This is a genomic window from Kitasatospora sp. NPDC088346 (genome assembly GCF_044740765.1).
Lineage (GTDB): Bacteria > Actinomycetota > Actinomycetes > Streptomycetales > Streptomycetaceae > Kitasatospora.
In genome coordinates this window covers 1-55726 of sequence record NZ_JBIURH010000030.1, presented here as the reverse complement: position 1 = coordinate 55726, position 55726 = coordinate 1, and the positions used below count along the sequence as shown (strand labels likewise).

General features: G+C 74.6%; 52 protein-coding genes and 1 pseudogene (1 of these 53 cut by a window edge). 24 read left to right on the top strand and 29 right to left on the bottom strand.

The annotated features are described in order from the left end of the window. From lanKC to dacB, 10 genes are all read right to left on the bottom strand, one after another. On the bottom strand, window positions 1-2357 hold the 5' portion of the coding sequence (gene lanKC, locus ACIOFR_RS29445) for a class III lanthionine synthetase LanKC (protein ID WP_401002251.1). It extends 247 nt beyond the left edge of the window; 2357 of the gene's 2604 nt are visible here — the first part of the coding sequence; it begins with the start codon at window positions 2355-2357; its stop codon lies beyond the left edge, outside the window. A 579-nt stretch (window positions 2358-2936) separates the two neighbouring features. Beyond that, window positions 2937-3176, bottom strand: coding sequence for an amphi-Trp domain-containing protein (locus tag ACIOFR_RS29440; RefSeq protein ID WP_401002250.1), 240 nt, complete (start codon window positions 3174-3176; stop codon window positions 2937-2939). Between the two features lie 117 nt (window positions 3177-3293). Continuing rightward, window positions 3294-3956 (bottom strand): hypothetical protein, encoded by a 663-nt coding sequence (locus tag ACIOFR_RS29435; protein ID WP_401002249.1) that lies wholly within the window; start codon window positions 3954-3956, stop codon window positions 3294-3296. Further along, window positions 3943-5241 carry a 2-isopropylmalate synthase gene (locus ACIOFR_RS29430; RefSeq protein ID WP_401002248.1) on the bottom strand — a complete coding sequence of 433 codons (1299 nt, stop codon included), beginning with the start codon at window positions 5239-5241 and terminating at the stop codon, window positions 3943-3945. Before ACIOFR_RS29430 ends, ACIOFR_RS29435 begins: the two co-directional genes overlap by 14 nt. A 186-nt stretch (window positions 5242-5427) precedes the next feature. Then, window positions 5428-6252, bottom strand: coding sequence for a DUF427 domain-containing protein (locus ACIOFR_RS29425; RefSeq protein WP_401002247.1), 825 nt, complete (start codon window positions 6250-6252; stop codon window positions 5428-5430). Between the two features lie 43 nt (window positions 6253-6295). Beyond that, entirely contained in the window at window positions 6296-7369 is a 1074-nt protein-coding gene (locus ACIOFR_RS29420; protein ID WP_401002246.1) for an LD-carboxypeptidase, read from the bottom strand. 8 nt (window positions 7370-7377) lie between these two features. Next, a complete protein-coding gene (locus ACIOFR_RS29415; RefSeq protein WP_401002245.1) occupies window positions 7378-8394 on the bottom strand; it encodes an ABC transporter permease in 1017 nt (338 codons plus the stop codon). After that, window positions 8387-9313, bottom strand: a complete 927-nt coding sequence (locus tag ACIOFR_RS29410; RefSeq protein ID WP_401002244.1) for an ABC transporter permease — start codon at window positions 9311-9313, stop codon at window positions 8387-8389. The genes ACIOFR_RS29415 and ACIOFR_RS29410 overlap by 8 nt, the downstream gene beginning before the upstream one ends. 54 nt (window positions 9314-9367) lie before the next feature. Next, window positions 9368-11047, bottom strand: a complete 1680-nt coding sequence (locus ACIOFR_RS29405) for an ABC transporter substrate-binding protein (RefSeq protein WP_401002243.1) — start codon at window positions 11045-11047, stop codon at window positions 9368-9370. Continuing rightward, window positions 11041-12639: a D-alanyl-D-alanine carboxypeptidase/D-alanyl-D-alanine-endopeptidase gene (gene dacB, locus ACIOFR_RS29400; RefSeq protein WP_401002242.1), complete on the bottom strand. Its 1599-nt coding sequence runs from the start codon at window positions 12637-12639 to the stop codon at window positions 11041-11043. The genes ACIOFR_RS29405 and dacB overlap by 7 nt, the downstream gene beginning before the upstream one ends. 449 nt (window positions 12640-13088) lie before the next feature. Between dacB and ACIOFR_RS29395 the strand changes: the two genes are divergently transcribed. Together ACIOFR_RS29395 and ACIOFR_RS29390 are read left to right on the top strand one after the other, a co-directional pair. Further along, window positions 13089-14255, top strand: a complete 1167-nt coding sequence (locus tag ACIOFR_RS29395; protein WP_401002284.1) for a 4-hydroxybenzoate 3-monooxygenase — start codon at window positions 13089-13091, stop codon at window positions 14253-14255. A gap of 65 nt (window positions 14256-14320) precedes the next feature. Continuing rightward, window positions 14321-16063 (top strand): methyltransferase, encoded by a 1743-nt coding sequence (locus tag ACIOFR_RS29390; protein WP_401002241.1) that lies wholly within the window; start codon window positions 14321-14323, stop codon window positions 16061-16063. 29 nt (window positions 16064-16092) lie between these two features. On the opposite strand, the gene ACIOFR_RS29385 is transcribed toward ACIOFR_RS29390, so the two are convergent. Further along, complete coding sequence (locus ACIOFR_RS29385; RefSeq protein WP_401002240.1) at window positions 16093-16821, bottom strand: response regulator; 729 nt, start codon at window positions 16819-16821, stop codon at window positions 16093-16095. Beyond that, complete coding sequence (locus ACIOFR_RS29380; RefSeq protein ID WP_401002239.1) at window positions 16818-18020, bottom strand: sensor histidine kinase; 1203 nt, start codon at window positions 18018-18020, stop codon at window positions 16818-16820. The genes ACIOFR_RS29385 and ACIOFR_RS29380 overlap by 4 nt, the downstream gene beginning before the upstream one ends. Window positions 18021-18372: 352 nt before the next feature. Between ACIOFR_RS29380 and ACIOFR_RS29375 the strand changes: the two genes are divergently transcribed. Then, window positions 18373-20523 carry an MMPL family transporter gene (locus tag ACIOFR_RS29375; protein ID WP_401002238.1) on the top strand — a complete coding sequence of 717 codons (2151 nt, stop codon included), beginning with the start codon at window positions 18373-18375 and terminating at the stop codon, window positions 20521-20523. Window positions 20524-20546: 23 nt separating this feature from the next. Here ACIOFR_RS29375 and ACIOFR_RS29370 read toward each other — a convergent pair whose 3' ends face one another. The 3 genes from ACIOFR_RS29370 to ACIOFR_RS29360 all read right to left on the bottom strand — a co-directional run bounded on the left by ACIOFR_RS29370 (window position 20547) and on the right by ACIOFR_RS29360 (window position 22553). Next, complete coding sequence (locus ACIOFR_RS29370; RefSeq protein WP_401002237.1) at window positions 20547-21449, bottom strand: trypsin-like serine peptidase; 903 nt, start codon at window positions 21447-21449, stop codon at window positions 20547-20549. A 337-nt stretch (window positions 21450-21786) separates the two neighbouring features. Further along, the gene (locus ACIOFR_RS29365) at window positions 21787-21864 is read right to left on the bottom strand and encodes a 50S ribosomal protein bL37 (RefSeq protein WP_401002283.1); all 78 of its coding nucleotides are present in this window, start codon (window positions 21862-21864) and stop codon (window positions 21787-21789) included. A gap of 128 nt (window positions 21865-21992) precedes the next feature. Beyond that, the gene (locus ACIOFR_RS29360) at window positions 21993-22553 is read right to left on the bottom strand and encodes an isochorismatase family protein (protein ID WP_401002236.1); all 561 of its coding nucleotides are present in this window, start codon (window positions 22551-22553) and stop codon (window positions 21993-21995) included. A 265-nt stretch (window positions 22554-22818) separates the two neighbouring features. Here ACIOFR_RS29360 and ACIOFR_RS29355 point away from each other — a divergent pair, with 265 nt between their 5' ends. After that, complete coding sequence (locus ACIOFR_RS29355; RefSeq protein ID WP_401002235.1) at window positions 22819-23193, top strand: hypothetical protein; 375 nt, start codon at window positions 22819-22821, stop codon at window positions 23191-23193. Window positions 23194-23248: 55 nt separating this feature from the next. Here the strand turns inward: ACIOFR_RS29355 and ACIOFR_RS29350 are convergent, their stop codons facing one another. Continuing rightward, window positions 23249-23665 carry a VOC family protein gene (locus ACIOFR_RS29350; RefSeq protein WP_401002234.1) on the bottom strand — a complete coding sequence of 139 codons (417 nt, stop codon included), beginning with the start codon at window positions 23663-23665 and terminating at the stop codon, window positions 23249-23251. Window positions 23666-23946: 281 nt separating this feature from the next. Here ACIOFR_RS29350 and ACIOFR_RS29345 point away from each other — a divergent pair, with 281 nt between their 5' ends. The 4 genes from ACIOFR_RS29345 to ACIOFR_RS29330 all read left to right on the top strand — a co-directional run bounded on the left by ACIOFR_RS29345 (window position 23947) and on the right by ACIOFR_RS29330 (window position 27762). Continuing rightward, on the top strand, window positions 23947-24708 hold the full coding sequence (locus ACIOFR_RS29345; protein WP_401002233.1) for an SDR family oxidoreductase: 762 nt from the start codon (window positions 23947-23949) through the stop codon (window positions 24706-24708). Window positions 24709-24821: 113 nt separating this feature from the next. After that, complete coding sequence (locus ACIOFR_RS29340; RefSeq protein WP_401002232.1) at window positions 24822-25451, top strand: transcriptional regulator; 630 nt, start codon at window positions 24822-24824, stop codon at window positions 25449-25451. A 239-nt stretch (window positions 25452-25690) separates the two neighbouring features. After that, window positions 25691-26824, top strand: coding sequence for an aminotransferase class I/II-fold pyridoxal phosphate-dependent enzyme (locus ACIOFR_RS29335; protein ID WP_401002231.1), 1134 nt, complete (start codon window positions 25691-25693; stop codon window positions 26822-26824). Continuing rightward, a complete protein-coding gene (locus ACIOFR_RS29330; RefSeq protein WP_401002230.1) occupies window positions 26821-27762 on the top strand; it encodes an ornithine cyclodeaminase family protein in 942 nt (313 codons plus the stop codon). Before ACIOFR_RS29335 ends, ACIOFR_RS29330 begins: the two co-directional genes overlap by 4 nt. A 36-nt stretch (window positions 27763-27798) precedes the next feature. On the opposite strand, the gene ACIOFR_RS29325 is transcribed toward ACIOFR_RS29330, so the two are convergent. After that, a complete protein-coding gene (locus ACIOFR_RS29325) occupies window positions 27799-28197 on the bottom strand; it encodes a nuclear transport factor 2 family protein (protein WP_401002229.1) in 399 nt (132 codons plus the stop codon). 219 nt (window positions 28198-28416) lie between these two features. On the opposite strand from ACIOFR_RS29325, the gene ACIOFR_RS29320 reads away from it, so the two are divergent. Beyond that, window positions 28417-29778: a Fic family protein gene (locus tag ACIOFR_RS29320; protein WP_401002228.1), complete on the top strand. Its 1362-nt coding sequence runs from the start codon at window positions 28417-28419 to the stop codon at window positions 29776-29778. Window positions 29779-29876: 98 nt separating this feature from the next. Here the strand turns inward: ACIOFR_RS29320 and ACIOFR_RS29315 are convergent, their stop codons facing one another. Continuing rightward, window positions 29877-30356 (bottom strand): hypothetical protein, encoded by a 480-nt coding sequence (locus ACIOFR_RS29315; RefSeq protein ID WP_401002227.1) that lies wholly within the window; start codon window positions 30354-30356, stop codon window positions 29877-29879. 531 nt (window positions 30357-30887) lie between these two features. Here ACIOFR_RS29315 and ACIOFR_RS29310 point away from each other — a divergent pair. The 5 genes from ACIOFR_RS29310 to ACIOFR_RS29290 all read left to right on the top strand — a co-directional run bounded on the left by ACIOFR_RS29310 (window position 30888) and on the right by ACIOFR_RS29290 (window position 35813). Continuing rightward, window positions 30888-32366, top strand: coding sequence for a hypothetical protein (locus tag ACIOFR_RS29310; RefSeq protein ID WP_401002226.1), 1479 nt, complete (start codon window positions 30888-30890; stop codon window positions 32364-32366). 63 nt (window positions 32367-32429) lie between these two features. Next, window positions 32430-33323: a hypothetical protein gene (locus tag ACIOFR_RS29305; protein ID WP_401002225.1), complete on the top strand. Its 894-nt coding sequence runs from the start codon at window positions 32430-32432 to the stop codon at window positions 33321-33323. 44 nt (window positions 33324-33367) lie between these two features. Beyond that, window positions 33368-34552, top strand: coding sequence for a hypothetical protein (locus ACIOFR_RS29300; protein WP_401002224.1), 1185 nt, complete (start codon window positions 33368-33370; stop codon window positions 34550-34552). Window positions 34553-34604: 52 nt separating this feature from the next. Continuing rightward, window positions 34605-35153 (top strand): hypothetical protein, encoded by a 549-nt coding sequence (locus ACIOFR_RS29295; RefSeq protein WP_401002223.1) that lies wholly within the window; start codon window positions 34605-34607, stop codon window positions 35151-35153. Window positions 35154-35297: 144 nt separating this feature from the next. Next, a complete protein-coding gene (locus tag ACIOFR_RS29290) occupies window positions 35298-35813 on the top strand; it encodes a PaaI family thioesterase (protein WP_401002222.1) in 516 nt (171 codons plus the stop codon). Between the two features lie 17 nt (window positions 35814-35830). Here the strand turns inward: ACIOFR_RS29290 and ACIOFR_RS29285 are convergent, their stop codons facing one another. Continuing rightward, window positions 35831-36271, bottom strand: a complete 441-nt coding sequence (locus tag ACIOFR_RS29285; RefSeq protein WP_401002221.1) for an SRPBCC family protein — start codon at window positions 36269-36271, stop codon at window positions 35831-35833. Window positions 36272-36323: 52 nt separating this feature from the next. Then, window positions 36324-37133, bottom strand: coding sequence for a polysaccharide deacetylase family protein (locus ACIOFR_RS29280; RefSeq protein WP_401002220.1), 810 nt, complete (start codon window positions 37131-37133; stop codon window positions 36324-36326). Window positions 37134-37386: 253 nt separating this feature from the next. Here ACIOFR_RS29280 and ACIOFR_RS29275 point away from each other — a divergent pair, with 253 nt between their 5' ends. Then, the gene (locus ACIOFR_RS29275) at window positions 37387-37806 is read left to right on the top strand and encodes a YciI family protein (protein WP_401002219.1); all 420 of its coding nucleotides are present in this window, start codon (window positions 37387-37389) and stop codon (window positions 37804-37806) included. Next, the gene (locus ACIOFR_RS29270) at window positions 37779-39152 is read left to right on the top strand and encodes an RNA polymerase sigma factor (RefSeq protein WP_401002218.1); all 1374 of its coding nucleotides are present in this window, start codon (window positions 37779-37781) and stop codon (window positions 39150-39152) included. Before ACIOFR_RS29275 ends, ACIOFR_RS29270 begins: the two co-directional genes overlap by 28 nt. Before the next feature lie 23 nt (window positions 39153-39175). Here the strand turns inward: ACIOFR_RS29270 and ACIOFR_RS29265 are convergent, their stop codons facing one another. Then, window positions 39176-40522: a CoA transferase gene (locus ACIOFR_RS29265; RefSeq protein WP_401002217.1), complete on the bottom strand. Its 1347-nt coding sequence runs from the start codon at window positions 40520-40522 to the stop codon at window positions 39176-39178. Between the two features lie 218 nt (window positions 40523-40740). On the opposite strand from ACIOFR_RS29265, the gene pstS reads away from it, so the two are divergent. Next, window positions 40741-41865, top strand: coding sequence for a phosphate ABC transporter substrate-binding protein PstS (gene pstS, locus ACIOFR_RS29260; RefSeq protein WP_401002216.1), 1125 nt, complete (start codon window positions 40741-40743; stop codon window positions 41863-41865). Between the two features lie 478 nt (window positions 41866-42343). Then, on the top strand, window positions 42344-42958 hold the full coding sequence (locus ACIOFR_RS29255) for a three-helix bundle dimerization domain-containing protein (RefSeq protein ID WP_401002215.1): 615 nt from the start codon (window positions 42344-42346) through the stop codon (window positions 42956-42958). A 392-nt stretch (window positions 42959-43350) separates the two neighbouring features. On the opposite strand, the gene ACIOFR_RS29250 is transcribed toward ACIOFR_RS29255, so the two are convergent. Next, on the bottom strand, window positions 43351-43515 hold the full coding sequence (locus ACIOFR_RS29250; protein WP_401002214.1) for a hypothetical protein: 165 nt from the start codon (window positions 43513-43515) through the stop codon (window positions 43351-43353). Between the two features lie 321 nt (window positions 43516-43836). Here ACIOFR_RS29250 and ACIOFR_RS29245 point away from each other — a divergent pair, with 321 nt between their 5' ends. Continuing rightward, window positions 43837-45117 (top strand): hypothetical protein, encoded by a 1281-nt coding sequence (locus ACIOFR_RS29245; RefSeq protein ID WP_401002213.1) that lies wholly within the window; start codon window positions 43837-43839, stop codon window positions 45115-45117. 872 nt (window positions 45118-45989) lie between these two features. On the opposite strand, the gene ACIOFR_RS29240 is transcribed toward ACIOFR_RS29245, so the two are convergent. Then, window positions 45990-46724, bottom strand: a complete 735-nt coding sequence (locus tag ACIOFR_RS29240; RefSeq protein WP_401002212.1) for a DUF2637 domain-containing protein — start codon at window positions 46722-46724, stop codon at window positions 45990-45992. Further along, the gene (locus ACIOFR_RS29235) at window positions 46721-46918 is read right to left on the bottom strand and encodes a hypothetical protein (RefSeq protein ID WP_401002211.1); all 198 of its coding nucleotides are present in this window, start codon (window positions 46916-46918) and stop codon (window positions 46721-46723) included. The genes ACIOFR_RS29240 and ACIOFR_RS29235 overlap by 4 nt, the downstream gene beginning before the upstream one ends. Window positions 46919-47170: 252 nt before the next feature. Here ACIOFR_RS29235 and ACIOFR_RS29230 point away from each other — a divergent pair. From ACIOFR_RS29230 to ACIOFR_RS29220, 3 genes and pseudogenes are all read left to right on the top strand, one after another. After that, window positions 47171-47482 (top strand): annotated as a pseudogene (locus ACIOFR_RS29230) (hypothetical protein); the annotation flags it as partial. Between the two features lie 3 nt (window positions 47483-47485). Then, on the top strand, window positions 47486-48571 hold the full coding sequence (locus tag ACIOFR_RS29225; protein ID WP_401002282.1) for a Mu transposase domain-containing protein: 1086 nt from the start codon (window positions 47486-47488) through the stop codon (window positions 48569-48571). A 554-nt stretch (window positions 48572-49125) separates the two neighbouring features. Further along, the gene (locus ACIOFR_RS29220; protein WP_401002210.1) at window positions 49126-49629 is read left to right on the top strand and encodes a cupin domain-containing protein; all 504 of its coding nucleotides are present in this window, start codon (window positions 49126-49128) and stop codon (window positions 49627-49629) included. Between the two features lie 17 nt (window positions 49630-49646). Here ACIOFR_RS29220 and ACIOFR_RS29215 read toward each other — a convergent pair whose 3' ends face one another. The 3 genes from ACIOFR_RS29215 to ACIOFR_RS29205 all read right to left on the bottom strand — a co-directional run bounded on the left by ACIOFR_RS29215 (window position 49647) and on the right by ACIOFR_RS29205 (window position 51694). Beyond that, a complete protein-coding gene (locus tag ACIOFR_RS29215) occupies window positions 49647-50165 on the bottom strand; it encodes a GNAT family N-acetyltransferase (RefSeq protein WP_401002209.1) in 519 nt (172 codons plus the stop codon). A gap of 94 nt (window positions 50166-50259) precedes the next feature. Then, window positions 50260-51141, bottom strand: coding sequence for an aminoglycoside phosphotransferase family protein (locus ACIOFR_RS29210; protein WP_401002208.1), 882 nt, complete (start codon window positions 51139-51141; stop codon window positions 50260-50262). Between the two features lie 148 nt (window positions 51142-51289). Beyond that, entirely contained in the window at window positions 51290-51694 is a 405-nt protein-coding gene (locus ACIOFR_RS29205; RefSeq protein ID WP_401002207.1) for a DUF4234 domain-containing protein, read from the bottom strand. A gap of 250 nt (window positions 51695-51944) precedes the next feature. On the opposite strand from ACIOFR_RS29205, the gene ACIOFR_RS29200 reads away from it, so the two are divergent. Next, complete coding sequence (locus ACIOFR_RS29200) at window positions 51945-52355, top strand: hypothetical protein (RefSeq protein ID WP_401002206.1); 411 nt, start codon at window positions 51945-51947, stop codon at window positions 52353-52355. 373 nt (window positions 52356-52728) lie between these two features. On the opposite strand, the gene ACIOFR_RS29195 is transcribed toward ACIOFR_RS29200, so the two are convergent. Together ACIOFR_RS29195 and ACIOFR_RS29190 are read right to left on the bottom strand one after the other, a co-directional pair. After that, window positions 52729-54105: a hypothetical protein gene (locus ACIOFR_RS29195; RefSeq protein ID WP_401002205.1), complete on the bottom strand. Its 1377-nt coding sequence runs from the start codon at window positions 54103-54105 to the stop codon at window positions 52729-52731. Continuing rightward, window positions 54102-54788 (bottom strand): hypothetical protein, encoded by a 687-nt coding sequence (locus ACIOFR_RS29190; protein WP_401002204.1) that lies wholly within the window; start codon window positions 54786-54788, stop codon window positions 54102-54104. Before ACIOFR_RS29190 ends, ACIOFR_RS29195 begins: the two co-directional genes overlap by 4 nt. 560 nt (window positions 54789-55348) lie before the next feature. Here ACIOFR_RS29190 and ACIOFR_RS29185 point away from each other — a divergent pair. Further along, complete coding sequence (locus ACIOFR_RS29185) at window positions 55349-55636, top strand: hypothetical protein (protein WP_401002203.1); 288 nt, start codon at window positions 55349-55351, stop codon at window positions 55634-55636. Window positions 55637-55726 lie beyond the last annotated feature (90 nt).

Genomic DNA, 55726 nt, shown 5'->3' with positions numbered 1-55726 from the left:
CGGGCGCGCGGCCGGGTCAGGGCCAGGTAGCCGAGGAGTCCGGCACGTCCGTTGAACAGGCCCGGCTGGATGATGAACTCCGGCTCGGCGGCCCGGCGGATCGGCGGTTCGTCGGCGGCCGACGGGCTGTCCGGGCGGTGCGCCAGCAGGGCGTCCAGGGCCAGGCCGATGCCCGCACTGCCGGTCTCGATGTAGGGCAGCACCCGGCGGCCGTCGACCACCTGGAGGGTCCCGTCGGCGACCGACACGCAGCGGTCCAGGTCCAGCCGGAGCAGGGTCTCCGCCTGGTCGAGCAGCGAGGGGTCGCCGGTCCGCTCGTACAGCCGGACCAGGGCGAGTGCGGCGCCGGAGCCGCCGGCCAGCAGGCCGGCCCTGCGGTTCGCGTCGCCCGAACCGGCCTTCTCCAGGGCGTCGGCCGAGGACCTGGCGAGCGTGACGGCCTCGTCCAGCAGTCGTTCGTCCGCGGTGGCGTCGGCGAAGTGCAGGAGCGTCAGCGCGATGCCCGCGCCGCCGCCGGCCAGCCCGGGGCCCGGTTCGTCGTCCGGCCGGGCCGAGAGCCGTTCCAGCAGGTCGAGGGCGGTGTCGCGTTCGCCCAGCAGGTCCAGTGCGTAGGCGACGCCGTGTCCGCCGGAGTACAGGCCCGGCCCGGGCGGGCGGGTCCGGGTGGCGCGGACGAGCCAGTCGACGTGGTCGGGGTCGACCGGGGAGCCGGTGGCGTGCAGGGCGTACAGGACCCCGGCCGCGCCGTGGGCGAGGCCCAGGCCGCCCTGGGTGAACTGGGCGACGTCGCCGGGGAACAGCCGGTCGGTCCGGTCGGGGGTGGCCATCGCCGCGATGCCGCGGGCGAGGGAGTCCCTGATCCGGGGCCAGTCGGCCTGTGGGTCGGTCAGCAGGGCGGCGGTGTCGGCGCGCTGCTGACCGAGTTCGGGTCGGAGCGTCCGGCCGTCGGCGGGCGCGGGGCCCAGCATCCGGCGGATCTCGTCGGTGTACCCGGCGGGTACCGGGAAGCGGCGTTCGAGGGCGTCGGCGAGTTCGCCGGCCTTGCCCGGGTCGAGGGCCGGCAGCTGGGCCAGCGGCAGGAACAGCCAGAGCCGGATGGCGGCCAGACCGTACCGGTCGACCTGGGCGCCGGTGTACCCGGACGGCGCGGTGAAGCCGGCCGCACCCAGTGCGGGGCGGACGAAGTCGTCGGTGGTGCTGGCGAGCTCGAAGTCGATGAAGCAGATGTCGCCGTCGGGTCGGATGATCAGGTTGCGGGGGTGGAGGTCGCCGAAGACCACCCCGCGGGCGTGGATCGCGTCCAGGGCCCGTTCGATCCGTCCGACGATGTCGAGCGCCTCGCGGGTGTACTCGGCCACCGCGTGCTCGTCGGCGTCCGGATGGATCAGCGGGTAGTTGGCGGTCAGCCACTGGCTGAGCGACTGGCCCTCGACGAACTCCTGGACCAGGAAGCGGTGTTCCCAGGCGGTCAGCAGTCCGTGCTGGGCCGGTACGCCGGGCACCCCGTCGAGGCGGGCCATCATGGCGTGCTCCTGCCGGAGCCGGGTGACGGCGTCGACCCCGCGCTGGTCGAGGCCGGCGTGCGGCCGGGCCTCCTTGAGCACGACCTGCGGCCCGTCGGCCCCGTCGCGGGCCAGGTAGACGCCGCCCGCGTTGGAGAAGTGCAGGACGCGTTCGACGGTGTACGGCAACCCGGTGTCGCTCTGCGCGGCGCGGGCGGCCACGGCCGGTGCGATGCACTCCGGGACCGGCGCCCAGTCGGGGACGGAGAAGCCTGCCCCGCGGACGTCCGGCACCAGCCGGCCGTCCGGCCCTTCGAGGGCGAGCACCCGCTCGCCGGCCGCGTTGCGGCAGTGGCGCTCGGCGAAGCCCCCGTACCGGAGGTAGAGCGGGCCGTCCCCCCAGCGCAGGTCGCTGAGGATGTACGGGCCGCGGCGGCCGGCCAGCAACGGGCCGAGGCCGGTCAGACATCGCTCCAGCTCGGCGTCGTCGACCGGGTACAGCGTGCAGAACTTGCCGCTCGCACCGCGGGGGGCGTACTTGGAGTTCTGCACCTGGAGGATCGGCAGGCCGCGGAGGAACTTGAAGGTGATTCGTTCCTGCAGACAGTAGGAGTGGACCTGGTCGAGCACCGCCTCGGCGTCCTCCGCGCAGGAGGACACATGGACCTTCCAGCCCTGCGAGGGCAGTTGGACACCGGTGGGCCGCACCACGGCCCAGATTTCGAGGTCACCGCGCTCCCACCCGGCGGGCAGCGGCCGGCCGACGGCCTCGAACTCCTCCTGGGCGCCCCAGCGCCGGGGCGAGTCGTAGAACAGCGGGTCGGCGTAGGCGTAGGCCTCGTACCGGTTGTCCAACGGAACCCTCCTCGGGGCGGGACGTACCAGCGGGTGGGGATGGGGAACGGAGCCGGATCCGCTGTCGGCCCTGACGGGCCGGGTCGGAATCCGGGCCACCGGCCGGAGCGGGAATTCCCGGAATCCGGTGGGACGATGTGAAGTATTAAGGGCCGCCAAGTTCGCCCACAACGGCGCGGACGCGGCAATTCCGCACGCAATTACACTACCCGGCGCAGGCGGAGATCCCGGAGTGCGCCGGGGCGCCGTCTTGTGCGCCGGGGCGGCGACGGGGGGTCCGTCGGGCCGCCGGCCGGCATCGGCCGACACTCCTCGGGCGCTGCTCCGGGTCACCACACACTCGTTTGACCTGCGGTTTGTGCGGATGGGCGGCCGGTCCCGGAGAGTCGGGCGAGAGTGCGGGTGGGCGCCGGAGCGGCGCGGGAGCGCGGCCGGACGGCCCCGGAAATCAAGGTTCCCGTCGGCGTACGGCCACCGACGGGAACTCTGAAGCCAATCAGAAAAGCGTGAACGAAAGATCAATGACCGGGTGTCTGTTCTATTTATTGAGCGCTTCCCGGCCCCTCGGCAGCGCGATAATCATTCCTCCGTTCGGCCGGTCGGCCACGTGAACTCGACCTCCAGCTCGACCTCGCCGTCCCCGACCTCCACCTCGATCTCGCTGCGGAGTTCGTCGGGGATGCGCAGGGTCAGCTTCCCGGGGCCGAGTTGCAGTTCCGCGTTGCCGCCGTGCCGCAGGGCGGCCGCGAGCTCCTCCAGCTGGTCGGCGGCCTCCAGCCGGGTCAGTGAACGCTTGTGCTCGAATTCGAGGTCCTTCACGGAAGTCTCCGATCCGGGAGGGGACGGCGGACACCGCCGAGTGTGGCTCCGCGCGGCCCGCCCGGCATCACCCCACCCGGGTGAGCCGCGGGTCAGGGCGCCCGGGTGAGCCACGGGTCAGCGCGCCAGGCCCGCCCGCAAGCGGGCCAGGTAGCCGGCCGGATCGGGCCCGTGGGCCCGGTCCTGCGCCCCGCGGCGGACGAGGGCCAGGCTCCCGTCGGCGGCGATCCGCAGCGTCGTGGTGGCGGCGTGCGGCGCGCCGGCGTCGCGCAGGGCATCGGCGCCCAGGACCGGAACCCCGGGGCCGAACGCCGCGACGGCCTCCGCCGTGGTGGCCACCGGGGCCCGTCCGGTGCGGTTGGCACTGCTGACGTACAGCAGGGGAAAGCCGCCCAGCAGCGGGGCCAGCGGCCGCCAGCGGGCGCCGAAGAGCAGGAGGTGGCCGTCGCGCAGGGCGGGCAGCGCCGGACCGGGCACCGGCTCACCGGCGCGGACCGGTACCAGCAGGGTGACCAGCTCGTCCCGCAGCAGGGTGAGCGCGCTGCGCAGCGCGGCCGGCGACAGGGCCAGCGCGGCGCCGAGGCCGTGCCAGGCGGCGTCGTGGTGGACCCACAGGGCGACCTCCTGGCCGGCGGGCCGCCCCTTGGCGTGGTTGACCACCGCCGGCGCGGTGGCGGCGACGACATAGGTCAGCGGGCTGGGGTTGGGCAGGATCGCGGCCCGCCCGTCGGCCAGCGCGGCCGCGACCACGCCGGTGTCGAGCGGTTCAGGAGCGGGCATCGCGGTCCGTCCCGTCGGCGTGGTCGGCGCGGACCGGCCCGGTGGCGCGGGCGGCGGCGGCCGAGGTGAGCCCGTCGAGGTAGGCGGCGAAGTCCTCGTCGGGGACGACGGCCCGGCCGAGCCGGTAGGCGCGGTCCTTGACCCAGGCGAGCGCCGTGCGGGTCTGTTCGGCGTCCAGCCGGTGACCGAGCCGCTCGGCGACGGCCGCCAGGACGCGCCGGCTGGCGAGGTGGGTCAGCACGACGGTCGGCGCCAGCCCCAGGTGAAGCTGCGGGTCGTACGGCTGGAAGGTCCCCGGGTGGGTGAACGGCGTGCCGGTGGAGATGCTGGCGACGCCGGTGCCGACCACCGGCGTGGTGACGGTGAGCGGGACGCCGGTCTCGGCGGAGACCAGCCGGGCGATGCCGGGCAGCCGGGTGAGGTCCGGCGCCGTCCACCAGGCGTCGCGGCCCGGCCCCAGGATCCGGGCGGCCTTGTCGGGGTCGTGGGCGAGCAGGAACAGCACCTGTTCGGTGGCGGCCATGCCGCTGCGCTCGGCCATCCCGAGCCAGGAGCAGGCGGCCACGCGCACCCCGCTCTCCAGCGCGGCCAGCGTGTTGGCGAGGCCGAGGCCCAGGTCGTTGTGCAGGTGCGAGACCAGGACGGTGTCCGGCCCGGCGCCGTCCGCGATCCGCCGGAACAGCTCGCGGGTCGGGCCCGGCAGCAGGTCCCCGACGGTGTCGGCGATCACGACCGTCCCCGCGCCCTGGGCCGTCATCGCCCCCGCGTACTCGGCGACCAGGCCGTGGTCCGCGCGCGGCGCGTCCACCAGACAGACGTCGACCGCGGTGCCGTCCGAGCGGTCCACGGCCTCCTTGACCGTCTCCAGCCCCCGGGCCAGGGCCTCGCGAGCACCGCGGTGGACGAGGGCGCGCGCGGTCGCCTCCGAAGCGGCGACGATCACCATGACCCGGGCGTGCGCCGCGCCGCGCACCGCGCTCAGCGCCAGCCGGACGTCCTCCGCCGTGGCCCGGCAGACGGCGACGGGGCTCACCGCGCCCTGGGCCTCCAGGGCGACCCGGCGGGTGGCCTCGAACTCCTGCCCGCACACCGAGGGGAAGCCCGCCGCGAAGACCACGTGGCGCGGTCCGTCCGCCCCGAACACCGCGCCCTGCTCCCGCGCCAGCCGGACCCGGAAGTCCGCCCGCATCAGGGTCTTCGCCTGCGCGCCGTCCCGCGCGGACTCCTCGAACAGGACCACCCGCCCGGCGCCGGCCGACTCCCGCACCACGTCCACTGCGGACACTGTGTCAATCCCTGCCTCCGCGCGGCAGTTGTGCGCCGCGACCCGCGAAACCCGACAGCGGCGATGGTAGGCGGCAGGACGCTCCGCACGGTCGGCGAACGGGCGGGAAGGGCAGGTCGCCGGCGGCGGTGTCCCTCCTGGGGATGAAGATTGCCGCGTTCCGCCGGCCGGTGCCCGCGCGAGCGGCTACCCGCGCCCGGGGGAGAAGGGGGTGCGCGGCCGCTGGAGGGGCCGGCCGTCGAGGAACAGGTCGGTCCGCTCGTTGTAGAACGCGATCAGCCCGGCGATGGGCTGGAGTTCCCGGGTGGGGAAGCCGTACGACCAGGCCAGGTCCGGGTGCAGGCGCCCGCCCGCCCGGGCCGTCCAGTAGCCGCTCGTGGTGCCCTTGTACGGGCAGGCGGTGACGGTGTCGCTGGGGATCAGCCGGGACAGGTCCACCTCCGCCGGGTTGAGGTAGTAGCGGGTCGGCAGGCCCGTCTCGAAGACCAGCACCGGCGAGGACGACTCCGCCAGCACCACCCCGTCCCGCTCCACCCGCACGGTCCTGGTCGACCGCAGCGCGTCCACCCGGGTGTACGGGCTGCGCGGGTGCACGAAGACCCGCTCGTCCTCCTCGTACCAGGCGTCCAACGCGTCCCACTCGAAGCGCGCGGTGTCCGCCAGCCCGTCCGTCCCGGAGGCGTGCAGCACCCGGGCCGCGTCGGGGCGCAGCCCGTCACCGACCCGCAGCCCGTACCGGTGCGCCGGCCCGCGGGGAGTGTCCTCGGGGGCGGTGTCCTGCGGCACCAGCAGGTCGGCCCGGACGTCGGCCAGCGGGACGTAGTACTGCGGGTAGTGCGGGTGCTCCCAGACGTAGCTGGCCCGGACGGTGTCCAGCACGGTCTCGCCCCCGAGCACGGCGCGGATCCGGCGGGGGACGGGCTCGACGTGTCCTGCCGGCACGATGATCGCGGGGTAGCCGCGCCCGCTCCGGCTGTCCCGGTCCTCCTGGCCGTCCTGGCGGTCGTTCACGGTGTGCTCCCGTCGACGAGGTGCCGGCTGTTCACCGCCCAGGCTACCCACCGCGGCCCGCCGCCGTACGGCCCGCCGGCTCACGGCCTGCCGCCGTGCCGTGGTCCGCTGCCTTGCTGCGTTCGGCTGCGGCTTGAACGCCGCTCGCGGGTCGCCCGCCCGGCGCTCCGCCCGCCGTCCGGGCCGCCAGCGGTGGCTCCAGCAGGGTGAGGGACCCTGCGGCGAGCTCGGCCCGGACGCCCAGCGGCACCGTGAGCTGGAGCGGTCCGTGGCCGGCCGGCAGGCCGCAGGCGACCGGGACGCCCAGGCCGCCGAGGCGGTCCGCGAGCAGCGCCTCCACCTCGTGCGGTGGCCCGCAGTCGGTGAAGTCGCCGAGCACGAAGGCCGCGGCCCGGTGCAGGACCCCGGCCCGCAGGAGCTGGGTGAGGATGCGGTCCAGCCGGTACGGCTCCTCGCCGACCTCCTCCAGCAGGAGCAGGCAGCCGTCCGGCGGGAAGGCGGTCGGGGTGCCGACGGAGGCGGCGAGCAGGCTGGCGTTGCCGCCGGCGATCCGGCCGCGCGCGGTGCCGGGGACCAGCTGCGGGCCGGTGAGCGGCAGCCCGGTGACGCGTTCGGGCTCGAACAGCACGGTGCGCAGGTGCGCGGCGCTCGTCGGGTTGGCGGTGATCGCGCCGGTGGCGGGCATCGGGGCGTGCAGCGTGGTGGTGGCGAGCCGGACGGCGAAGGCCTCGTGCAGGGCGGTGACGTCGCTGGAGCCGATCAGCAGGGCGGGTGGCGCGGCGGCGAGGCGGGGCCAGTCGACCAGGTCCACCATGCGCTGGGTGCCGTAGCCGCCCCGGGCGCAGAACACCGCCCGCACCCCGGGGTCGGCGCAGGCGGCGGTGAGGTCGGCGGCGCGGTCCGCGTCGCGACCGGCGAGGTGGCCGAGGTGGGTGTCGCGCACGTGCGGCAGCACGGTCACCTCCAGCCCCCAGGACTCCAGCAGCGCGGTGCCGCGGTCCAGCAGCTCCGGGTCGGGCGGGCCGGCGGGCGCGGCGACGGCGACCCGGTCGCCGGGGCGCAGGGCCTGCGGCACGGTGCGGGTGCCGGGCTCGGTGGTGCGGGGCCGGGTCGGCACGGCGGTCCTCATCTCAGCTTGGGGTCGTAGGCGTCCCGTACGGCGTCGCCGAGCAGGATGAAGCTCAGCACCGTCGCCGACAGGAACAGCGCGGGGAACACCAGCAGGTGCGGGAAGTCGAGGAAGTACGCCTGCGCGGCGTTCAGTTGCAGCCCCCAGGAGAGTGCGGGGTACTGCAGTCCGACGCCGAGGAAGTCGAGCGTCGCCTCGCCGGAGATGACGTTGCCGACGTTGAGCATGGCGACGACCACGACCGGCGTCACCGCGTTGGGCAGCAGGTGGCGGCCCATCAGGCGCAGCGGGCCGGCGCCGGTGGAGCGGGCCGCCTGCACGAAGTCGGCGTCCCGCACCCCGATGACCTGCGCGCGCATCACCCGGGCCATGGTCGTCCAGCCGAGCGCGACCAGGACCAGGGTCATCGCGCCGAGGCCGTGGTCGGGGAAGGCCACCAGGACGACGGTGGCGCCGAGCACGAACGGCAGGCCGAAGAAGACGTCGGTCAGCCGGCAGACCAGGCCGTCGACCCACCCGCCGCAGTAGCCGGCCAGCAGGCCGAGCAGCACCGCCACGGCCAGCGCGCCCGCCGTCACCGACAGGCCGATGACCAGCGACGGGCGGCTCCCGCGGACGACCTGGGCGAGGTAGTCGCACCCTTGCAGGTCGAATCCGAACGGATGCCCGGGGCTCGGCCCGACCCGGGAGTCGGCGAGCTCGCAGCGGCCGGTGTCGTCGGTGAGCAGTGCGACGAACGGGTCGGGCAGCGCCGCCATCAGCGCCATCAGCAGCAGGACGGCGGTGCAGGCGATCACCAGCGGGCGCGAGCGGAGCTCCTGCCAGGCACCCGCGCCGGGCCGCCGGCCGGCCCGAGGCCGGTCCCCGCCCGGGCCGTCCGACGGGTGCCGGCCGCCCTTCGGGGGCAGCAGCAGGTCCTCGGTCGGCGCACCGGCCGGCGCGGGTGCGGCCGGCGCGGCGGTGGACGGAACGGCGCCGGGGGGAACGGCGGGCGCGGGCTGCGGGCTACTCATGGCGGATCCTCGGGTCGAGCAGGCCGTACAGGACGTCGACGACCAGGTTGGCCAGGCAGAAGACCAGCACCAGCAGTGTGGTGATGCCGACCACGGTCGGGCCCTCGCGCAACTGGATGGCCTGGAAGACCTGCTGGCCGATGCCGGGCAGGTTGAAGATGTACTCGGTCACGACCGCGCCGGCCATCAGCGACCCGAGCTCCACCCCGAGGAAGGTCACCACCGGGATCATCGAGTTGCGCAGGGTGTGCCGCAGCACGACCCGGTGCCGCCGCAGGCCCTTCGCCCCGGCGGTGCGCACGTAGTCGGCGCGCAGGTTCTCCAGCAGCGAGGCGCGGGTCAGACGGGCGACGTACGCGACGCCGAAGGAGGCGAGCACCAGCCCGGGCAGCAGATAGGCGGCGGGCCAGCCGTCCTCGGTGCCGGAGACCGGGAACCAGCCCAGCCGCACGCCCAGGACCAACTGGGCGAGGTAGCCGACGATGTAGACCGGGACGGCGATCACCAGGGTCGTCCCGGCCAGCACGGCGTTGTCGGCCCAGCCGCCCTTGCGCAGCGCCGCCCACACCCCCAGACCGACCCCGAGCACGGTCTCCAGGCACCACGCCGTCAGGCCGAGCCGCAGGGTGACCTGCCAGCGGCCGGCGAGCGTGTCGGCGACCGGCTCGCCGGTGAACGTGCTGCCGAGGTCGCCGGTCAGCAGTCCGCCGAGGTAGGCGAGGTAGCGGGCGAACAGCGGCTCGTCGAGGTGGTAGCGCTGGTGCAGTTCGGCGAGGACCGCCGGCGGCACCGGACGGTCGCCGGCCAGGCCCTGGATCGGGTCGCCGGGCAGGACGAAGACCATGGTGTGGATCAGGAAGGTGGTGGCCAGCAGTACGGGGATGGCGTACAGCAGGCGGCGGGCGATGTAGCGGCCCATCGGAGCGCCCCCGTCTCTCGCGTCGTCGGTGCGTCGGTCGGTCGGTGCGTCGGTTCAGTGCCGGACGGTCACCGCCTCCAGGTGCAGCCCGGCGACGTACGGATCGACCAGGACGTTGCCGATCCGGCTGCTCCAGACCGTCTGGTCCTGCCAGTTCCACAGCGGGATCAGGGGCAGTTCGGTGAGCGCGATGTCCTCGGCCTCGTGGTAGTGCGCGATGCTCTCCGCCGGCGTGGCGGCGGCGTTGCCCCGGGCGAGGGCGTCGTCGAAGGCCGGATTGGACCAGCCGGTGCGGTTGTCCCGCCCGAGCAGTCCGGCCAGGTAGTTCTGCACGCTCGGGTAGTCGACCACCCAGTTCTGCCGGTACGGGCCGGTGGCCTTGCGGCCGTTGAGGATCGGGCCGAGGTCGGCGCCGGACATCTTGCGGAACGCGATGTCGCGGATGCCGAGGTTCTGCCGCAGCTCGTTGGCGACGGCGGTCATCCACTGCTCGTACGTGGGGTCGGAGTTGGCGAAGTACAGCTCCAGGGTGCCGGTGAAGCCGCCGGCCCGGTCGAACAGCTCCTTCGCCTCCGCAGGCCGGTAGGCGCAGGTGTCGCCGCAGGCGCCGGCCCGGTGGCCCGGGATCATCGCGGCCACCAGCGAGTCGGCCGGCGCGAACACCTCGTTGAAGACGGCCCGGGTGATGCCCCTGCGGTCGATCGCCATCGACAGCGCGCGCCGCAGCTCCGGATTGGCGTAGCGCCGGTCCCACAGCGGCAGGCCGAGGTAGTCCATGGTCCCGCTGGGCCGCACCGAGTACCGCCGGCCGAAGGTCCGCTTCGCCTCGTACGCGCGGGCGGCTGGCACGCTCGCCATGAAGTCGACGTGCCCGGCCCGCAGTTCGGTGAAGGCGGTGTCCTTGCTGGTGAAAATCCGGAAGTGCACCTGGTCTGCCATCGGCGGCCGCAGGCCCGCGTACCCCGCCGCGCGGCGCAGGTCGATCCGCAGGTTGTGCCGCCAGTCGCCGTCCATCGCGTACGGGCCGTTGCCCACCGGGTGCCGGTCGTAGCCGTCCGGGTCGGTGAACGCCGCCGAGGGCAGCGGCGCGAACGCGGGGAACGCCAGCAGCATCGGGAACTGGCTGAACGGGGCGCTCAGGGTCACCCGCAGGGTGGCGTCGTCGACGACCTCCACCCCCGGGAGTTCCCGGGTCGTCGGCTGGGCGCCGTCCGCCGGGTTCAGCTCGTCGTAGCCGGCGATCTGGCTGAAGTACCCGTTGCTGCCCCAGCCGTTGGGGCCGTACGCGGCGGCGTTCCAGGCCGCGGCGAAGCTCCGGGCGGTGACCGGCTCGCCGTTGTGGAAGGTCCCGCCGGGGCGCACCCGCAGCGTCCACACCCGCTGGTCGTCCGAGGTCAGGGACTCGGCGGCGAGCGGTACGGCGTGCCCGTCGGAGGGGTCCAGGCTGACGGGCGGGTCGAACAGCCCCTGGATGACCTGGAGGGCGTAACTGCTGGTGGTGCGCCCGGGGGTGAGGTGGTCGGGCTCGGTCAGCGCGACGGTGTAGGCGCCGCCCGGGACGGCCGGCGGGTCGGGCAGGGAGTCGTCGGCGCCGTGGCGGGCACAGCCGGGTACGAGCGCGAGGACCAGTGCGACCAGCGGGACCAGGGCGAGCAGCGCCCGCCCCGCCCGGCGACCCGCCGCCGGCGCCGCCGCCGCCGTGCGCGGCACCGGGCTCGGCGCCGGGCTCAGCACCGCGCCTCCGCGAGGCAGACGTTCTCCCAGTCGTGCGGGTCGGCGGCCGCGCCCCGGCCGGTACGGGCCCCGGGGCCGGCGGGTGCGGCCTTCGCGGAGGTGTCGCCGGCGAGGCGGACCACGAAGGCGTCGATCACCGGACGCGGCCCGGCGGCCGCGAAGTTGTTGACGATCACGGTGAAGGCCAGCGGCTGCCCGTCCGGACGCTCGACGTACCCCGTGAGCGCGTCGACGCCGGTCATCGAGCCGGTCTTGGCGTGCACCCGACCCTCGGCGGCGGTGCCGCGCAGCCGGTTGGTGAGGGTGCCGCCGACCATCCGCCGGGCGTCCCCGGCCACCGGGAGGGCGTCGTACCAGGTGGTGAACCAGCTCTGCCGGCGGGCGAAGGCGAGCAGCGCGGCCAGCCGGCGGGAGCTGAGCAGGTTGTGCCGGGAGAGACCGGAGCCGTCCACCTGCCGCGCCTCGCCGGCCTCCAGTCCGCCGCGCCGCAGGAACGCGCGCACCTGCTCGGTGCCGGCCGTCCAGCTCCCCTCGCCGGCCCGGACCCGGCCGATCTCCTTGACCAGGTGCTCGGCGATGCCGTTGTTGCTGAGCTTGAGGAACGGGGTCATCAGCGCGGAGACCGGCGCGGAGTCGTGGCCCGCGAGCTCGGCGGCACCCTGCGGCGCCGTCCCCTCGGCGACCGGGCCGCGCACGGTGACGCCGTGCCGCGCCAGCGCCGCGGCGAAGACCGTCGCGGCGAGGAGGGCCGGGCGGTCCACCGCGATCCACTCGTCACCGGGCGCCGCGTCCGCGGGGACGCTGCCGGAGAGCACCAGCTCGTTGCCGCCCGGCCGGCGGGCGACGTCCACGCTGCGCTCGCTGCCGGCCGTCCCGGTGCGGATCCCGCCGCTGAGGTGGACCGGCGCCTCGGCGGGGGTGACCCGGACGGCGGCGGGCCGGCCCGGCGCGTCGCCCGGGGTGACGGTCAGCCGGACGGTGCCCGGGTCGAAGTCGCCGTCGGTGGTCAGGGTGAGCGCGGAGATCTGCGGGCTGTAGTACGCCGCCTGGTCGTCCCACGCCCAGTTGGGGCCGAGCGGCACGCCGTCGTAGCGGCTCGCGTCCGCCAGCAGGCCGCCGTCGACGGAGGTGACACCGCCGTCGGCCACCTGCCCGGCGAGGGCGTCCAGGTCGGCGGGCAGCAGCGTCGGGTCGCCGCCGCCGCGCAGCACCAGGTCGCCGTCGAGGGCCCCGCCCGTGCGGGGGCCGGTCGCGAGCACCTGCGTACGGAACCGGTGGTCGGGCCCCAGCAGGTCGAGCGCGGCCGCGGCGGTCACCGTCTTCTGGGTGGAGGCCGGGAGCAGCAGTGCACCGGGCGCGTGCTCGTACACCACCTCGCCGGTGGCCGGATCGGTGACCAGGGCGGAGACCTGGGCACCCGCCAGACGCGCGTCGTCCAGCAGCCGGTCGAGGTCGGCGGCGAGCGCACGGGCCGCGCCGGGAGCGCGGCCCGCGCTGCCGGGGGCGGACCCCGCCGGCACCAGCACCACCAGGACGGCGGCGAGCGGCACCGCGAGCAGCCGGACGGGGAGCCGGTCGGGAAGGGTGAGCACGGTGATGCCTCCAGAGGAGCGAAGCCGGGCACCACCTTGGCGCCGACCGGCCCCCCGGACGCGCCGATGGCGCCGCGACCGGCGAGAATTCGCCCGCACGGACCACGGACGCCGGTGACCACCGGCCCCGGGCGACGGTCACCGCACGCGCCGGCGTCAACCCCGGTCCGTACCGTCAGCCTTCGGAGTCCGGCGCCCGAGCGGTGCGGCCCGGGCCCCCGCGCGGTCGCCGGCGCCGGGACGGCGCATCGTGGTCGCACGATCCCCGCCGCCACCGGCGGCCGCCCGCCGCCGTCGCGCCGGGCGGACGGTGTCCGACCCGGCCCGTGCACGGCTTCCCGCCCCGCCCTCGCGGGGGAATCCACGGGCCGGTGCCCACCGATGGCTGCCTATGATCCACTTCCGTGACGGGACGTCAGATCGATCGAACAGCCGACGGAACCACCGAGGTGGTCATCCTCGGCGCCGGACCGGCCGGGCTGGTGCTCGGGAACCTGCTGCACGCCGCCGGCGTCGGATGCGTCGTGCTGGAACGCGCCACCCCCGCCCAGCTCCGGACCAGGCAGCGGGCCGGTTTCCTCGCGGCGAACACCGTGCGGATCCTGGAGCGGCACGGTCTCGCCGGCGGCCTGCACCGGCACGGCCGGACCCACGCGACCTGCGAGTTCCGCACCGAGGACGGCCGGTTCCGGCTGGACTACGGCCACCTCGGCCGCGGCGAACCGCACACCGTGTACCCGCAGCACCTGCTGGTGACGGACCTGCTGACGCAGTACCAGGACGCCGGCGGCACGGTGCTCTTCGGGACGGAGGCGGTGACCGTACAGGGGCTGGACGGCACCCGGCCCACCGTCACCGTGCGCGACGCCGACGGGCGCCCCGGGCGCTGGCAGGGCCGGTACGTCGCCGGCTGCGACGGCCGCCACGGCGCCGCACGGCGCTCCCTGCCGCCGGGATCCGTCCGCCGCCACCACCTAGACCACGGCGTCTCCTGGCTCGGCCTGCTCGCCGAGGCGCCACCGAGCCTGGACGCCGTGGGCTACGCGGTGCACGAGCGGGGCTTCGCCGGACACATGGCGCGGACCCCCGACGTCACCCGCTACTACCTGCAGTGCGAGCGCGGCAGCACGCCCGACGACTGGCCCGACGACCGGATCTGGGACGAACTGGCGCTGCGGATGCGCGCCGCGGACCACGGACCGCTGCGCCGGGGCCCGGTCCTCGACCGCACCGTCGTCCACCTGGAGTCCGACGTCCTCGAACCCCTGCGCCACGGCCCCCTCCTCCTCGCGGGCGACGCCGCGAGCCTGATCAGCCCGTCCGCGGCCAAGGGCGCCAACCTCGCCGTGCTGGAGGCGGAGGTCCTCGCCCGAGCACTGGTCGACGACCTCCGCCACGGCGCCCCCGAGGGGATCGCGCGGTACTCGGACCGGTGCCTGCACCACATCTGGCGCGCCCAGGAGTTCTCCCGCTGGATGGTCCGGCTGCTGCACGTCGCCCCCGGCTCCGACGGCGTCCCGCCGTTCCACGACCACCTGCGCCGCTCCCGCCTCGCGTCGCTGCGCACCTCGCGCAGCTGCCAGCACTGGTTCGCCGAGCAGTACGCCGGCGTCTGAGCGCCCTTCCGGGCGCCGATGCCCCCGAGCACCGGAACCCCCAGCACCCACCCGAGGAGACCGCGATGACCGCGACGCCGACCACGACCGTCCCCCACGACGACGCCACCCGCTTAGGCGAGACGGTCGCCTTCGTCCGGCAGCAGGACGCCTCCGCCCTGCTGCCCCTCCTGCTGCCCGGCCTGGACGCCCTCGAACTGCGGGCGCTGGTGGACCGCTGCCACTTCGCCCACGCCGCCCTGCTGGTCTTCCCGACGGCACCGCAGGACCTGCGCACCGCGCTGGCCGGCTGCGGACTGGCCCCGGACGTGCCCGCGCGACCCAGCGTGGTGGTCCGCGACCGCCTCGCCGCGCGGCACCGGCGCGACCCGGCCGACCTCGACGTCCGGATCCTGCGCCCGTCCGTGACCGGCGTGGACGGGACGCTCCGGACGGTGGAGCTGTTCACACTGACCGTCCCGCCGGGCTCCGAGCTCGCCGGGATCGCCGAGCACGAACGCGCCCAGGGGCACGAGGCGCACCTCGCCTTCGAGGTCGGGGACCCGGATCCGCTGGTGCTGCGCGGCATGTGCGCGCTCTTCGCCCGGCACGGTGCGCGGGCCGACGGCGGCGGGTACAACCCGCACGAGGACGGCACGGTGTTCTACTTCACCGCACCCGCCGGGTCGAAGGCCGGATACCGGCGGATGGAGCTCTACGCGCCGGGCGACCACCGGGACGTCCTCGCCGAGCACCTGGACCGGCACCGCGCCCGGCAGCCCGCCGAGGCGCTCCTGCGCCTGATGACCGGCGCGTGGACCACGCAGGCCCTGGCCGTCTTCGCCGAGCTGCAAGTGCCCGACGCCATGGACACCGAGGCGGGCACCGCCACCGCGGCACTCGCACGCCGGGTCGGTGCCGACCCGGACAGCCTGACCACGCTGCTGCGCTACCTCGCGATGCTGGACGTGGTGGCGAGCGACCGGGACGGCTTCCGGCTCACCGCCCTCGGCGCGCTGCTGCGCGCGGACGCCCCGGAGTCGATGCGGCCGCTGGCGCTCATGTACGGCGGCCCGTTCTACCGGTCCTTCGGCGCGCTGGGGCACACGGTGCGGACCGGGGAGGCCGCCTTCGACCACCTCTTCGGCGAGAACCACTTCGACCACTTCGCCCGCCACCCCGACCTCGCGGAGCTGTTCGACCGGGCGATGGCCGCCGGCGCCCGTATGTTCGAGCCGCTCACCGCCCACCCGGTCGTCACGGCCGCCGCCGCGCGACCGGAGCCCGCCACCGTCGTCGACGTCGCGGGCGGCAACGGCGCCCTGCTCGCCCGCATCCTCACCGCGCACCCGCGCCTCCACGGGATCCTGCTCGAACGTCCGCACGTCGTCGAGGCCGCCCGCCGATCGCTCGACGCCACCGGCTGCGGGCAGCGGTGCGGCTACCGGACGGGCGACTTCGCGGACGTACCGTCGGGCGGCGACGTCTACGTCCTCTCCCGGATCCTGCACGACTGGGACGACGAGCGGTGCCGCGAGATCCTCCGCCACTGCGCCCGCGCCATGCCCGCCGACGCAGACCTGCTCATCGTCGAGCGCGTGCTGCCCCCCGACGACTCCCGCTCGCTGGCCACCGCGTGGGACCTCCACATGCGGTGCAACGTCGGCGGCCGCGAACGCCGCGCCGACCACTACGGCCGGCTGCTCGCCGACGCGGGGCTCGCCCTGGTGGGCTGCGCGCCGCTGCCGCTGGAGGGCAGCGTGCTGCACGCCCGCAGGGCCGACACCGTCCCGGGGCAGGCCCGTTCGCCGTACCGCCCCGCGCGGTAGCGCGCCGCCGGACGACCTGCCCGGCCCGGCTACCCGCCGGGCCCGGGCCGGGCCGTCGGCGGCCGGTCGGCGGCTTCCGCGCCGGCGGTGACCAGGCCCGACTCGTAGGCCGCGATGACCGCCTGGGCCCGGTCCCGGACGGCGAGCTTGTCGAAGATGCTGGTGATGTGGTTCTTGACCGTGGAGAGGCTGATCTCCAGGGCGCGGGAGATCCCGGCGTTGTCGAGGCCGGTGGCCATCAGGTGCCAGACCTCGACCTCGCGGGGGGTGAGGTCGGCCGCCCCCGTGACGGTGGGCCGGGCCCCGCGGGGAGCCCGGACGTGGGTGGAGATCAGCCGGGTGAGCAGGCGCGGCGCGACGACGGCCTCGCCGGCGTGGACGGTGCGGATCGCCGCGCCGAGGTCCTCGGGGGAGCTGTCCTTCGGCAGGAAGCCGTACGCCCCGGCCCGCAGGGCGCCGACGACGTACTCGTCGAGGTCGAAGGTGCTGAGGGCCAGGACCCGGCAGCCGGGCAGGGCCGCGGCGAGTTCCGCGGTCGCGCCGACCCCGTCGAGCACCGGCATCCTGATGTCCATCACCACGACGTCGGGGCGCAGCCGCAGGGCGAGCGCGACCGCCTGCGCGCCGTCCCCGGCCTCACCCACCACCTCGAACGACGGGTCGGGCGACAGGATCAGCGACAGGCCGCGCCGCACCAGCGGCTGGTCGTCCACGATCAGCACCCGGATCCCCGGCACCGCCGGCCCGGTCCCGGTCATCGGCGCGCCCCCTCGTACTGGACGGCCGCCTCGTCGGCCTCGTCCGCGCCCAGCGGCAGGTCCGCCACCACGGCGAATCCCCCGCCCGGCCGCGGCCCGACGGCCAGGGTGCCGCCGTGCAGGGCGACCCGCTCGCGCATGCCGATCAGGCCGTACCCGCCCGAGCCGCTTACTGCACCGTCCGTCGGCGGCGCACCACCGCCGTCGTCCCGCACCTCGACGGTCACCCGGCCCTCGCCGTACGTCAGCCGGACGGACGCCCGGGCGGAACCCGCGTGCTTGCGGGCGTTGGTGAGCGCCTCCTGGACGATCCGGAACACCGTGAGGCCGACGGTCGGCGGCAGCGGACGCGGCTGCCCGAGCACGTCGAGCCCGGTCGCCAGCCCGGCCTGCCGGGACTCGGCCGCCAGACGTTCCAGGCCGTCGACGCCGGGCTGGGGCAGCGACGGCGCGGTCTCCGGCTCGTCGCCCGCCCGCAGCACGTCGAGGAGTTGACGCATCTCGCGCAGCGCGAGTCGCCCGGAGGACTCCAGGGTGACCAGCGCGTCCCGGACCACCTCCGGATCCGCGAGGTTCGCCCGGGCGCCCCCGGCCATCAGCTGCATGGTGGTGATGTGGTGGGCCACGATGTCGTGCAACTCCCGTGCGATGCGCCGGCGTTCGTCGGCCACCGCACGGTCGGCGAGGAGCCTGCGGTTGGCCGCCACCTCCCGTTGCCAGCGGTTCACCACCAGGGCGGTGCCGACGACGATCAGGGTGGACAGGGGCGCCGACACGGCCGGCTGCCAGGGCGGGGTCCGCCCGGTGCTCTGGCTCAGCAGCGTCACCGCCGCCGTCACGGTGGCCGCCACCGCCGTCACCCGGCCGGGGCGGGCCCTGGCGACCGTGAACAGGGCGACCACCAGGACGGCACCGAAGTGGACGGGCAGCGGGACGGCCAGCGTGGCCGTCGCGTCGAGGGTCACGACGCAGGTGAGGACCGCCACCGGGTGGCTGCGCCGGGCGAGCAGCGGCACGGCCGCCAGCGCGACCAGGAGGAAGCCCGTCACGCTCACCGCGTGCTGCCCGCCCGGGTCGGTGAAGAACACGTAGCTCAGCAGGTCCAGTGCGCAGGCCCCGGCGGTCACCAGCGGGTCGCTGCGGGACCACGGCGGCTCCGTGCCGTCCCCCTCCGGCCGCGGACGGCCGTCGCCGGGCACACCCGTACTCCCTGTGTCCGGCCTCGCGGCCATGGTCTGCCTCCCCGTCCCGTCCCGTGCCGGGCGCCGTCCACGCTCGTGTCCGCGGCTTCGTCCGCGCCCCGTCCCGGGGACAGGGTTGCACATCGGCCGAGGTGACAGCGGTGGCGGGCGCGGTTCACCGACCTTCGGAGGGGGTGGCACCGGCTCGCGACCAGGACCAGGCTCCTGGTCCGGGACGACGGGAGGACCCAGGGCCCCGGTCCGGATCATCCGCTGCCCCGACGCCCGCCGGCCCCCCGCGGTGATGGTCTGGAAGCCGGCCGGGAGCACCCGGCCCACCCACACCCGACCCCGTCCGCCGGAGGACCCGTTGATCCGCGCCCTGACCCGCTTCTCCACCAGACACCCGTGGAAGGTCATCGCCCTGTGGGCGGTCCTGGGCGTCGCGCTGGCCGGACTGGCCCCGATGCTGATCGCCCGCGTCACCCAGCACCAGACCGGGGACTTCCTGCCCCGCGGCTACGACTCCGCGGCCGCCCTGCGGATCGCCGAGGAGCGGTTCGGCGCCGACCCCGACGCCACCACGCTGACGGTGCTGGTCGCCCGCCTCGACGGCCGGCCCCTGGGCGACGCCGACCGGAAGGTGATCGAGGACGAGGCCGCCGAGCTGGCCCGGCAGCGGGTGGTCATGCCCAGCGAGGACGACCTGCCGCGGTTCCTGGTCCCGGACCGCTCCCAGACACCCCGGATCGCCCCGGCGATGACGGCGCCCGACCGGAGTTTCGAACTGCTCTCCGTGCAACTGGCCGGGAATCCCACCGACAAGGGGGTCCAGGGCGTCTACCGGACCTTCCGGGACACCGCGCGGGCGCAGTTCTCCGCAGCGGGGATGCGCACCGGTTTCACCGGCACCCTCGCCGAGACGGTCGACAGCACCGACGACAACAAGGCCGCCGCCACGGTCGGGAGCGCCCTGGTCACGGGGCTGATCGTGCTGCTCAACGTGCTGGTGTTCCGCAGTGTGCTGGCGGCCGTGCTGCCGCTGCTGGCGGTCGCCCTGATCGGCGGGGTCGCGGGAGGAGCCGTTGCGGGTGCGGCCGTGCTCACCGGCCGCAAGCTCGACGCGGGCACCCCGGGACTGATCAACGTGGTACTGCTCGGCATCGGCATCGACTACCTACTCTTCCTGCTGTTCCGCTTCCGCGAGCACCTGCGCGCCCGGCCCGAGCAGTCCGCGCGCGAGGCGGCCGAACAGGTCTCCGGCCGGGTCGGCACCGCGATCGCCTCCGCCGCGCTGACCATCGTGGCCGCCTTCGCCACGCTGGGCCTGGCGACCTTCGGCCAGTTCCGCTCACTGGGCCCCGCGATCGCCGTCGCCGTCCTGGTGATGCTGCTCGGCAGCCTCACCCTGCTGCCCGCACTGCTCGCGGCCGCCGGACGCAGGATGTTCTGGCCCTCCCGCGCGCTGCGCCGCGAGCCACGCGACCACCGGGCCGCCCGGCTCGGCGCGCTGGTCACCCGCCGGCCGATGACCATGCTGGCCGCCTCCCTCGCCCTGCTCGCCGCGCTGGCCGCCGGGCTGACCGGCATCCGGATGGACTACGGGCGGGGCGACTCCGGCGGCCGGACCGCCGCGGCGGCCACCGCCGCCGAGATGGCCCGCGCCCTGCCGGCCGGGGTGGCGGACCCGACCAGCGTCTTCCTCACCGCCACCGACGGCTCCCCCCTCACCGCCGCCGCACTCGACGGCCTCTCCCGGGCCCTCGGCGAGGTCGACGGCGTGGGCCAAGTCGGCCGGACCGTCCTGAACGAGGACCACCGGGCCGCCCGGATCGACCTCTACCCGACCGCCGACCCGCAGAGCCAGCAGGCCCGCGACCTGGTGTCCGGCCCGATCCGGGCGGCCGTCGCCCGCCACACGCCCGCCGGGCTGACCGGCCACGTCGGCGGGACGGCGGCGGTCCTCGCGGACGTGTCGGCCGCCGTCGACCACGACCTGACGATCGTGTTCCCGGTCGCGGCCGCCCTGATCGGGCTGATCCTGCTGCTGCTCCTGCGCAGCCTGCTCGCGCCGGTGGTGCTGATGCTCTCCGTCGGGCTCGGCTTCGCCGCCACCCTCGGCGCCGCCACCCTGCTGTTCCAGCACGGCCTCGGGGGGCCGGGGGTCAGCTTCACCCTTCCGCTGGTGCTGTTCCTGTTCGTCGTGGCGCTCGGCACCGACTACAACATCCTGATCGCCGACCGGATCCGCGAGGAGATGCGGCGCCCGGGCCCGAGCCGCGCGGCCGTGGCCCGCGCGGTCCGCCACACCACACCGGCGATCGCCACCGCCGGGCTCGTCCTGGCCGGTTCGTTCGCCACGCTCGCCACCACTCCGGGGAGCGAGCAGGTGGCCTTCGCGATGGCACTCGGCATCATGCTCTCGGCGCTCGTCCTCTCCCTGGTGCTGGTGCCGTCCCTCGCCGCCGTCCTCGGCCGGTCCCTCTGGTGGCCGACCCGCCGCGCCGCCCGGCGGCGGTGAGGCGCACTCCGCGTGGGGAGTCGTCAGGCCGGTGGGTCCGCCGGCCCGGGCAGCGGCCGGCGGACCCGCGGCGGGACCGAGGCGTGGAACTGGGCGTCCAGGTAGAGCCGGGCGACGGTCCGGTCGAAGTAGGCGCTGTACGACACGTCGGGGGTGTCGCCGCCCAGCTGGTAGCCGCCGATGACGCCGATGACCGCGCCGGAGGCGGTGTCGATCCAGGGGCCGCCGCTGGTCCCGCCCGGGTAGGACGGGCAGTGGACGCGTCGCTGGAGGGTACCGAACCGGGACGTGGTGTTGGTGCACAGCAGCGGGACGTCGGCCCGGCTGCCGTAGCCGTACAGCCGGACGGCGGCGGTGAAGGCGGCGTTCAGGCCGAGGGGGTTGGCACCGACCACGGACTGGACCTCCCGGCCGGCACCGTCGGGGCCGACCTGGAGGAAGGCGAAGTCCTGGTCCGGGTCGCGGCGGTCCGTCCAGCCCTCGGTGGTGAAGATCCTGACGACCGGCCAGACACCGTACGGCGCCGAGCCGTTGCGGTAGCCGGGGGCGAAGGTCACGCCCTGCGCGGAGCGGATGCAGTGGGCCGCGGTGAGCAGCAGGTTGCCGACCGGGCTCGGCACCACGCCGGCGGTGCAGAAGTGATGGCCCGGGCCGAAGCCGCCGACGAACAGGGCACCCACCCGGTCGGCCTCGGGCCAGCTCGGCGCGACCACGGTGGTGTCGGGCACCAGGACCGGGGGCGGTGCTCCGTGCGGTGCTCGGTGCGGTGCTCGGTGCGGCGCGAGGGCCTGCGCGGACTGCGCGCCGATCCCGGCGAGCGCCGTCGGCAGGAGCAGAGCGATGAGCAGCAGGGTCAGCTGCGGGACGGGGCGCGGAGCCCGTCGCCCACGTCGTGTCCGTACGCGTCGCCAGGGCTCACGTCCCATCGCACCGGCTTCCTCTGCGCTCGTGGGGGAAGCCCGGGAGGTGGGACGGGACGGAGGGTCCAGGCCGACGGGGCGTCAGCGCGACAGTAACGACCGGTCGGGCCCGTCAGCCGGAGCCACGCCGGGCCCGGCCAAGCCAGGCCCGGCCCTGAGCGGCCGGGATCGCGATCGGCCGGGATCACGAGCGGTCGGGATCGCGAACGCCGCAGGCGCCCGGACGTCGGCGGCGCGGGGGAGAGCGGGCCCGTGGACGGCGGCCGACCGGCGGCGCGGTGCCAGGGGCGACCTGCGCGCGCCGGCCGGGCCGGTCGGCTCACCCGAACGGCGGGTGTGCGGCTCAGGACTGGGGCCGCTTGCCGTGGTTCGCGGCGTTCTTGCGGCGGGTCTTCTTCTTGCGGCGTCGCTTCGACGACATGCCTTCTCCTCTCCCAACGCTGAGGTCCGGCCCCCCGTCCAACCTGCCACATCGCCGCACCATCGGCGCGGCGTCGACGCGGCGCCGGGCGGCCGGCCCGGGTTGCCGCCCCCGGTTGCCGCCCAGGCTCAGGAACGCCCGGTGAAGTCGACTTCCTTCGCCTCGACCGTGCCCGCCACCCGCCCCGGCGCCGTCTGGAAGCGCCAGTACAGGTTGGTGTGGGCGATGACCTGGGCGGGCGGCGGGGCGCCCCACGCCGTCTGGTCCTCCGTGGTGTGGGCGTCGCTGACCAGGATGGTGTCGTACCCCCTGACGAGCGCACCGTGCAGGGTCGAGCGGACGCAGACGTCGGTCTGCGCGCCCACCACGAGCACCCGGCCGACGCCGAGGCCCGCCAGCACGGTTTCGAGGGTGGTGTCCTCGAAGGCGTCGCCGTAGGACTTTCCGACGAGCGGCTCGGCCTCGCCCGGGGTCAGCTCGTCGACGATCCGCCAGCTGTCACTGCCCGGGGCCATCTCCTCGTCGGAGTGCTGGATCCAGACCACCGGAACGTCCTCCAGCCGGGCCCGGTCGACCAGGCCGCCGATGGTCGCGACGACCGCGTCCCGCTCGTGAGCCGCCCCGATGGCTCCGTTCTGCACGTCGACGACGACCAGCGCGGTGTTCGGCCGGTTCTCGAGTGTGGTCATGTCTTCCCCTCGTCGCGCGGACTTCCCGTGTCCACGCACCGTAGCCCCACCGACTGACATCCGGTCTGCCGCGCCTCCCGCGTCTGCCGCGCTTGCCGGGGCTGCCGCACCGGTTCGTCCTCCCGGTGTCACCGAGTGCCACCCCCGAACCGTGTATCCGGTGGGCGGCTCGCGCACGGGCCCGCTCGGGTGTGACGAATGCGACGGATGTGACGGGTGTGCGGGACGACGGGGGTACGGGATGGCGACCGAAGGTGTGTCGGGGATGAAGGATTTCCGTACGGCTCTCAGCTGCGAACTCGCGGCGGTGCCGGCGCCGCCGCTGGGCGACGTCGTGCGGGCCGCCGTCCGTGACGGCCGTCGGGGCCGCCGGTTGCGGGAGCTCGGCGCGGTGGCCGGCTCGGCGGTCGCCCTGGCGGGCCTCGCCGTCGTGCTGGCCCTCCTGCCGGCCGCCGCCGACGGTTCCCCGCGCCCGGCCGGCGGCGTCGTGGTGACGCCCTCGTCGGCGCCGCCGACCGCCTCGCCCCTGCCGCGCCTCCCGGCCCGTGCGGAGGCGGTCCTGCGCTGGGCGCCGCGCCGTCTGCGGCCCTGCCGGTTGCACCCGGTCAGACCCGCGGGCCGGTGGTGGCGCTGCCGCTGACCGGGCGGCCGGGACGGCGGGTCCCGCCGCGGCCGGCCTGCGGGGGAGTGGTACCTCAGGCCTCCGGCTGGCTGATGTTGACCAGCCAGACGATGCCGAAGCGGTCCGTGCACATGCCGAAGACGTCGCCCCACATCTGCTTCCCCAGCGGGACCGACACGGTACCGCCGTCACCGAGCCTGTCCCAGTAGCCGCGCAGCTCGGCCTCGTCGTCGCCGCTGACGCTCAGCGAGATGTTGTTCCCCTCCGTGTACGGCATCTCCGGCGGATTGTCGGCGGCCATCAGGGTGAAGCCGCGTTCGGTCTCCAGCATGCTGTGCATGATCTTGTCGGCCGCCTCGCCGGCGTCCTTCGCGCCGAAGTCGCCGAAGGTGTTCACGGTCAGGGTGCCGCCGAAGACGCTCTTGTAGAACTCCATGGCCTCCCGGGCGTTGCCGAGGAAGCTGATGTACGGGTTGAGGCGAGAGGACACCGGATTCCCTTTCGTAGTGGTATGTCGGATTCGCCAGGCTAGGGGATGGATCGCCGGCGATCGGGTGCGACGCCCCGACGCCGGGCCGGACGTCCGGACGGTCGGGGTGGGACCGGGCGGTCCGGGCGTTCGCGCGGTCGGGGTGGGTCCGGGTGTCGTGGGCGAGCCTGGTCCTGGTGTTCCCAGGGAAAACGGCGCCCTGGCACGGCCGTACCGCGCGGGACGAGAGTTGCTCCGTCAGCAGGACCCGAGCAGGACGACCGAATCCCCAGGAGCACCAGATGAGTTACCCCGCACTCGCGAGCCGTACCGCCGTCGTGACCGGAGCCGCCAGTGGGATGGGCGAGGCGACCGCCCGCCTGTTCGCCGCGAACGGTGCCCGTGTCGCGCTGCTCGCCCGCCGGGCCGACCGGCTGGCGGAGCTCGCCGCGAAGATCGAGGCGGACGGCGGCCGGGCGCTGGCCGTTCCGGTCGACATCACCGACCAGGCGTCGGTGGACGCCGCCGCCGCGCGGGTCCACGAGGCCTACGGCCGGGTGGACCTGGTGGTCAACAACGCCGGTGTGATGCTGCCGAACCCGCTCGCCGACGGCCGGCTCGACGAGTGGACCCGCATGATCGACACCAACCTGACCGGCGCCCTGCGGGTGACCCGGGCCTTCACCGCCGACCTCGGCGCCGCCGCGGCCGCCGGGTCCGCAGCCGACCTGGTCAACATCTCCTCCATCGCCGCGCACGTCACCTTCCCCAACTACGCGGTGTACTCGGCCACCAAGGCGGCCCTGACCCAGCTGTCCGCGGCACTCCGCAGCGAGCTGGGCCCGCGCGACGTCCGGGTGGCCAACGTCGAGCCGGGGCTGACCGCGACCGAGCTGGCCGGGCACATCGACAACCCCGAGCTCGCCGGGCAGCTGGGCGGGATGTTCGATGCCATCCCCGCGCTCACCTCGGAGGACGTCGCCGACCTGGTCGCGTACACCGTCAGCCGGCGCCGCGAGGTAAACCTGCGCCAGCTGGTGGTGCTGCCCACCCGTCAGGCCTGACCGGCCGGCCGACCGTGGGCCGGCCGACCGTGGGCCGGCCGACCGTGGGCCGGCGACGGTGGGCCGGCCGGCGGCTGTGGACCGTCCATCCAACTCGGACTTATAGTCCAGGCATGGGGAACGCGGAGCCGGGGTCGGACCCCCGGGTACGGATGTGGGCACCGGTGTGCCAGGCGGTCGCGGCGCTGCTCGGCCCGTACGCGGAGGTGGCGCTGCACGACCCGGCCACCGACCGGGTACTGGAGATCTGGAACCCGCTGACCTCCCGCCGCGCGGGCGACCCTTCGCTCCTCGGCGAGCTGGACGACCTCGAACCGTCCGCGCAGGACGTCTTCGGTCCGTACGAGAAGCTGCTGGCGGACGGCCGCCGGCTCAGCTCGGTCAGCGCGGTGCTGCGCGACGACCTCGGCGCGCCGTCCGCCGTCCTCTGCATCAACCTCGACCGGACGCCGCTGGACCAGGCCGCCGCCGTGCTCTCCGCGTTCGGTGCCCCGACGGTCCAGCGGCCCGAGCCGCTGTTCGAGCAGGACTGGTCGGAGCGGATCCAGAGCATCATCGGCGGCTACGTCCGGGAGACCGGTCGGCCGGTGGAGCGGATGACCCGCCAGGACCGGCTGGCCGTCCTCGGTCGGCTCGACGAGGCCCGGGTGTTCGCGGTGCGGCGGGCCGCCCCGGTCGTGGCGGGCGCGCTGCGGGTGTCCCGGTCCACCGTTTACGGCCTCCTGTCCGAGCTCCGGGACTGAGCCGTCGGCCTGTCGCTCCGTCCGACGGGCGTGAACGCCGTTCACTGTGAACGGCGTTCACAGTGAACGATGTTCATCCTTTGCGGCCACGGGCACATCCCTGCCCCTTCCTGGACAGATTGTCCAGACTGGATTTATAGTCCAAGGCAAGCAGGGTGGACGATGGACACGTCCCTCGGACGCCGCCGCCCCGGCCTGCCGCCCGCCGCCGGTGGAACCAGCGCAAAGGACCGACCGCCATGACCCGACTGCCCGACTTCCGGCTCGAAACCTACTTCTCCCGGTGGGAGTTCACCGCCCGCCACCACCTGACCGCCTCCGACGCCCAGACCATGACCCTCGCCGAACTGCTCTCCCTCGCCGACGACGCCGACCGCGACGCCTTCCAGAACCTCCCCCTGGGCTACACCGAGACCTTCGGCGACCGGGCCCTGCGCGAGGTGATCGCCGAGACGTACGAGAACGCCGAGGCCGACGACGTCATCTGCTTCGCTGGCGCGGAGGAGGCCCTCTACCTCGCGATGAACGTCCTGCTCGGCGCGGGTGACCACGCGGTGGTGGTGACCCCGAACTACCAGGCCGCCGAGACCGTCCCGCTGGCGCTCTGCGAGGTCACCGGCGTCGCCCTCGACCCGGACCGGGACTGGGCCCTGGACCTGGACGCGGTCGCGGCGGCGATCCGTCCGAACACCCGCGTCGTCTCGGTGAACTTCCCCAACAACCCCACCGGGAAGATCATCGACGCCACCGACTTCACCGCCCTCGTCCGGCTGTGCGACGAACGCGGCATCCACCTGTTCAGCGACGAGGTGTACCGGGGCCTGGAACGTGACGGGGTCACCGCCCCGCCCCAGGCCTGCGACCTCTCCGAGCGTGCGCTCTCGCTGAACGTGACGTCCAAGGCGCTCGGGCTGCCAGGCCTGCGCATCGGCTGGATCACCTGCCGCGACCGCGCGCTGCGCTCCCGCCTGGAGCGGGCCAAGCACTACACCACCATCTGCAACTCCGCGCCCAGCGAGGTCCTGGCCCGCATCGCGCTCAAGGCCCGCGACACGATCCTCGGCCGCAACCGCGCGCTGATCGCCTCGAACCTGCCGCACTTCGAGGCCTTCTTCGCCGAGTTCCCGGACGACTTCGACTGGCGGGCGCCGGACGGCGGCTGCGTCGCCTACCCCCGCTACCTCGGCGCCGACGGCGTCGAGGAGTTCTGCACCCGCCTGGTCGAGGAGGCCGGCGTCCTGCTGCTGCCGGCCGGCATCTACCGCTCCGAGCTGACGCCCACCCCCACCGACCGGTTCCGCATCGGCATCGGCCGCCGCAACCCCGAAGAAGGCCTGGCCGCGTTCGCCGGCTGGATGCGGACCGCCCGATGAACGTACCCGTCCTCGGTCCCGCCGCCATCGAACGGGTCGCCGTCCCCCGTCTGATCCTCGACACCGTCCGGGACGCGTCGATCGCCCACGCCGAGGGCCGCACCACCGTGCCGCCGCCGCTGCACCTGGAGTTCCCCGGCGCCGAAGGGGACTGTCACGTCAAGGCGGGCTGGATCGCCGGTGCCCCCGAGTTCGCCGTCAAGATCGCGACCGGCTTCTACGCCAACCCGGGCCGCGGGCTGCCCGCCAACCACGGACTGGTCTGCGTCCTCAGCGCCCGCACCGGCGAGGTCCGCGCCCTGCTCGACGACCGCGGCATGCTGACCGCCTGGCGCACCGCCGCCGCGGGCGCGCTGATCACCCACGCGCTGGCCCGGCCCGACGCCGCCGAACTCGCCGTCTTCGGCACCGGGCAACAGGCCCTGCTCCAGGTCACCTGGCTGGCCGAACTGCGGCCGCTGTCAGCCGTGTTGGTGCACGGACGCCGCCCGGAGCGGGTCGCCGCGCTGTGCGGGGAGCTCCGCAGCCGTGGTCTCCGGGCCCGGCCGGCCACGGCCCGGGAAGCGGCCGGCGCCGACATGATCGTCACCACCACCCCGGCCACCAGCCCGGTCCTGGACGCCGCCCACGTACGGGACGGCGCGCACGTCACGGGGATCGGCGCCGACATGCCGCACAAGAACGAGCTGCCGCCCGAACTCTTCGCCCGCGCCCGGATCATCGCGACCGACGACCATGCCCAGTGCCTCGACCACGGCGACTTCGGTCACGCCGTCCGCGCCCAAAGCGCCACCCGCCGGAGCGACACGGCGGTCGGCCACCTGCTCGGATCCCCCGTGCACCGGCCCGACGGCGCGATCACCGTCGCCGACCTCACCGGCGTCGGCGCCCTCGACGCGGCGCTCGCCTCGGCCGTCCTGCACCGACTGCTGCCCTGAACCGTGTGGGCGGCCCCGGCGGCCCCGGCGGCCCGGTCAGGGCCGGTCGTACCAGGCGAAGGACGCGATGCGCCAGCCGTCCGGCGTACGGACGAACTGGAACGTCTTGCTGCCGCCGCCCTCGAACGGCTCGCCGTCGAGGATCCCGGACTTGCGGTACTCACCGAACCGTGACGCGATGTCGCCCACGACCTCGGTCCGCTCCGCGGTCTCCCACTCGGAGAACTCGACCAGCCGCCCGCCGGCCAGCAGCTTCTCGCGGGGCTCGATGAACTCCTCCACGGTGTAGACCGTCAACTGCGGCCCCGTCAGCACGATCACGCCACCCGGCAGCATCAGCCGACGGATCCGTGCCACATCGGCGACCCGACCACCCCGGTTGTCGAAGGCACCGAAGAACTCGGCCGTCACCGCGTCAAGCTCGGTCTTGGACATGGCGCCGACGGTAGCACCCGAATCGCCCCGGCCAACGGCCTTTCGCCCGAGGCCGAGCACTCCGTTCGACGGCCCACGGTACGGTCCCCGGACGCCTGCCGGAGACCTGGGCCGATGGCAGACCCGGGCCGGTGACGGACCCGGGCGGGCCGGTGGCAGGGGCGCGCCCCGCGGAAATCCGCTTGAACCGGTGCCCGGTGGGTGTGGCACGCTTGCGCGGTGATTCCCGACATGGCCCCCGCCTACCTGGACTGGGACGAGGTGGACCCCGCCCGTCACCCCTTCGACGCCGAGGAGGTGACGCGGGTGGTGCACTCGCTCGGGCCCGCTCGGCGGGTGCCGCGCCGCCCTGACGTCCCCGTCGTCGACGCGGCGATGCACGCCTGGAGCAGTGGCGAGGCCAAGCTCTGGGCCGACGCGATGTCCCACGCTCTCGTGGAGCACTACGGCCGCTGGGCCGTGGGCTGGCGCTGGTCGCACGACGAGGGGGACTTCGACGGCGGGCCGGTCGGGAGCTGGTGCTGCCCGCGGGACTCGGTCACCACGCCGGAGGAGACGCTCGGCCGGGTGGTCGCGGCGGTGACCGAGTGGCGGGAATGGCTGGAGAGCCTCGCCGGCTGGTTCGAGGCGTACCCGCTCGACCTGGGGGCCGTCGAGGACCAGCGGATCCTGTGGGAGCGCGCCGCCCGCAACCTGATCCTTCAGGTGAGCGACCGTACCGGCAGCGGCAGTGGCTGGTACGGGCACTGCCACCAGGTGCTCACCTGGTTCCTCAGCCGCTGGGACGTCGCCCCCGACGTGGCGGACGACCTGGTCGAGCAGGCGATCGGCGGGCGCTTCCGGAGCTGGACCGGCCCCGACGCGGTGCTGGTCGACGACGTCGCGGAGCGGCTCGCGCTGTCCCTGCGGCCCGGCGACGGTGTACCGCCCACCACCGGGCCCGTGCCGGACCACCTGCAGCGCTGGCTCGCGGTGCGGGCCACCGTGCCGTGGCAGGACGCCCCCGACGGCGGCGCGGCCGGACCGGTGACCCCGGCGCGCGACGGCGCGGCGGAGGACATCCGCGCCTTCGACGGCGCCGTGGACCCCGCCCGGGCCGAGGGCCTGCTCGCCGCCCTGGAGGTGATGCGGGCCGACGCGGCACGCGGCGCCGCGCTCGACTTCGAGCTGCTGCGCGGCTGGCAGCAGCACGTCCTGGACACCCCGCAGCCGCCGCCGTTCCGCAGCCGGCCCGCCTTCGCCAAGGGCGGCCGGGAGCGCTACGGCATCGACCCGGACACCCGCAGCCGCCTCGACGCCTGCCTGGCCGAGAGCGCGTCGAACGGCCCGCGCTCCCTCCCCCTGGCCGCCCGCGCCGCCCGCGCCTGTCTCGACGTCTGCTTCTTCCACCCCTTCGACGACGGCAACGCCCGGGCCGCCTTCCTCGCCCTCCTCTTCGTCCTCGCCCGCGAGGACGTCGCGCTCGGCAGGGTCTTCCTGCTCCGCCGCGTCGCCTTCCACGCCGGCAACGCCGAGGACGCGATGACCCTCGCCCGGTACGTCGACTCCCACCTCGCGGAGACCCGGCGCGCCCTGGCATAGGGGTGGCGGTGGCACCGACGGCTCGTGAGACCGCCGTCGCGTCCAGGGTCGCCGGTGTTCCTCCGCGGTGGGCCGCCCGGCCCCGGGGCGCGGAGGCGTCAGGCGGTCGCCCTGCCCGAGGCGACCAGGGCCGTGAGGGCGGTCCGCTGGACGTACACCAGAAGGCCGACGGTGACGCCGGCCATCACCAGGGCCATCAGGACGTGGCCGAGCGCCGAGACCAGGGCGAATCCGGCGGCGCCGAGCAGCACATGGGTGCCGATCCGCAGGCCCACCAGGGCGAGAGCCACCCTGCGGGTGCCCTTGCCGCGCCACAGCAGCCCGGCGAGCTTCAACCGCCGGCGCAGCACGGTGAGCGAGACGGTGATGTTGACCGTCACCAGGACGATCAGCGCCGGCCAGGCGGACGGGAAAGCCCGCAGCAGGTCGAAGGCACCGGCCAGGATGCCCTCGAAGCCGAAGAACCAGGCGGGCAGCCGCATCTCACCGATCGACGGCAGCACCTCGGCGGCCGCCCCGACGGCGTGGAAGCCGGTCGTGGGTCCGGATGCGGCCGTGTCCGTGCCGGTGCTCTGCATGGTGTCCCCCGTGGTGTCGTCCCCGCAGGGACGTGCTCGCCCCCGAGATGATCACAACTCTCGCAGGCGGGCCCGGCCGCAGGTAGTGACGGCGTGCCAGCAGGAGGACGTGACGGACGTCATGACCGCCTGCTGACACGCGGGACGCGTGCGGCGGGGCCGACGACCGAGGGCGCGTGGCGCCCACCGACCGTGCAGCCGAAGGGAGTTGTCCGCCGGCAGTGGCGGCCCGCGGAGCGGTTCGAATGCGATGAGTTGCGATTCGATCACGGAGAGTCCCCGCCTGGCGTGGAGGAGGGGTGCGGGTGGGAGGGTCTTCCGGGGAGGCCGTGGACGCAGGGGGTGCGTTCGGCCGGGGGGTGGCGTGTGGGCGTGGTGGAGTGGTGGCGGCCCGTCGGTGGGACGGCGGGCCGGGGGCTGGTCGCGGTGGTGGCCGCCGGGATGTTGGCTTCGGCCTGTTCGGGGTCGGGTTCCGGGGCGGGTACGGGTGGTTCGGGCGGTGGCGCCGACGCCCCGGCCACGGGCCGGACGATGCTGGTGGTCACGGGCGCGGGTGAGCCGGACCGGAGCGCGGTGCCGCGGTCCGGGAGCGTCCGGTTCAGTGCTGACGGCAGGAGCTGGCAGGAGGCGGTGGCCGGCGGTTCGGCGCTCCTCGGGGTGGCGGCCTCCGACGGTCTCGCGGTGGCGGTCGGCGTCGACGGGGCCGGACACGGGACCGTCCTGACGAGCCGGAACGGGCGCCGGTGGAGCGATCCCGTCACCGTGCCCGATCCGCTGGTCGACGTGGCGCACGGTCCGGACGGGACCTGGCTGGCGGTCGGCCGGGCCCGGGACGTGGACGACTTCGGGGGCGCGGTCGTCGTCTACCGGAGCAGCGACGGCAAGGCCTGGGAACAGGTGAACCGCCACGAGGCGGTGGCGGGCCGCTACGACCACCGGCCGCTCGCGGTGGCCCACGGCGGGGGCCGCTGGCTGATGCTGGTGCACGACTGCGCGGGCGCGAGCCTGTGCGGCGTGCACCTGGTGAGCAGCATCGACCGGGGCGTCTCCTGGACGGAGATGCCGACCGATGACCACCCGGAGGGGCGGGACGCCAGCGTGCCGAACGGTCTGATCGGCCTCGCCCGGCCGGCCGGGCTGGCCCACGACGGCCACCGGTTCGCCGCGTTGGGGGTACGGGAGGTGCGGCCCGGGAGCAACGCCGCGCCGGCCGCGGTGGGCGGCGTCAGCACGGACGGCGTCGCGTGGGAGCGGCTGTCCGGTGCGGTGGACGGTGCTGTCCCGACCGCTCTCACCTGGTCGGGCGACGCCTGGCTGGCCGTGGACGGGCCACCGGCCGCCGCGGCGGCCTCGGCCGACACCGGGACGGCGACGCCCGGCGTCGCCGGGCGCGGCGTCTGGTCCAGCGCCGACCTGCGGAGCTGGACCAGGCTCGCCGCCCTCGACGCTCCGGTGCGCGACATCGCCGTCCTCGACCCGGCCCGGGGCGCCACGAAGGCTCCCGCACCCGCCGGGTCGCTCCAGGTCCGGCCGCAGGCGCTGGAGCTCCTGGCGGAGGACCGTACCGTCCGGGACACCTTCCGGTACGACGCGGGCCCCGCCCGTGCGATCGCCGCACTGACGGCACTTCTGGGGGAGCCGACCGGAAGCACCTTCCAGCCGGGCGACCAGATCTGCACACCGGATCGGACCGAGGTCCGCTGGGACGGGATCACCCTGGTCGTGCCGGGTCGGGATCCGGCTGCGGCCACCTCGTTCGGCGTCCGGCAGGAGGTGTCCCGGGCGACCGAGCAGGACCCGGCGCGCCTGCGGACCGTCCAGGGCATCGCGCTCGGCAGTACCCGGGAGCAGGTCGGCACCCTGGCGCCGGGGAGTCCGGGCGCGCGGTCGGACGACCGCGAGGTGGTGCTGACGGAGTCGCCGGACGGGGAGCAGGGCGTCCTGGTGCAGCTCACCGCCCGTCGGGTGACCGGGATCGCCGCGCCCGAGCCGCTCGTGGACACGTGCTGACCGCTGCCCAACCGCACCGGTACCGGCCCCGACGCCGGACCGGGCAGGACGACCGGAGGACGCATGGCACAGGCACAAGGCGGCCCGGGCCCGGGCGGCCCCGCACAGGGCCCGGCCCCGGGCGGCGCACGACCGAGCCAGGCCGCCCCCGCACCACCCCCCGCATCCCCCTCCGCCCCCGCACCACCCCCCGGCGCATCCCGCTCCTGGCGGCGCCGGTGGATCCGGCTGCGGCGGCGCGCGACCCGGCTGTGGCTGGCCGGCGGGATCGGTGCGGCCCTGATCGGCGCGCTCGCCACGCTCCTGGCCACGCCGGTCGGCACCTGGCTGGACGAGCCGGACACCGCGCCCAAGGCGGCGCTGTGGGACCGCGGGAAGGACGAGTGCGCCATGAGCTGGATGTTTCCCGGCTCCTCCGGCGGCCTCCAGGCACCGGGGAAGCAGCCGCTGACCGCCTGGGCGACCTCGCACGGCGGCGTGCCCGCGGCCCGGGACGAGTTCGGATTCCAGGTCCAGGGCACGTCCGAGACGCAGGTCGTCCTGTTGCAGGCCAGGGTCGTGGTGGACGCGCGGGACGCGCCGGTGGGAGGGATCTGGGCGGGCGTCGGCTGCGGCGGCCCGAAGGACTACCGCTACCTCGACATCGACCTGGACCAGCCGTCACCCAGACCGGTGGCCGTCGGTGTGAACGAGGACGGCAAGGCGATCGACTTCCCCTACCAGGTCTCCCGGGGCGAGTCGGAGGTGTTCGCGGTCGCGGCCCACGGGGAGCTCAACGACGTCCGGTGGCACCTGGAGATCGACTGGGCCTCCGACGGCAGGACCGGCACCCTGGTCGTCAACCAGGGGGGCCGTCCGTTCCGGCTCACCGGGACGTCCGCCCGGACGGCCCGCTGCCTCTGGGCGCCCGACCGGACCACCTTGACCGCGCAGTCCGTCGGCTGCGAGAGCCGGTGAGGCGCGGCGGGCCGGCAGGGAGGGCAGGGCGGGGAAGACGCGCCGTGCCGGCCCGCCGGGCGTGGGCCCCGGCGCTCGCCGGGCTGCTGGCGGCCGCCTGCACCGGTGGCGGCGCACCCGCCGCCGGGCCCGTGGCGACGGCCTACGCGCCCAGCGGCAGGGTCGACCTGGTGGACACGTCCAGGACCGGCGGACCGGTCGCGGTCGCCGGCGGCGGCCTGTGGTGGCCGAACCCGGACCACAAGGCGTTCACCGGCCGCCCGCTGGCCACCCTGCACCCGATGACCGACATCCCGACCCGGGCGGAGAACGCGGCCGTTCCACGGGTCAGGATCCCCGGCGCGGCCTACCGCGTCCTGGAGGCGGACGGCTCGCTGTGGGTCGCCGGGCCGAAGGAGATCAGGCGTTACGACCCCGGCACGCTGCTCCGGCACCCGGCGGCCGCGCCACTGGCGCGACTGAAGCTCCGCGAGGCGGTCGACGAGCAGTGGGTCTTCGAGATGCCGCTGGCCTCCGGGTTCGGCTCGGTCTGGGCGATCGTTCCGGGGGAGTCCGCCCCGTACGGCCTGACCCGACACCTGGTCAGGATCGATCCCGCCCGCAACGCCGTCGTCTCCGACACCGCCCTCGGTGACGGTGCGGAGGTCCCGATCGCCCTGGGGGCCGGGCCCGACCGGCTCTACGCGGTGACCGCCGGCGCCGTCACCGCGGTCGATCCGGCCGACGGCCGGGTGGCAGCGGTGGCGAACGTCGACGGCCTGGGGCACGGCGCACGGGTGATCCTCGGCGCGGTGGTGCTCGACGACGCGCTGCTCCTCCAGGTCGGGGAACGCGAAGCGCCGCGGGACGGGAAGGCGTTCGTCACCCTGGACCTGGACACCCTGGCGGTACGCGACCGGGCGCCGCAGCAGGACGACGACCGGTCGAGGTTCGTCCTCAATCCGATGACCTCCCACCACGACGAGGCCTGGGCGGCGCAGGGGAGCGGGCTGATCCGGATCGGCCCGCCGGGGACGGGGACGCCGGTGGTCGACGACCTGCTGCCGCAGGAAGGACTGCCCTGGATCTGCCCCAGCACCCCGGCGGCCACGGACCTGGCCCTCGACGGCGCGGTGCTCTGGGCCAGCGGCCAGGAGGGCGTCTGGGCGATCCGGGCGGACGCCCTGCCCATGATCCACGCACCCGTGCCCGCGTACACCGCGAAGGCGTGTCCGCCCGAGGACCTCTGACGCGACGACGACCCCCGCACCTGCACCGCAGACCCCTGGAGAGTGACCGCCCATGACCCCCGTACGTTCCGCCCTCGCGCGGACGGCACTGCTCGTCCTCGCCCTGCTGCCGCTCGCGGCGGGCTGCACCGGCGGCGGCGAGCCGAAGACGGCGAATCCGCCCGCCGCGCAGGGGGAGGAGGACGCGGGCGCGGTGGACGGCTCGGACGTCGGCCCGGGGTCGGCCACCAGACCGGTCCGCTGGCAGGCGGGCGTCCTGCTGGACATCGACACCTACCAGGATCTGGACGACCTGCCGTCCGGCCGCCCGGGGCTCGCGCCGCCCCGCGACCCGGTGGACGTCCGGGTGACCCTCCGTGAACTCCGCTTCGAGCCCGGCGCGGTGGTCGGCAGCTGGACCGGGCCGCCCGAGGTGCCGACGGCCGACATGTGCCTGGCGATCCTCCAACCGCCGCTGGCCGAGCGGACGATCCCCCTCCCCGACGGATCGGCGTGGTGCTTCCGCACCGTCCAGGGCCGGGTCGGAGTCCTGAAGGTCGCCCGGGTGGACCTGCACGCGGTCACCGTGGACATGACGGTCTGGGAGGGCACCTCCGGCTGAGGCTCGGCCCCGGAGCGGGCGGCCCCCGCAGGCACCTTCGCTGCCGTCCGGTGTCGTCCGCTGCCGTCCGGTGTCGGAAACGGTACGGATCCTGCCGGGTTCGCCACTCCCGCCCGGCCTGGGCGGATCCCTAGGGTCGGCTGTATGACGATCTACGAATCCCAGGCCACAACCCGCTCGCGCACCCACAGCTGGGAGCCGCGACCCGAGATGACCGCGGATCTGCTGGCGATGTCCGGGCTGGAGGTCCTCCGGGGCGCGCTGGACGGGACGTGCCCGGCGGCCTCGATCATGAGCACCCTGGGCTTCCGGCTCACCGCGGTCGGCGACGGCAGCGCCACCTTCGAGGGCGACCCCGGGGAACACCTGCTCAACCCGATGGGTACGGTCCACGGCGGCTTCCTGGCCACGCTCCTCGACTCGGCGCTCGGCTCGGCCGTGATGACCCGGCTCCCGGCCGGATCCGCCTACACCACCGTGCAGTTGGGCGTCCACCTGGTCCGGACCGTGAACGCCGACACCCAGGTCCTCCGCTGCGAGGGCACGGCCCTGCACGTGGGACGGACGACGGCGACCGCCGAGGCCCGCGTGGTGGGTGCCGAGGACGGCCGGCTGTACGCCCACGGGACGACCACCTGCGCGGTGCTCCGGTTCGGCTGACGCCGGGCCGGGCCGGTTCAGCGTCTCCCATCGAGCAACCGCCGCATCACCCGTCCGAACACCAGCCGCCCGCCCCAGGCGGTCGGCCCGTCGAGCAGTCGCGGCAGCCCCGCCATCCGCAGGTCCTCCCGCCACTGGACCACCGACCCGCCCGGCCGCGGCCGGACCTCGATCTCGGCCCACCCGACGACCACCCGGCCCCGCTTCTCCAGCCGGCACAGCCCGGGCCGGCCCTCCGCCGGGGTCTCCCAGCGCGTCACCTCCATCGGGTCGTCGAACCCGACCGGGCCGACCGCCGTACGCGCGGTGAAACTCGCCCCGACCCCCACCGGCGACGCACTGGTCACCCGGATCGCCGTGAACGGCACGGGCCCGGCGTGCCGCTCCCAGTCCGTCATCCGGCGCCACGCCTCGACGGCCGGCAGGGGTGAGCGACGGGTGATCCGGAGCAGCGCCATACGGCGATCCTAGGCTCGCGGAGCCGCCCCGACCGCAAGCCCGGGCCCGCGCTCAGTGCGGGGTGGTGAACTGGTAGCCCTGGCCGATCAGCACCGGGAGGTAGGCGCGCAGGGCCGTCACCGTCTGGGCGCGGTCGCCGCCGCCGTCGTGGTTGAGGAGGATCGAGCCGGAGCCGACGGTCGTCAGGATGCGGTCGACGATGGTGGAGCTGCCCGGGCGGGACCAGTCGCGCGGGTCGACCGACCAGGACATGGGCCGCATGCCGAGCTCGGCGCCGAAGCGCAGCGAGGCCTCGGTGAAGTCGCCGCCCGGCGCGCGGAACCAGGTGGGCGCGCGGCCGGTCGTGGCGTACAGGAGGTCGCTGGTGCGTCCGAGCTCGTCGCGGGCCGCGGTCTCGGACAGGCTGCGCAGGTCGGGGTGGGACCAGGTGTGGTTGGCGATGTGGTGGCCCCGCGCGGCGATCTCCCGGACGAGGTCCGGGTACCTGGCGGCGTTCTCCCCGACCAGGAAGAAGGTGGCCGCGATCCGGTGCTCGTCGAGGATCTTGAGCACGGCGGGTGTGTAGGTCGGGTCCGGCCCGTCGTCGATCGTCAGTGCCAGCAGCCGGTCGGTGGTGGACAGCACGCCCAGCGGCGCCCGCATCGGAACCGCCTGGGGGCGGCCGACCGCCGGTGCCGCCGCGGCGGCGGCCGGTGGCGCGGCGGGGGAGCTGGCCGCGTCCGGGGGGTGGGTCGCCTCGGCGGCCGCCGCGCCGGTGGTGTCCGCCGCCTGCTCGGTGCTCTCGCGGGGTGGGGCGCCGCCGCAGGAGCGGGGCGAGAGCAGCGAGAAGCCGGCCCCGGCGAGCAGGAGCCTACGGGTCATGACCTGACGATGCGACAACATGATTAGTGCATCCCCGAAACGGCCTCCGCCCTCCCGCCGGAGGCCGTACCCGGCCCCCAGACCCACCCGGCCGGCCCAACGCCCGCCCCGGCAGGCCCTGGCGGGGGCCTGCCGGAGGAGCCGTCCGAAAAGAATTCCCTCCGGCTTCGTGGCGTGTGTCGATCCGCGGCGGCGCCGTTCGACCTTGGGGTGAGAGGGTCGAGAGGCGGCCCTCACACCAAGGAGATCGATCATGGCGAAGTACATGCTGATCATGCGCAACACGGACGAGTCCCTCGCGAAGATGATGGAGACCCCCTTCGACGAGATGATCGAAACCGTCGGCCGCTTCAACGAGGAGCTGATCCGGGCGGGCGTGCTGGTCGCCGCCGAGGGGCTGGACGACCCCGGCCAGGGCGTCGTCGTCGACTACAGCGGCGAGACACCGGTGGTCACCGACGGCCCCTACGGCGAGACCAAGGAGCTCTTCGGCGGCTTCTACCTGATCGAGGTCGCCTCGAAGGAGGAGGCGGTCGAGTGGGCCAGGCGGATGCCCGCGCTGCCCGGCTCGCAGTGCGAGATCCGCCGGGTGCCGGGCATCGACGAGTTCCCGCAGGACAACGAGTGGATCGTCAGGGAGCGCGCGTGGCGCGAGCGGACCGGCCAGCTCTGATGCCCGAAGCCGCGGACGGTCCGCCGGACCACGACCCGGACCTGGACCCGGACCACGACCCGGTCCGGGTCCCGGAGTCGGCGCGGCGCGCCGTCGAGGCCGTCTGGCGGATCGAGTCCGCCCGGATCGTCGCGGCGCTCGCCCGCTACACCGGGGACTTCGAGCTCGCCGAGGACGTCGCGCAGGAGGCGCTCGCCGAGGCGCTCGTCAGCTGGTCGCGCGACGGCGAGCCCGCCAACCCGGTCGGCTGGCTGCTCGCGACCGCCCGCCGCCGCGCCATCGACGGCTTCCGCCGCCGCTCGGCCCTGGACCGGCGTTACGCCGTGCTCGCCGGGCCGCTCGCCGAGGGCGAGGCGGACGCCGGCGCGCCACCGCCCGGGAACCGGCCGGACGACCCGCCGTGGGACCCCGACCGGATCGAGGACGACATCCTCGCCCTGATGTTCGTGGCCTGCCATCCGGTGCTCTCGCCCGAGGCCCGGGTGGCCCTCACCCTCCGCGTGGTCGGCGGCCTCACCAGCGAGGAGATCGCCCGGGCGTTCCTGGTGCCCGTCCCGACGGTGCAGGCGCGGATCACCCGTGCCAAGAAGACGATCGCCGCGGCGGGCGTCCCGTTCGAACTCCCGCCGCCCGAGGAGCGGCGCGAGCGGCTCGGCGCCGTCCTGAGCGTCCTGTACGTGGTCTTCACGGAGGGCTCCACCGCGACGGCCGGCGACCGCCTGCTCCGCTCCGACCTGGCGCAGGAGGCGATCCGGCTGGCGCGGATGCTGGTCGCGCTGCTCCCCGGCGAGCCGGAGGTGTACGGGCTGCTCGGGCTGTTCGAGCTCACCGCCGCACGCTTCCCGGCCCGGACCGGGCCCGACGGCGAGCCGGTGCTCCTGGAGGACCAGGACCGCCGCCGGTGGGACCGGTCGGCGATCCGCCGCGGCCTGGCGGCGGTCGGCCGGGCCGCGGGGCTCGGGCGCGGCCTCGGCCCGTACGGGCTGCAGGCGGCGATCGCGGGCTGCCACGCGTCGGCGGCCTCGGTCGCGGAGACCGACTGGGACCGGATCGTGCTGCTCTACGAGGCGCTCGGCCGGGTGGCGCCGTCGCCCGTCGTCGAACTCAACCGGGCCGTCGCCGTGGCGATGGCGAGCGGCCCGCTGCCGGCGCTGTCCCTGGTGGACGACCTGGCCGTCGGCGGCCGCCTGTCCGGCTCCCACCTGCTCCCGAGCGTGCGCGGCGAGCTGCTGGCGCGGCTCGGCCGCACCGCTGAGGCGCGGGCGGAGCTGGAGCTCGCCGCCCGCCTGTGCGGCAACCTGCGCGAGCGGTCGGTGCTGCTGCGCAAGGCGGCCGCGCTGGGGTGAGCCGGGCCGGCGCGCGCCGGTGGTCAGCTCCAGGACGGGCGGTCCGTGCCCCAGCGGCTCGGGCCGCGCGTCCAGGTGACCGGCGCGCCGGCGTAGCCGATCGGCGGGAGCGCGTGCCGCAGCAGACCGTACGGGCTCGGGGTCTCCGCGAGCCGAGGCCGGCCCCGGCCGCCACCGCCGGGCTCGTCGGCACCCGGCCGCGGCAGCCCGAGCAGCCAGTCGGCGGTGCCGGCCAGCGAGAAGCGCAGCCGTGAGCCGAGGCCGTGCAACTGGCGGTGGGTCAGGGCGCGCAGCACACCGGCGGCGAGCAGGTAGCCGGTGCCGTGGTCGAGCGCCTGCGCGGGGAGGACACCGGGCGTGCCGTCGGGGCCGGACTCCAGGGCCGCGATGCCCCGGCCCGCCTGCACCAGGCTGTCGAAGCCGCGTCGGTCCGCCCACGGGCCGGTCCACCCCCAGGCGCAGAGCTGGGCGGTGATGAGCCCGGGGTGGCGTTCGGCCAGGGCGTCCTGCGACAGCCCGAACCGGTCGAGCGCGTACGGGCGGTAGCCGGTGACCACGACGTCGGCCTCGGCGAGCAGGCCGTCCAGCACGGCCCGGCCGGCCGGATCGGCCAGGTCGAGCCGGGCGGAGCGCTTGCCGAAACCGGTGTCCGCCTGCGCGTCCTCGCTCTCCGGCAGCTGCGGGGCGTCCAGGCGCAGCACGTCCGCGCCGAGCAGACCGAGGGTGCGGGTGGCGACCGGGCCGGCGATGACCCGGGTCAGGTCGAGCACGCGCACACCGGCCGCGGGCAGCGGCGCGGCGGGCAGGGTACGGCCGGCCGCACCGCCGGCCAGGGTCTCGACCAGCGGCAGGGGCGGGCGGGCCGGGTCCACCTGGGCGACGGCGACGGCCAGCGCACCGGCGGCGTACGCGGTCTCCTGCACGTCGACGGCCTCGCGGGTGGCGAGCTCGGCCGCCAGCCCGGCCGCGTCGGCCCCGGCCGGCAGGCCCAGAGCGGCGAGCAGCCGGGTGCGGTGGTGGGGGTAGTTGGCGTGGGTGCGCACCCAGCCGTCCGCGGTGCGGAAGAAACCGGAGTGCGGCGCGAAGCTCACCGGGGTGCGGCCGTCGATCCGCAGGTGCCGCTCGCTGACGAACGCCGTGGCGACCGCGTCCTCGTCCACCTCGACGGCGGGCAGCGGCACGGCGTTGCGGGTGGCGAGGAGCTGCGCGGCCGCGAGTGAGCAGACCGCGACGGTGGCGCGGGCCAGGTCGCGGACGGCCAGCCGGGAGGGGAGCGTCCCGGGGGCGGGCCGGTGGCGCACGACGGCCGCGAGCTCCGGCGTGTCGCTGATCGCTGCCCAGGCCTGGGCGGTGGGATGATCGTTCGTCATGCCGCCATTGTGCGCCCGGCGGTGGCGCGTTCGGCCCGGTGGTGCGCTCCGGCCGCCCGGCCACTGCGCCGGTGGCCGGCAGCCGCACGCGGGTACGGCCGTCGGGGGCCGGAGTTTGGGCCGTCCGGGGTGGGCTCCGGCATGTCGTCCGTCCGGCGCCTCGGGGCGCGGCCCCAGGATGGGCGTCGTCCGCGTGCCCGCCCGTCCCGGAGATCACCATGCGCCCACGGGGTAGTGTCCTGCTCGCTTCGCTGTCCAGGACGGCCACCGTCCTCGCCCTCGCGTCCGCCGCCGCCTGCGGCTCCGATCCGTCCGGGGGGCCGGCCCTGTCGGTGCCCGCCGACACCGCGACCAGCGCGATCGCGTGCGCCGGGTCCGGGCAGGTGCTCGGCGCCGGTTCGACGGCGCAGGGCAACGCGATCGACATCTGGAAGACGGCCTTCAGCTCCGCGTGCCCGAGCGTCACGATCACGTACGGCGCCAGCGGGTCCGGCGCGGGCATCCAGCAGTTCACCGCCGGCAAGGTGGCCTTCGCCGGCTCGGACGCGGCGCTCAAGCCCGCCGAGATCGACGCCACCAGGACGACCTGCACCGGCGGCCAGGGCATCGACCTGCCGATGGTCGGCGGCCTGGTCTCGATCGTGTACAACATCGACGGCGTCGACTCGCTGGTCCTGGACGGCCCGACCATCGCGAAGATCTTCGACTCGCAGATCACCACCTGGAACGACCCCGCCATCACCGCCCTCAACCCGGGCGTGTCGCTGCCCGACGCCGAGATCCAGGCGATCCACCGGGCGGACGACTCCGGCACCACCGACAACCTCACCCAGTACCTGGCCGCGACCTCCGGCGGAGCCTGGACGTACCCGCCGGCCAAGTCCTGGGCGGGCCGGGGCGGCCAGTCCGCGAGCGGCAGCGCGGGCGTGGCCGCGCAGGTCAAGCAGGTGACGAACTCCATCGGCTACGTCGAGCTGTCCTTCGCGCAGACCAACAACCTGGACAGCGCCGCGATCGCCACCGGCGCGTCCAAGCCGGTCGAGGCGACCGCGGCCAACGCCGCCACCACCATCTCCACCGCCCAGTTCGCCGGCACCGGCAACGACCTGGCGCTGACCCTGGACTACGGGACCCAGCAGGAGGGCGCCTACCCGCTGGTCCTGGTCACGTACGAGATCGTCTGCGACAAGGGCAACCAGCCGGGGACCCTCGACGCCCTCAAGGCCTTCCTGACCTACACCGCGGGCAACGACGCCCAGCAGGCCATCGGAGCCAAGGGCTACGTCCCGCTCCCGACGGCCATCACCAGCAAGGTCACCACGGTGGTGGCCGGGCTCTCCTGACCCCGTCGGAGACCGGCCCGCGCTGCTCGGTCACGGCGTCGGCGCCGTGACCGGGCTGCACCCCGCCGTCCGGCACCCGGGCAGGTCGCCGGGCCGGCCGCCCCTCGGCCGGCCGCCCGGAGGCCGCTGCCCGCCGCGCAGCGCTCCCGGCCCGAGGCCGAGTCGGCGCCCCCTCCGTCCGGTCGGCTTCGGTGGGATCGTCCCGGACGCTCGGGAGCCGGCCGCCCTGCCCGCCGTCCGCGCCCGCACCGTCGCGGCCGCTGCGCCGGACCTCTTCGTCCTCCCTGAGCGCAGCCAGTGTCATGTACGGGCCAAAGAGTGGCTCTTCCCGGTCAACGTTCGGGCGAATTCCCGGGTCGGGGCCGAACCGGCGAGCGGTCCGGTCCGCCAAGTCGGAGAATGCTGGTTGCGGGGGCCGTGCGCCGGGTGGACCCGGCCTGCCGGCCCGAGGCGGGCTGAAGCGAAGGGTCGTGGGCCGGTGCACACAGTGGCGGTGGACAACTGGGCGGCGGACTGGGCCCGGCGGGCCGGGCAGGTCCCGAACGGGCAGGTCGCGGTCGGACTGCTGGTCGACCTCGTCGCCGACCCGCGGCAGCACCTGGCCCGCACGGCGACCTTCCCGGTGACGGCCGCCGCCGCGGCCCTGCGAGTCGAACCGGGCCTGCTCCGTACGGCCCTGCGAAACCTGGCCGACGCGGGCCTGCTCACCCTGGCCTGCCACGACGCGGGCGGACCCGGGGGCGAGGTCGCCGTGGTGACCCTGACCTCGCCGCCGCCGCCCCCCGCCGCGAGCCGGCCGGCCCGGGCCGCGGCCTCCAGCGGCCCGCCCCCGGCCGACGGGCGGGCCACCGGGACCGGGACCGGAACCTGGGCCACGCCCGAGGACGCGGAGGCGATGGGGATCGTGGCCGCCCGACTCAAGCGCGCCCACCCGGCGGCCGACCCGGCCACCGTGGACGCCCTTGTCGCGAGCGCCTACGAGGAACTCCGCGACGCCAAGGTCCGGACGTTCATCCCGATCCTCGCGGAGCGCCGCGCCAAGGCCCTGCTCACCCTGCCCCCGCCGGACGCCCTGGCGGCCCCGGGCGACTGACCGGGCCCGGGCCGTGTCATGATCGGCGCCGTGACACGGACGAGACGGCTCGGGGCCGGGACGGTGGTGCTGGCGCTGGCGCTGGCCGCGGCGCGGGCGGGTGGCAGCTGCACCGGCAGGCCGAGGACCGGGCCGTCTGCCGAGCCCTCCGGGGCCTCGACGGCCGCACCTACCAACCCGACGTCATCGAGCGCATCCGCCGAGCCGGACGCGAGGACGGCGGCGCCCTGGGCGACGTCACCCGCGATGCCGACGGAACCTCGTGGCCGGGTCACCTCGCCCTGGACTCCGCCGGCTACGACCTCGCCCTGTCCACCTGCGACGGCCTCGGCCTGCCCGCCGCCGCGGTCGGATAGGCCGTCCGGCCCGGTCCGGAGTCGCGGCGACCGACCCTACTCGGACTCCTGCCCGACGTAGTCCGCGTACTCGGCGGCGGTCAGCAGGTCGTCCAGTTCCTTGGGGTCCGCGAGCTTGCCGATCTGCACCTGGCCATTGGCCGACGGGCGGACCCACTCGTGGTCCTTGCTGTACTTGAGGTCCTTCGGGATGTTCGCCATGCCGGCCTCCGCAGACATCGTGGGTGGGACGCCGGGACGGGATGGGACGGGCGCCTGCGCAGAGCCTGCTACAGCCCGCGCGCGCCGGACGGGATGGTCACTCGGACGAGTGAGTCGGCGTCCGCGTCGGCCCGCGCGCGCCGGACGGTCCGTCCGCCCGGGCGACGGGCGATGGGCAATCCGCGGCACCTCCGTGAGGCTTCGACTGCGGAGAGTGGTGGGTGCTCTAGCGTGTGGTCACTCGCTGTTGTGACTGTCGGGCCCCGCCGCGTCGGCTCTGCTCACCCGGGGGCGGCCCGTGACGGCCGAAAGGGAATGACCATGCACGTCGTCTCCGTCCGAACCCGCCTTGGCCGGGCCGCCCTGGCCGCATGCGGCGCGTCGGTCCTGCTCGCCCCCTCCGCGGGGGCCGCGGGGGCCGGGACCGGCCCCTCGGGCGGCGCCCGGGGCGAGGTCGTCACCGTGACGACCGCCCGGGTCGGTGCGCCGGGCAACGCGGCGGTCGGGGTGGTGCCGTTCACGGACGCGGTCTACGGTTCCTGCGCCGACGCCCCGCCGGGGTCGGCGGAGTGCCTGATGGTCGGCGGCGTCGACCAGCCGTACGAGATCGGGAAGTTCGAGGTCACCGTCGCCCAGTGGGTGGCCTTCCTGAACACGGTGGACCGCACCGGGCGCGATCCGCACCACCTGTACGACCGGACCGAGAGCTCGTCGGCGTGGCCGAAGTACGGCCCGGTCGACTTCTCGGCCGCGGCCGCCGACGGGCACCACTACGCGGTGGCGTTCCCGCAGTGGGCGGACAAGCCGTACGGATTCGCCGACTTCCTGAAGGCGGCGCGGTTCGTGAACTCGCTCTACAACGGCCGGCTGATCGCCCGGGAGTCGAGCACCAGCGGCACCTTCGAGTACGTCACCTACCGGGTGGAGCTGTCCCCGCAGACCGAGCGGGGCATGTACGACCTGGCCAGGCCCGACGCCACCCGGGCCAGGGGTGCCGGTTTCGTCGTGCCGAGCCAGGACGAGTGGATCAAGGCGGCCTACTACGACCCGAGCGGCGGCGGGACGCACTCGTACTGGAAGTACCCGACCAACCCGGGGGTCTTCGGGGACGGTGACGCGAGCGCGCCGGCGCCCACCGTGCTGGACCCGGCCACCGGCGACGTCACCAACGGGACCACCCAGCCGCTGGCCTCCTTCCACGCGACCGGTCTGCCCGCGCCGAGCTGGTGTCCCGGACAGGTCCGGCCCGCCGTCTGTGCGACCGCCAACCCCTTCGGGCTGGACCCCGTCGCGTACGCCGCGGCCTACCAGGGCAGCCTCAGCACGGTCGGCCAGGCGCGGACCACCTCGCCGTGGGGCACGCTCGACCAGGGCGGCAACGCGGTGGAGTGGACCGACACCATCACCGCGCCGCCGGCGGGCGGTGACCCGGCGCGCGTCTGGCGGCGGGAGCACGGCGGGGTGTCCAACGCGGGGGCGTACCAGATGTGGCCGTCCGCGGTCGGGCTGCAGCCGCAGGACAACCCCTTCTTCAGCCACACCTACCCGTGGCTGGGCTTCCGCGTCGGCGTGGTCGGGGACTCCGGGCCCTGCAAGCCCTGACGGCGGGCGCGGGTGCGGCGGCCTCCGGGGTCGGGGGCCGCCGCACCGGTGCCCAACGTGTTTTTCCGATCGGGCCGGAGGGGGGCGATCGGGCGGCGTCCCCGGGGCGGGCGTCGCGGGGACGGCTGTGACCTGCGCCGTCGGCCCGGGGCCCGGGGCTCCGGCCGGGGTGGCGAGGGGGCGGGCGGGCCGTCCTACCGACCGTTCGATCGGTCGGGTGGTGGCGCTCCGTAGATTTGGCATGTACGCTGCGTTGCGCTGGCAGGCAAAAACGCAGCCGCCTCAGTGCCCCGTGGGGGGAGCGCCGAGACGGCCTTGTTTCCCAGCTCGGGCCCGGCCGCCGTTCCGTGGGGGAGTGTCGGCCGGGTCTCCCCTTGGTGTACCCACCATGAGACGTGTTCATGCCAGGATCTTGGCGCCGGTCGGCCGGGAGCCCTCCGGGCTCCCCGGATCGGGCGCCGGCGCCGGGCCCGCGCTGGGGCCCGCCCGATCCGCGAGGGCCTCCCCCCGAATTCCGCGGCGGACCGGGCGGGGAACGCCGGGAATGCGGCGCGGTCGTACGGGACGCCCGCCGGTGGCGAATTTCTGGACGGAAATTCGGGAATTCCGGGGCCGAGCAGAGCGCGATGACCGGTCGAGAAATCGGAACTCACCGCCGGCAGTGGGCGCCGGAAGGCGCGGTCGGGTGACTGCGCCCTCCCTCGTCCGTCGGAATCCAGGCCCGCCCGCCGGCCGGCCGATGACGCACCCACGGATGGGTGGATCCGGTTTTCGGCCATCGTGCCGCCCCGGGCGCCCGTGAGGGGAGGATCCGCTTTCGGGATGGCTTCCCGCGCAGGCGCGCCGCCCCGCGCCACCCGTCGCGCCGGGCCTCAGCCGCGGACCCGGCGCGCGTGCGTGCGGGGAGCCGGCCGGGTGGTGGCGGTGAGCTGGCGGACGAACTGGTGCAGGCAGACGGCTCCGGCCAGCGGCGGCAGGCCGGCGACCACCATGGCCGGCGCCGTGTGCGCGGCCCCCGCGGTGCACAGCCCGGTCGCCAGGCAGGAGAACACCGCGACCACCGCCCAGGAGTGCGCCGCCCGGCGGCCGTTGAGGGCCGCCCGCAGGACGGACAGGCAGCCCGCCAGCCATGGGCCGTGGACGACGATCGGCCAGGCCTTGGCCATGTCCTGCGGGGTCCGTGAGTCGACCAGGTGGCGCAGCGGGGCGTAGGAGAGCATCCAGGCGGTCACGCACACGGTGACGAACGCGACGGCGGTGAGCGCCCCGAACAGGGAGCCGAGCACCTGGAGCCAGGGCCGCCGGATGCGTCCCGGCCGCCTCCGTGAGCGGTGGACGGGAGCGGCCGGCGGGGCGGCGGGCGGGGGGAGGTGTTCGATGAGAGGGACGCGCGGGTTCGGGACGGTGGCGGTCGTGGCCTCCCGCAGTCCCAGCAGGTCGGCGACCGTGGTCGCGTCGAGCCAGGCGGGCTCGGTCGGATCCGACCACTCCTGGCGGCCCGTCGCGTAGGGCGGCTCCGGCGGATGGCTCCCGTACGAGAAGGGGTGCCACTGCGGATCGTGCCCGCCGAGTGCGTCGGCGTCGGCCCACGGAGCCTCGCCGCTCACGCCTCGGCCTGCGCGGCCAGGCCGCCCCAGCGCGGGGCGAACTCCTCCTCCAGCTGGCGGATCCTGCCCAGCAGCAGGGCCAGCGTCTCGGAGCAGTAGGTCAGGACGACCCGCTCGCCGTTGCGCGAGAGGTAGCCGGGTCGGACGTCGCCGATGGCGTTGCTCCGGTCCGGCACGAAGAACCAGGTGCCCACGGCACAGGACCGGCCGCCACGCGCGGCCGGGCGTTCGGAAGGGCGATGAGGTGATGTCATGCCCCACCAACGGCGCACTCGGAGCCGGGTGCGTGTGGCGTTCGGGTGTCCTTCCATATGCCCGTGCCGGCTCGCTCGGTGGAAGTCCCCGGGCCCGGAGGTGCGTCGCCGGGGAGTGCCTGCCGCCCGTCGGGTCGGGGCGTCGGGAGCGGGGAGGTTCCGTGAGCGGATCCGCTCGCCGAAATTCCCGGGGTGGCGCGCGCCATCCCCCCTCGATCTATTTTCTCATATCTATTCCGGTTGACTGAAGGAACGTTTCTCCAGTGCCGATCGGTCCATGATGTGCTATGTTTCCCGGCACTTCGACGGCCTGCACGGAGCAGGCCTTACAGCGTGAGAAACAAACGGCCGGTGAGGAGGCTCGTGCTCAGCCGAAGCGAATACCTTCAAATTCAGGAGTTGTGCAGCCGTGGGTGGTCGATCACCCAGATCTCCCGCCACCTCGGGCGTGACCGCAAGACGGTCCGGGCCTATCTCGCGGGAGACCGGACCGCCGGACTCCGGAACGTGCCGCGGGACGAATTCCTGGACTACCTGCCGTACTGCCGCAGGCGGCTCGCCGGCGACCCCCACCTGCCGGCGGCCGAACTCTTCCGGGAACTCGCCGGCCTGGGATACCCGGGGGCGTACTCGACCCTGACCCGCGCCCTGCGCAGGTACCGGCTGAGGCCGCCGACCGGCACCTGCCGGGACGGTACGGGGGCGTGCACCTCCGAGGCCCCGGAGGGTCCGGGCGCCCCCGCCCGGCCGGGCCGGGAGGTGCGCTTCGCCTGGCTGCGGCTCGCCGATCCGCCTGCCCGGTGGGACTGCGGGAACCAGGCGCACGTCCTGACCGGCTCGCTCGTCGGGACCAGGACCTGGCGCGGCGTCCTCGCGGACGGCGAGGACCTCCCCCTGGTGATCGAGGCGCTGGACACCCTGCTCAGACACCTGGGCTTCGCCCCCGAGCGGTGGCGTTTCGACCCCACCCCGGCCCTGCGCGACCCGGCGACCGGCCGGCCCGCACCGATCCTCGCCGAGGCGGCCGCCCACTACCGGGCCGCCATCACCTGGGCGTCGTGCCCGTGCCGCTGCGACCCCGACGGGGTCATCGGCGACACCGTCCACCGCTGGTGGCCCACCGTCCAGGCGGGGGCCTCCGTCCAGAGCGCGCAGGACGGCCTCGACCGGCTCGCCGACGGCGACAGCGACCGTCCGCCCCACCACCCCGGCGCCGCGGCGGACGAGCCGGCGCTGCCGGCCCTGCCCCGCGGCCCCTACCCGGCCACCGTGTGCGCCCCGCGCCGGGTCGACCCCCGCGGCCAGGTGCTGTTCCGCGGCAACGCCTACCAGCTGCCGGCCCACCTGGCCGGCGCGCTGGTCGAGGTCCAGTGGCGCCTGGGCGACGCCCAACTGCACATCACCGCGCCGCGCGGCGCGGTGATCGCGACCCATCCGGTGGCACCGCGCGACGCCGGGCGCGGCTGCCTGCTCCCGCCGTCGCAGCCCCCGTCGGCGCACCGGCCCCAGCCGCCCCGGCAGCGCGGAACCGCGGCCCCGCAGCAGCGCGCCACACCCGACGTCGTCCGCCCCCGGCTCTCGCCGGACCACTGACAGCGACGTTCGGGCCCGCCCGGACCGGGTGGGCGGGCCCGCGCGGACCCCGGGCGGGCGGGTGAGCTCGCGGGGTCGCGGGGTCAGTCCCCGGTGACCGTCGCCATCGGTTCCGGCGCAGGCGGGAAGCGCCGACCCCAGGGCGCCGCCCGTCCCGAGGACCACGGTGAGACCCACGGCCGCCCCGCTGCGGCGTACCCTCCGCGCGAGGACCCCGGCCCTTCGCCGCCGGCCCGTGGGGCCGCTGAGTCCGACATCGGTCATGACAGATCACCTCTCCGGATGGACGGGGCGAGCCGCGGTCGCCGGCGCACGGAGCGCTCGACACAGCGGCGTTCGCCGATGAGCCGACGCTAGGGGAGGCCGCCTGTCGCGTCTGCCGTAGAACGGCCCAGGTCGACCGAAAGGTTGACGCACCGCCGGGCCAGGTGGCGCCGGCGCCGACCGAAGGGTTGCGGTGGCGGTGGAACCACGCTGCCGCCGCGCCGCCCCGACGTGCGCGCCGGCGGCCGCGCCCGGGAGAATCGGGCGGACCACCGGGACAGGGAGGCGCGATGCCGACGGCGCAGCAGTGGATCGAGCTGTTGGGGCTGGAACCGCACGTGGAGGGCGGGTACTTCCGGCGGACGTTCCAGGCCGACCACCGGGCGCGGGTGCGCACCCCGCGGGGCGAGCGCTACACCCTCACGTCCATCCACTACCTGCTGACCCACTGGTCGCCGATCGGGCACTGGCACCTCAACCAGTCCGACATCCTGCACTTCCACCACCACGGCGACCCGGTCACGTACCACCTCATCCGGCCGGACGGGACCGCGGAGACCGCCGTCCTCGGCCAGGACCCGGCGCGGGGCCAGGTGCTCACGCTCGCCGTGCCCGGCGGTGTCTGGAAGGCCTCGCACCTCACGGCCGGTGACCACGGGCTGATCAGCGAGGCGGTCGCGCCCGGTTTCGACTTCGCCGACATGACCCTCGGCCGGGCCGATGACCTGCTGGCGCGGTTCCCGGGTCACGAGGAGCTGATCCGCCGGTACTGCCGCCCGGACGCACCGGACTGAGGCCGGGTCACCGGACTTCAGGGGGCGGCCCGGTCCTCCTCGACCTCGATCCGGTAGGTGCGCAGGCCGCGCCGGTGGTAGTTGGCGAGCGCGTGGGGATGGTCGTCGGAGGAGGTGTGCAGCCAGACCCGCCGTACGGCGTCGGCCGCCAGCGGCTCGGTCGCCCAGGCCCGGCGCAGCGCGAGCGTCAGCGCGTACCCGCCGAGCCCCTGGCCGACCCGCTCCGGCAGCAGACCGAAGGTGGTGATCTCCACCTCGCCACCCGGCTGCGGCTCCAGGAAGGCCGCGCCGGCCACGTCGGTGCCGTGGGTGAGGAGCCAGTACTGGCGCAGGGGGCGGGCCGCGATGGCCTCGGTCCACTCCTCCCCGGTGCGCGCGGTGCTGCGCCAGCCGTGCGGGGCGCCGATCCGGGCGGGGGTGCTGCGGACCAGCGGCGAGGAGCTGTCGACGCGCCGCAGTCCGAGTGCGGGCACGGCCGGGGCGGGGCGGAGTTCGGCCCGGCCGGTCATCTCCAGGTACGTGACGGTCTTCGGCATCGTTCCGGGCCTTCCGTGGGAGGGGTTCCGCCGCGGCGGGCGGTTGGCGTGGCCCCGCGCCGGGGCGCTCCTGGTGAGGGGTCGGCGCACCGCGTCAGCCCGCGAGGGCGTGGTCGGTGAGGATCTGCTCGATCACGTGCCGGGCGACGGCGGCCATCGCGGGGCCGGTCTCCCGGTAGTACCAGAGCTCGTCGAGTGCGATCGACAGCGCCCAGCCGCGTCCGCGGGCCCAGTGCGCGTCGTCGTCCGCCGTGGCGGTCCGGAAGGCCGACCGGGCGCCGGCGGGCAGCACGTACCACGCGGCGATCAGGTCGACGGCGGGATCGCCGAGCCCGAGGCAGCCGAAGTCGATGACGGCGCTGAGCCGGCCGCCCGCGGTCAGCAGGTTTCCGGGCTGGAGGTCGCCGTGGATCCAGCCGGGCGGGCCGGCGTGGGCCGGGGCCCGGAGGGCGGCCTCCCAGGCGTCCGTCACGGCGTCGGTGTCGACGAGCCCGCGGACCTTCGCGATCGCGGCCCGCGTACCGGCGTCGCGGGTCGCGAGCCGCTCGGCGCGGTAGGACGGCGGTCCGCCGACGGGATCGGTCCGGCGCAGCGCGCCGACGAACGCCGCCAGGTCCGCGGCGAGCAGTTCGGGCCGCGCGGTGTGGCCGGGCGTCGGGTTCTCGCCGTCGAGCCAGCGGTAGACGGACCAGGGCCAGGGATAGCCGGCCCCGGGCGTGCCGCCGCCGAGCGGGACGGGGACGGCGACCGGGAGCCGCGGGGCGAGGCGGGGCAGCCAGTGGTGTTCCTTCGCCACGTCCTCGGCGGCCCCCGGGGTGCGCGGGAGGCGTACGACGAGGTCCTTGCCGAGCCGGAACATCGCGTTGGAGGTGCCGGCCTCGACCCGGTCGAGGGGGAGGGCCGCCCAGTGGGGGAACTGCGTGCGCAGCAGCCGGCGCACCACGGACCCGGGGACGAGCACCTCGTCGGCATGCATCCTGCGATCCCCCATGAGCACCCTTCCGCCGTACCGGCCGGCCGTCGTCGGTGTCGACGGCACGTCGATGCAAACGGCAGGAGGCCCCGCCCGTCAACGCATTTCCGTGACCGGCGCGGACGGCCGGCGCGGACCGGCCGACAGCGGGTCAGGCCGGGTCAGGCCGGGGAACGGTGGTGGTGGCGTACCCCTTGGTGCCGGCCCAGAAGGAGTTCAGCTCGCTCTGGTAGTAGAGCGAGTGCAGCCCGAAGACGAAGCTGAGCAGCAGGCCGATCCAGGGGTTGCAGGTGGCGGTCAGCCCGCGGTTGCGCTGCATCGTGGCGATGCGGTCGCCGGTGTTGAAGATGGACACGAACGGCGGAATGATGATGATCCATCCGAACAGGATCGCCACCACCGAGACGGCGGGATTGACCTCGATCCGGTCGTCGAAGTCCCCGACCTCGCGATTGATCTTGTACCACCACACGAAGTGGTAGATCCCCAACGTGAGGACGGGCCAGACGAGCCACACCAGGAAGATGTTGCGGTCCTTGCCGATCCGGCCTGCCATCGCGCCCTCCCGCTGCTCGGAACCTCCCGTTCCCCCCAGTATGTGAACGCCGGAACCGATCAGCAATCGATCGGGACCTGATGCGGCCCCGGACGGGCGTTCGGGCCGACGGCTGACGGGCCGGACGATCGGGTCGGACGATCGGGCCGGCGCGGAGGAAAACACCCCGCGTGCACCGGAGTTGGTGCAGGATGGGCCCGGCGGTTCGGGTACCGCTCCAGCGGCGGTGCGGTCGGGGACGGGTGGGGGGATGTCGGGAGCGGAGGCTGCCGGGCGCGACGCGGACGGCGGAGCGGCGGGGGAGGGGCCCGCCGTGCTGAACGTGGCCGCGGGCACCTTCCACGCACCCGTGGTCCAGGCCGGGCGGATCGACGTCCTCAACGTGGCGCCCCCGCCCGCCGATCCGGTCGAGCACTGGCTGGCCGGCATCACCGGACTGCTCGCCACGGAGGTCGCCTCCCGGCTCGGCCGGGAGGAGGAGCAGCGCCGGGTCCGGGACCCGCTGCCGCTGCGCTGGCGTACGGCGCCCGACCGGCTGCGCGACCACTGGGCCAACATCCGCGGGACACCCGACGCCGGTCCGCTGGACCTGGCGGAGCGCCCGGATGACACGCAGCGGTGGAAGGACCCGCCTTTCCGGGTCATCGACCTGACTGCCTGACCAATCAGTGGGCACCCGGGTCTGCCGCTGTCCACCAGCGACAACCCCTCTGAGCGCGCGCGACCACGGTGGTCAACAGGATCCGGGCCCGTGACCGCGACGAGTGGCGTGCTGTCCTCGTCCCGAGGACAGCACGCGTCCTCGGAAAGAGGACAAGGAAGGCTTCGGCCGAATCGCGCTGCTCGAGTCGCCGTGCGCAGATTCGCCACCCAGGTGGCCGGAGCCGCCGCTACCGTTGGTGATACGTGAACGAATTCGCAGCGCTCGCAACAAAGCGCCACTTGCCCTGCACGAGCGATCTCGATCGGGGGGCATGGGTGCGGCAGGACTGGGAACCGATCCCCTGAGGAAACGCGACCGCGTTCCCGACGGTTCAGCCTTTGAAGGTCGCACATCGGAGCATGTGATCTGCGACAGCAAACGCGGCATCCGCAGCACGCGGCCAGCCGGATGCCAGCAGTGCACTGGCCAGTGCTTGCCAGTTCTGCGGCCTTTCGGGATGAAGGGCAAGGGCCTGGCGGAGGTGGGTGCCCTGCAGCGGCAGGCCCTCGCTCATGTCGGGCTCACGGGCAGGCCACAACGACGTGGGTGCCGAGGAGGGATCCGAGCCGTGACAGGCCTCCCAGGCAACCGCGATTCGCCAGGTAGGCGGCTCGTTCCACTCCGGCGGCAGCGAGTCGGCCGAGGAGCTGTAGATACTCGGGGGAAGCAGGAGCCGTTCGCGCCGGAACCTCTGGCTGGCAGTGTCACCCTGCCTCGTGAGGGACTCTTCCACCCCATGCGCGAAGCGTAGAAATCCCCGCATACCTGAATCTGGTCCGCTGTCGAGCTCCATGTCCACCCATGCCACCGTGATGTCGCAGACGATCTCCTCGAATTGGGACAGAATCGCTCGCAGGGCCGTGGAAGGCGAGGAAACAACGAGGCTCGCCGTCAAGCCTACGAACTTGAGAAAACCCTCCAGGGCGGCCAGAGAAGACAGCCACTCGTCAAGGCTCGTCGCCGCGCGTGCATGCTCGACGAGACTCCAACCGCGCACGACAAGGGATTCAAGGGCCGCGCCCGCCTCCCGCGACAGACGAAACCCCTCAAGATCCCCCAGTGCGGGGTAGAAGACCAACCATTCCTCTCGGCTCTGCGGGAGCCTGCCCCCCGTGATCGACGCCACCAATTCCTGGGGGGAGTCGGTACGTGAGCCGGCGACGAGGAGATAGACGGCAGCTTTGGCAGCGGCTCCCGCCTCGACCACCTGCCCGGTCACCACCAGGTCGGCCACGTAGTCCAGGGCTGCACAAAGGCCGGAAGTGTCGCAGACCCATAGGGCCGACCGGAGCACACGAAGAAAGTGCCCGTCCTCCGAGAACTCCTCGTCCAGCAGCATCCACCAGTGACTGAAGAAGTCACTCAACCAGACGTACGGCGACACGCCGGAAGTCGTGGACACGTAACCGGCAAGGGGCTGGCCCGGCGGCCACGTGTACTGGATGTGACGGTACGGCAGATGCGCTGTGTCCGCGAACCGCAACCCGATCGCGTCCCCAAGGACTGCCGTGATCTGCCCCAGGCTCTTGTGGCGGCGGTCCATGAAGTAGCGCACCCGCTCTTTCTGCTCCGCCTCGGCATCCATGTCGCCCCACAGACGGCACATCCGGCCGAAGACACAGACCTCGTGGAGGAGGCCGTTCACCACTTCCAGCAGTGGCTCAACGTCCTCGGGCTCGCCCGCTGTCAACAGGCTGGCGGTGTTCATACGATCAACCCGACGGCGCTCACGATGTCTCCGCCGTGTTCTGTGACGAACCGAAAACTCGTGATCAGCCACTCCTTCATCGACGCCCGCCGTGTCTTGCGGTAATCGATGCGCTCCTTGCTAAGTGCTACACATAGGCGGTCGAGAGCCTTCCTCGAATCCGCGGGGTCTGCCACCTTGGCCGCCATGGCGAAGACCTGCCGGGCCAGGGTGCGCACGTCAGCCTCAGCCTCGGCGCCACCCAGTGGCACGTACACGGCGCCAGTCTTGCTCGCCCAGTCGGCGTAGAAGAACAGCAAGCCCGGGAGTGGTGGCACGGAAGCCTCGGCAAAGAGGTCGTGCACCATCCGGTAGGAAGGGTGCGTTCCACTGTCGACCTGCAGCCATGCAGCGAAGGCCTGATCACCGACCGGAGTTGGCGTCGGGGCAGGAGCTTCGAGGTTGAAGAGGGCGAGGACGTCGGGCCCGCTGTCGTCAGCAAGTGTCCCGGATCTGACGTAGTCACACACACCGGCGTCGGCCGCCGGGTGAAAGGCGAGGAAAGCGAAGACCTTCGCCAGCTCCTGCACTCGGGCGAGATTCTCCGGCTTGAGCAGCTCCTCGATGTCGCTGATGTTTCCAGTGAGGTTCTTGTGCTCGCTCAGAGCCTCTTCCAAGATGGTGGCCAGCGACAGCGTCAGCATGTGCATCCTCTCCGAGCACGATGGACAAATCACAGGACAGACGTGTCCTCGTGCATCATGGCGTGGCTTGGGAAGGGTCTCCGGACCAGCGCACGGACGGCTGCAAGGCCGAGTCTGGCTGAATGGATCGTCGCGGCCTTCTCATGGAGGCTGGCGATGCCACTCCGTCGTTTCTCTCGAATGGCTGCGGCCAAGCGGCGCCTGTGGGTAGCCGCCCGGATCAGCAGCCTGGTCATCTGTCGCGGTAAATGCCGGATTTACTGCGGCGGAGCCTCTACGGTGATCACCGGGACCTGCGACGGACTATTCCGACCGCCAGGGTGAGGTGTACGCATTTACTGCGGCAGGGCCGGAAGGGCCGCGCACCACCTCCACCTCGCCCGCACCGCCCTCGACCACGGCCCGCACGACGACGACCCCGCCGTCCTGTAATGGGTCACCGACGCCAAGATCGAGATGATCGCCGGATCCCGCGCCCTCGAACTCGGCGACCCCGGCGAAGCGCTGCGCCGCTTCGCCGTCGGCATGGCCACCTACCGGGGCGACTCGTCGAGGGTCTGGTGCAGGGGCCCGCGCTGGGCACCGAGTTCGGGATCATGGGAGCGCTGGTGGTCACGACCGGCAGCGTGCTGTCCCTCAGCGCGTGGGGCCAGTGGGTGGTCCTCGCCCGGATCTGGCTGCCGCTGACCGGACGCCTCCCGTGGGCGCTGAACGCCTTCCTGGACGACGCGTACGCGCGGGACGTGCTGCGGCGGGCGGGAGCCGTCCACCAGTTCCGCCACGCGCGGCTCCAGCACCACCTGACACGCACGTACGCGGCGCACCGCACCGCCCGTGGCCGTTCCTAGAAGGCTCGTGAAGATCTTGGGTTCTGGCCCCGCCGCGTGAGCGGCGGGGCCAGACTGCTTCTTGTGGCAATGGGGGAATGGGCCGGGGAG

Excerpts from the sequence above, each read along its gene's own strand:
- ACIOFR_RS29435 (WP_401002249.1), bottom strand. The coding sequence starts at position 3,956 with ATGCCCGCTCCTGAACCGCTCGACACCGGCGTGGTCGCGGCCGCGCTG.
- ACIOFR_RS29415 (WP_401002245.1), bottom strand. The coding sequence starts at position 8,394 with ATGAGTAGCCCGCAGCCCGCGCCCGCCGTTCCCCCCGGCGCCGTTCCG.
- ACIOFR_RS29410 (WP_401002244.1), bottom strand. The coding sequence starts at position 9,313 with ATGGGCCGCTACATCGCCCGCCGCCTGCTGTACGCCATCCCCGTACTG.
- ACIOFR_RS29390 (WP_401002241.1), top strand. The coding sequence starts at position 14,321 with ATGACCGCGACGCCGACCACGACCGTCCCCCACGACGACGCCACCCGC.
- ACIOFR_RS29385 (WP_401002240.1), bottom strand. The coding sequence starts at position 16,821 with ATGACCGGGACCGGGCCGGCGGTGCCGGGGATCCGGGTGCTGATCGTG.
- ACIOFR_RS29370 (WP_401002237.1), bottom strand. The coding sequence starts at position 21,449 with ATGGGACGTGAGCCCTGGCGACGCGTACGGACACGACGTGGGCGACGG.
- ACIOFR_RS29365 (WP_401002283.1), bottom strand. The coding sequence starts at position 21,864 with ATGTCGTCGAAGCGACGCCGCAAGAAGAAGACCCGCCGCAAGAACGCC.
- ACIOFR_RS29360 (WP_401002236.1), bottom strand. The coding sequence starts at position 22,553 with ATGACCACACTCGAGAACCGGCCGAACACCGCGCTGGTCGTCGTCGAC.
- ACIOFR_RS29355 (WP_401002235.1), top strand. The coding sequence starts at position 22,819 with ATGAAGGATTTCCGTACGGCTCTCAGCTGCGAACTCGCGGCGGTGCCG.
- ACIOFR_RS29345 (WP_401002233.1), top strand. The coding sequence starts at position 23,947 with ATGAGTTACCCCGCACTCGCGAGCCGTACCGCCGTCGTGACCGGAGCC.
- ACIOFR_RS29340 (WP_401002232.1), top strand. The coding sequence starts at position 24,822 with ATGGGGAACGCGGAGCCGGGGTCGGACCCCCGGGTACGGATGTGGGCA.
- ACIOFR_RS29335 (WP_401002231.1), top strand. The coding sequence starts at position 25,691 with ATGACCCGACTGCCCGACTTCCGGCTCGAAACCTACTTCTCCCGGTGG.
- ACIOFR_RS29330 (WP_401002230.1), top strand. The coding sequence starts at position 26,821 with ATGAACGTACCCGTCCTCGGTCCCGCCGCCATCGAACGGGTCGCCGTC.
- ACIOFR_RS29325 (WP_401002229.1), bottom strand. The coding sequence starts at position 28,197 with ATGTCCAAGACCGAGCTTGACGCGGTGACGGCCGAGTTCTTCGGTGCC.
- ACIOFR_RS29315 (WP_401002227.1), bottom strand. The coding sequence starts at position 30,356 with ATGCAGAGCACCGGCACGGACACGGCCGCATCCGGACCCACGACCGGC.
- ACIOFR_RS29310 (WP_401002226.1), top strand. The coding sequence starts at position 30,888 with ATGCTGGTGGTCACGGGCGCGGGTGAGCCGGACCGGAGCGCGGTGCCG.
- ACIOFR_RS29305 (WP_401002225.1), top strand. The coding sequence starts at position 32,430 with ATGGCACAGGCACAAGGCGGCCCGGGCCCGGGCGGCCCCGCACAGGGC.
- ACIOFR_RS29295 (WP_401002223.1), top strand. The coding sequence starts at position 34,605 with ATGACCCCCGTACGTTCCGCCCTCGCGCGGACGGCACTGCTCGTCCTC.
- ACIOFR_RS29290 (WP_401002222.1), top strand. The coding sequence starts at position 35,298 with ATGACGATCTACGAATCCCAGGCCACAACCCGCTCGCGCACCCACAGC.
- ACIOFR_RS29285 (WP_401002221.1), bottom strand. The coding sequence starts at position 36,271 with ATGGCGCTGCTCCGGATCACCCGTCGCTCACCCCTGCCGGCCGTCGAG.
- ACIOFR_RS29280 (WP_401002220.1), bottom strand. The coding sequence starts at position 37,133 with ATGACCCGTAGGCTCCTGCTCGCCGGGGCCGGCTTCTCGCTGCTCTCG.
- ACIOFR_RS29275 (WP_401002219.1), top strand. The coding sequence starts at position 37,387 with ATGGCGAAGTACATGCTGATCATGCGCAACACGGACGAGTCCCTCGCG.
- ACIOFR_RS29265 (WP_401002217.1), bottom strand. The coding sequence starts at position 40,522 with ATGACGAACGATCATCCCACCGCCCAGGCCTGGGCAGCGATCAGCGAC.
- pstS (WP_401002216.1), top strand. The coding sequence starts at position 40,741 with ATGCGCCCACGGGGTAGTGTCCTGCTCGCTTCGCTGTCCAGGACGGCC.
- ACIOFR_RS29250 (WP_401002214.1), bottom strand. The coding sequence starts at position 43,515 with ATGGCGAACATCCCGAAGGACCTCAAGTACAGCAAGGACCACGAGTGG.
- ACIOFR_RS29245 (WP_401002213.1), top strand. The coding sequence starts at position 43,837 with ATGCACGTCGTCTCCGTCCGAACCCGCCTTGGCCGGGCCGCCCTGGCC.
- ACIOFR_RS29220 (WP_401002210.1), top strand. The coding sequence starts at position 49,126 with ATGCCGACGGCGCAGCAGTGGATCGAGCTGTTGGGGCTGGAACCGCAC.
- ACIOFR_RS29215 (WP_401002209.1), bottom strand. The coding sequence starts at position 50,165 with ATGCCGAAGACCGTCACGTACCTGGAGATGACCGGCCGGGCCGAACTC.
- ACIOFR_RS29210 (WP_401002208.1), bottom strand. The coding sequence starts at position 51,141 with ATGCATGCCGACGAGGTGCTCGTCCCCGGGTCCGTGGTGCGCCGGCTG.
- ACIOFR_RS29205 (WP_401002207.1), bottom strand. The coding sequence starts at position 51,694 with ATGGCAGGCCGGATCGGCAAGGACCGCAACATCTTCCTGGTGTGGCTC.
- ACIOFR_RS29200 (WP_401002206.1), top strand. The coding sequence starts at position 51,945 with ATGTCGGGAGCGGAGGCTGCCGGGCGCGACGCGGACGGCGGAGCGGCG.
- ACIOFR_RS29195 (WP_401002205.1), bottom strand. The coding sequence starts at position 54,105 with ATGAACACCGCCAGCCTGTTGACAGCGGGCGAGCCCGAGGACGTTGAG.
- ACIOFR_RS29190 (WP_401002204.1), bottom strand. The coding sequence starts at position 54,788 with ATGCTGACGCTGTCGCTGGCCACCATCTTGGAAGAGGCTCTGAGCGAG.